This is a genomic window from Sphingomonas sp. QA11 (assembly GCF_028473665.1).
In the GTDB taxonomy this organism is placed as follows: Bacteria; Pseudomonadota; Alphaproteobacteria; order Sphingomonadales; family Sphingomonadaceae; genus Sphingomonas; species Sphingomonas phytovorans.
Genome location: NZ_CP098774.1, coordinates 4,087,501 through 4,141,911 on the forward strand (window position 1 = coordinate 4,087,501; position 54,411 = coordinate 4,141,911).

Annotated in this window: 62 protein-coding genes (2 of these 62 cut by a window edge); 24 read left to right on the top strand and 38 right to left on the bottom strand. The window is 66.5% G+C overall.

The window, feature by feature from the left end; all coding sequences use genetic code 11:
* Window positions 1-1,427, top strand: partial view of a lipopolysaccharide biosynthesis protein gene (locus tag NDN01_RS18760; protein ID WP_272623245.1) — the 3' portion only. 52 nt of this gene lie to the left of the window's left edge; 1,427 of the gene's 1,479 nt are visible here — the last part of the coding sequence; its start codon lies beyond the left edge, outside the window; its stop codon occupies window positions 1,425-1,427.
* Window positions 1,428-1,457: 30 nt separating this feature from the next.
* On the opposite strand, the gene NDN01_RS18765 is transcribed toward NDN01_RS18760, so the two are convergent.
* Window positions 1,458-1,886, bottom strand: a complete 429-nt coding sequence (locus NDN01_RS18765; protein ID WP_272623246.1) for a CBS domain-containing protein — start codon at window positions 1,884-1,886, stop codon at window positions 1,458-1,460.
* Window positions 1,887-1,967: 81 nt separating this feature from the next.
* Between NDN01_RS18765 and NDN01_RS18770 the strand changes: the two genes are divergently transcribed.
* Complete coding sequence (locus NDN01_RS18770) at window positions 1,968-2,279, top strand: hypothetical protein (RefSeq protein ID WP_272623247.1); 312 nt, start codon at window positions 1,968-1,970, stop codon at window positions 2,277-2,279.
* Here the strand turns inward: NDN01_RS18770 and NDN01_RS18775 are convergent.
* The 6 genes from NDN01_RS18775 to hisS form a co-directional block, all read right to left on the bottom strand.
* Window positions 2,276-3,931 carry a DUF4139 domain-containing protein gene (locus tag NDN01_RS18775; RefSeq protein ID WP_272623248.1) on the bottom strand — a complete coding sequence of 552 codons (1,656 nt, stop codon included), beginning with the start codon at window positions 3,929-3,931 and terminating at the stop codon, window positions 2,276-2,278. The two genes, NDN01_RS18770 and NDN01_RS18775, sit on opposite strands and share 4 nt — an antisense overlap.
* Entirely contained in the window at window positions 3,865-5,274 is a 1,410-nt protein-coding gene (locus NDN01_RS18780) for a DUF4139 domain-containing protein (protein WP_272623249.1), read from the bottom strand. The genes NDN01_RS18775 and NDN01_RS18780 overlap by 67 nt, the downstream gene beginning before the upstream one ends.
* A gap of 148 nt (window positions 5,275-5,422) precedes the next feature.
* A complete protein-coding gene (locus tag NDN01_RS18785) occupies window positions 5,423-6,400 on the bottom strand; it encodes a DUF4167 domain-containing protein (RefSeq protein ID WP_272623250.1) in 978 nt (325 codons plus the stop codon).
* A gap of 254 nt (window positions 6,401-6,654) precedes the next feature.
* Window positions 6,655-7,422, bottom strand: coding sequence for a N5-glutamine methyltransferase family protein (gene prmC / locus NDN01_RS18790; protein ID WP_443025257.1), 768 nt, complete (start codon window positions 7,420-7,422; stop codon window positions 6,655-6,657).
* Between the two features lie 159 nt (window positions 7,423-7,581).
* Window positions 7,582-8,655, bottom strand: coding sequence for a peptide chain release factor 1 (gene prfA, locus NDN01_RS18795; protein ID WP_272623252.1), 1,074 nt, complete (start codon window positions 8,653-8,655; stop codon window positions 7,582-7,584).
* Window positions 8,655-9,902: a histidine--tRNA ligase gene (gene hisS / locus NDN01_RS18800; RefSeq protein WP_272623253.1), complete on the bottom strand. Its 1,248-nt coding sequence runs from the start codon at window positions 9,900-9,902 to the stop codon at window positions 8,655-8,657. Before hisS ends, prfA begins: the two co-directional genes overlap by 1 nt.
* Window positions 9,903-9,952: 50 nt before the next feature.
* On the opposite strand from hisS, the gene NDN01_RS18805 reads away from it, so the two are divergent.
* Window positions 9,953-10,633, top strand: a complete 681-nt coding sequence (locus NDN01_RS18805; RefSeq protein ID WP_272623254.1) for a DUF1345 domain-containing protein — start codon at window positions 9,953-9,955, stop codon at window positions 10,631-10,633.
* A 13-nt stretch (window positions 10,634-10,646) separates the two neighbouring features.
* Here NDN01_RS18805 and NDN01_RS18810 read toward each other — a convergent pair whose 3' ends face one another.
* Window positions 10,647-11,108, bottom strand: coding sequence for a hypothetical protein (locus NDN01_RS18810; RefSeq protein ID WP_272623255.1), 462 nt, complete (start codon window positions 11,106-11,108; stop codon window positions 10,647-10,649).
* A gap of 101 nt (window positions 11,109-11,209) precedes the next feature.
* On the bottom strand, window positions 11,210-12,106 hold the full coding sequence (locus NDN01_RS18815) for an AraC family transcriptional regulator (RefSeq protein ID WP_272623256.1): 897 nt from the start codon (window positions 12,104-12,106) through the stop codon (window positions 11,210-11,212).
* 163 nt (window positions 12,107-12,269) lie between these two features.
* On the opposite strand from NDN01_RS18815, the gene NDN01_RS18820 reads away from it, so the two are divergent.
* Window positions 12,270-13,232 carry an SDR family NAD(P)-dependent oxidoreductase gene (locus NDN01_RS18820; protein WP_272623257.1) on the top strand — a complete coding sequence of 321 codons (963 nt, stop codon included), beginning with the start codon at window positions 12,270-12,272 and terminating at the stop codon, window positions 13,230-13,232.
* 38 nt (window positions 13,233-13,270) lie between these two features.
* Window positions 13,271-14,314, top strand: coding sequence for an NAD(P)-dependent alcohol dehydrogenase (locus NDN01_RS18825; protein WP_272623258.1), 1,044 nt, complete (start codon window positions 13,271-13,273; stop codon window positions 14,312-14,314).
* 29 nt (window positions 14,315-14,343) lie between these two features.
* On the opposite strand, the gene NDN01_RS18830 is transcribed toward NDN01_RS18825, so the two are convergent.
* The 4 genes from NDN01_RS18830 to NDN01_RS18845 all read right to left on the bottom strand — a co-directional run bounded on the left by NDN01_RS18830 (window position 14,344) and on the right by NDN01_RS18845 (window position 19,888).
* On the bottom strand, window positions 14,344-14,976 hold the full coding sequence (locus tag NDN01_RS18830) for a 2OG-Fe(II) oxygenase (protein WP_272628306.1): 633 nt from the start codon (window positions 14,974-14,976) through the stop codon (window positions 14,344-14,346).
* A 56-nt stretch (window positions 14,977-15,032) separates the two neighbouring features.
* The gene (locus NDN01_RS18835) at window positions 15,033-15,521 is read right to left on the bottom strand and encodes a methylated-DNA--[protein]-cysteine S-methyltransferase (protein ID WP_272623259.1); all 489 of its coding nucleotides are present in this window, start codon (window positions 15,519-15,521) and stop codon (window positions 15,033-15,035) included.
* Between the two features lie 136 nt (window positions 15,522-15,657).
* Complete coding sequence (locus NDN01_RS18840) at window positions 15,658-17,649, bottom strand: serine hydrolase domain-containing protein (RefSeq protein ID WP_272623260.1); 1,992 nt, start codon at window positions 17,647-17,649, stop codon at window positions 15,658-15,660.
* Window positions 17,650-17,668: 19 nt separating this feature from the next.
* Window positions 17,669-19,888 (bottom strand): TonB-dependent receptor, encoded by a 2,220-nt coding sequence (locus tag NDN01_RS18845; protein WP_272623261.1) that lies wholly within the window; start codon window positions 19,886-19,888, stop codon window positions 17,669-17,671.
* A 127-nt stretch (window positions 19,889-20,015) separates the two neighbouring features.
* Here NDN01_RS18845 and NDN01_RS18850 point away from each other — a divergent pair, with 127 nt between their 5' ends.
* Both NDN01_RS18850 and NDN01_RS18855 read left to right on the top strand, forming a co-directional pair.
* Window positions 20,016-20,660: a helix-turn-helix domain-containing protein gene (locus NDN01_RS18850; RefSeq protein WP_272623262.1), complete on the top strand. Its 645-nt coding sequence runs from the start codon at window positions 20,016-20,018 to the stop codon at window positions 20,658-20,660.
* Window positions 20,661-20,730: 70 nt separating this feature from the next.
* Complete coding sequence (locus tag NDN01_RS18855) at window positions 20,731-21,747, top strand: dipeptide epimerase (RefSeq protein ID WP_272623263.1); 1,017 nt, start codon at window positions 20,731-20,733, stop codon at window positions 21,745-21,747.
* A 156-nt stretch (window positions 21,748-21,903) separates the two neighbouring features.
* Here the strand turns inward: NDN01_RS18855 and NDN01_RS18860 are convergent, their stop codons facing one another.
* Entirely contained in the window at window positions 21,904-22,545 is a 642-nt protein-coding gene (locus tag NDN01_RS18860; protein ID WP_272623264.1) for a DUF5681 domain-containing protein, read from the bottom strand.
* 287 nt (window positions 22,546-22,832) lie between these two features.
* On the opposite strand from NDN01_RS18860, the gene NDN01_RS18865 reads away from it, so the two are divergent.
* The 3 genes from NDN01_RS18865 to NDN01_RS18875 all read left to right on the top strand — a co-directional run bounded on the left by NDN01_RS18865 (window position 22,833) and on the right by NDN01_RS18875 (window position 26,118).
* Complete coding sequence (locus tag NDN01_RS18865) at window positions 22,833-24,740, top strand: M61 family metallopeptidase (RefSeq protein WP_272623265.1); 1,908 nt, start codon at window positions 22,833-22,835, stop codon at window positions 24,738-24,740.
* 99 nt (window positions 24,741-24,839) lie between these two features.
* Window positions 24,840-25,388, top strand: a complete 549-nt coding sequence (ppa, locus tag NDN01_RS18870; RefSeq protein ID WP_272623266.1) for an inorganic diphosphatase — start codon at window positions 24,840-24,842, stop codon at window positions 25,386-25,388.
* Window positions 25,389-25,398: 10 nt separating this feature from the next.
* Window positions 25,399-26,118 (top strand): hypothetical protein, encoded by a 720-nt coding sequence (locus NDN01_RS18875; protein WP_272623267.1) that lies wholly within the window; start codon window positions 25,399-25,401, stop codon window positions 26,116-26,118.
* Here NDN01_RS18875 and NDN01_RS18880 read toward each other — a convergent pair.
* From NDN01_RS18880 to NDN01_RS18910, 7 genes are all read right to left on the bottom strand, one after another.
* Entirely contained in the window at window positions 26,021-26,401 is a 381-nt protein-coding gene (locus NDN01_RS18880; RefSeq protein ID WP_272623268.1) for a TfoX/Sxy family protein, read from the bottom strand. The two genes, NDN01_RS18875 and NDN01_RS18880, sit on opposite strands and share 98 nt — an antisense overlap.
* Window positions 26,376-26,891 carry a GNAT family N-acetyltransferase gene (locus NDN01_RS18885; RefSeq protein ID WP_272623269.1) on the bottom strand — a complete coding sequence of 172 codons (516 nt, stop codon included), beginning with the start codon at window positions 26,889-26,891 and terminating at the stop codon, window positions 26,376-26,378. Before NDN01_RS18885 ends, NDN01_RS18880 begins: the two co-directional genes overlap by 26 nt.
* On the bottom strand, window positions 26,888-27,796 hold the full coding sequence (locus tag NDN01_RS18890; RefSeq protein WP_272623270.1) for a DMT family transporter: 909 nt from the start codon (window positions 27,794-27,796) through the stop codon (window positions 26,888-26,890). Before NDN01_RS18890 ends, NDN01_RS18885 begins: the two co-directional genes overlap by 4 nt.
* A 2-nt stretch (window positions 27,797-27,798) precedes the next feature.
* A complete protein-coding gene (locus NDN01_RS18895; RefSeq protein WP_272623271.1) occupies window positions 27,799-28,179 on the bottom strand; it encodes a type II toxin-antitoxin system VapC family toxin in 381 nt (126 codons plus the stop codon).
* Window positions 28,176-28,418, bottom strand: a complete 243-nt coding sequence (locus tag NDN01_RS18900; protein WP_272623272.1) for an AbrB/MazE/SpoVT family DNA-binding domain-containing protein — start codon at window positions 28,416-28,418, stop codon at window positions 28,176-28,178. The genes NDN01_RS18895 and NDN01_RS18900 overlap by 4 nt, the downstream gene beginning before the upstream one ends.
* Window positions 28,419-28,493: 75 nt before the next feature.
* Window positions 28,494-29,612, bottom strand: coding sequence for a flavodoxin-dependent (E)-4-hydroxy-3-methylbut-2-enyl-diphosphate synthase (gene ispG / locus NDN01_RS18905; RefSeq protein ID WP_272623273.1), 1,119 nt, complete (start codon window positions 29,610-29,612; stop codon window positions 28,494-28,496).
* Window positions 29,613-29,672: 60 nt separating this feature from the next.
* The gene (locus NDN01_RS18910; RefSeq protein WP_272623274.1) at window positions 29,673-30,473 is read right to left on the bottom strand and encodes a LytTR family DNA-binding domain-containing protein; all 801 of its coding nucleotides are present in this window, start codon (window positions 30,471-30,473) and stop codon (window positions 29,673-29,675) included.
* 128 nt (window positions 30,474-30,601) lie between these two features.
* On the opposite strand from NDN01_RS18910, the gene NDN01_RS18915 reads away from it, so the two are divergent.
* The 4 genes from NDN01_RS18915 to NDN01_RS18930 all read left to right on the top strand — a co-directional run bounded on the left by NDN01_RS18915 (window position 30,602) and on the right by NDN01_RS18930 (window position 34,872).
* The gene (locus tag NDN01_RS18915; protein WP_272623275.1) at window positions 30,602-31,765 is read left to right on the top strand and encodes an acyltransferase family protein; all 1,164 of its coding nucleotides are present in this window, start codon (window positions 30,602-30,604) and stop codon (window positions 31,763-31,765) included.
* 104 nt (window positions 31,766-31,869) lie between these two features.
* Window positions 31,870-33,045, top strand: coding sequence for an acyltransferase family protein (locus NDN01_RS18920; protein ID WP_272623276.1), 1,176 nt, complete (start codon window positions 31,870-31,872; stop codon window positions 33,043-33,045).
* On the top strand, window positions 33,042-33,968 hold the full coding sequence (locus NDN01_RS18925; protein ID WP_272623277.1) for an isoaspartyl peptidase/L-asparaginase family protein: 927 nt from the start codon (window positions 33,042-33,044) through the stop codon (window positions 33,966-33,968). The genes NDN01_RS18920 and NDN01_RS18925 overlap by 4 nt, the downstream gene beginning before the upstream one ends.
* A gap of 43 nt (window positions 33,969-34,011) precedes the next feature.
* Window positions 34,012-34,872 carry a S1/P1 nuclease gene (locus NDN01_RS18930; protein ID WP_272623278.1) on the top strand — a complete coding sequence of 287 codons (861 nt, stop codon included), beginning with the start codon at window positions 34,012-34,014 and terminating at the stop codon, window positions 34,870-34,872.
* Between the two features lie 57 nt (window positions 34,873-34,929).
* On the opposite strand, the gene NDN01_RS18935 is transcribed toward NDN01_RS18930, so the two are convergent.
* From NDN01_RS18935 to ybgC, 10 genes are all read right to left on the bottom strand, one after another.
* Window positions 34,930-35,319 (bottom strand): hypothetical protein, encoded by a 390-nt coding sequence (locus NDN01_RS18935; RefSeq protein WP_272623279.1) that lies wholly within the window; start codon window positions 35,317-35,319, stop codon window positions 34,930-34,932.
* Window positions 35,303-35,521, bottom strand: a complete 219-nt coding sequence (locus NDN01_RS18940) for a toxin-antitoxin system HicB family antitoxin (RefSeq protein ID WP_272623280.1) — start codon at window positions 35,519-35,521, stop codon at window positions 35,303-35,305. Before NDN01_RS18940 ends, NDN01_RS18935 begins: the two co-directional genes overlap by 17 nt.
* 10 nt (window positions 35,522-35,531) lie before the next feature.
* The gene (locus NDN01_RS18945; RefSeq protein ID WP_272623281.1) at window positions 35,532-36,434 is read right to left on the bottom strand and encodes an SPFH domain-containing protein; all 903 of its coding nucleotides are present in this window, start codon (window positions 36,432-36,434) and stop codon (window positions 35,532-35,534) included.
* A gap of 122 nt (window positions 36,435-36,556) precedes the next feature.
* Complete coding sequence (gene pal, locus NDN01_RS18950) at window positions 36,557-37,060, bottom strand: peptidoglycan-associated lipoprotein Pal (RefSeq protein WP_272623282.1); 504 nt, start codon at window positions 37,058-37,060, stop codon at window positions 36,557-36,559.
* Window positions 37,061-37,173: 113 nt separating this feature from the next.
* The gene (gene tolB / locus NDN01_RS18955; RefSeq protein WP_443025146.1) at window positions 37,174-38,568 is read right to left on the bottom strand and encodes a Tol-Pal system beta propeller repeat protein TolB; all 1,395 of its coding nucleotides are present in this window, start codon (window positions 38,566-38,568) and stop codon (window positions 37,174-37,176) included.
* Between the two features lie 5 nt (window positions 38,569-38,573).
* Window positions 38,574-38,885, bottom strand: a complete 312-nt coding sequence (locus NDN01_RS18960) for a hypothetical protein (RefSeq protein WP_272623283.1) — start codon at window positions 38,883-38,885, stop codon at window positions 38,574-38,576.
* Window positions 38,886-39,022: 137 nt separating this feature from the next.
* Window positions 39,023-39,910: a cell envelope biogenesis protein TolA gene (locus NDN01_RS18965; RefSeq protein ID WP_272623284.1), complete on the bottom strand. Its 888-nt coding sequence runs from the start codon at window positions 39,908-39,910 to the stop codon at window positions 39,023-39,025.
* A 108-nt stretch (window positions 39,911-40,018) separates the two neighbouring features.
* Window positions 40,019-40,456: a protein TolR gene (gene tolR, locus NDN01_RS18970; RefSeq protein WP_272623285.1), complete on the bottom strand. Its 438-nt coding sequence runs from the start codon at window positions 40,454-40,456 to the stop codon at window positions 40,019-40,021.
* Window positions 40,457-41,161 carry a protein TolQ gene (gene tolQ / locus NDN01_RS18975; protein WP_272623286.1) on the bottom strand — a complete coding sequence of 235 codons (705 nt, stop codon included), beginning with the start codon at window positions 41,159-41,161 and terminating at the stop codon, window positions 40,457-40,459.
* Complete coding sequence (ybgC, locus tag NDN01_RS18980; protein WP_272623288.1) at window positions 41,158-41,625, bottom strand: tol-pal system-associated acyl-CoA thioesterase; 468 nt, start codon at window positions 41,623-41,625, stop codon at window positions 41,158-41,160. Before ybgC ends, tolQ begins: the two co-directional genes overlap by 4 nt.
* Window positions 41,626-41,756: 131 nt before the next feature.
* Between ybgC and NDN01_RS18985 the strand changes: the two genes are divergently transcribed.
* From NDN01_RS18985 to NDN01_RS19005, 5 genes are read left to right on the top strand one after another with little or no spacing between them, the layout of a single operon-like run.
* Window positions 41,757-42,194 (top strand): hypothetical protein, encoded by a 438-nt coding sequence (locus NDN01_RS18985; RefSeq protein ID WP_272623290.1) that lies wholly within the window; start codon window positions 41,757-41,759, stop codon window positions 42,192-42,194.
* Entirely contained in the window at window positions 42,187-42,399 is a 213-nt protein-coding gene (locus NDN01_RS18990; RefSeq protein WP_272623292.1) for a helix-turn-helix transcriptional regulator, read from the top strand. Before NDN01_RS18985 ends, NDN01_RS18990 begins: the two co-directional genes overlap by 8 nt.
* Before the next feature lie 47 nt (window positions 42,400-42,446).
* Window positions 42,447-43,181, top strand: a complete 735-nt coding sequence (locus NDN01_RS18995) for an ABC transporter ATP-binding protein (RefSeq protein ID WP_272623293.1) — start codon at window positions 42,447-42,449, stop codon at window positions 43,179-43,181.
* On the top strand, window positions 43,178-44,614 hold the full coding sequence (locus tag NDN01_RS19000; RefSeq protein WP_272623294.1) for a hypothetical protein: 1,437 nt from the start codon (window positions 43,178-43,180) through the stop codon (window positions 44,612-44,614). The genes NDN01_RS18995 and NDN01_RS19000 overlap by 4 nt, the downstream gene beginning before the upstream one ends.
* A 60-nt stretch (window positions 44,615-44,674) precedes the next feature.
* Complete coding sequence (locus tag NDN01_RS19005; RefSeq protein WP_272623295.1) at window positions 44,675-45,079, top strand: VOC family protein; 405 nt, start codon at window positions 44,675-44,677, stop codon at window positions 45,077-45,079.
* 12 nt (window positions 45,080-45,091) lie between these two features.
* Here NDN01_RS19005 and NDN01_RS19010 read toward each other — a convergent pair whose 3' ends face one another.
* From NDN01_RS19010 to NDN01_RS19020, 3 genes are all read right to left on the bottom strand, one after another.
* Window positions 45,092-45,670: a YdeI/OmpD-associated family protein gene (locus NDN01_RS19010; RefSeq protein WP_272623296.1), complete on the bottom strand. Its 579-nt coding sequence runs from the start codon at window positions 45,668-45,670 to the stop codon at window positions 45,092-45,094.
* Between the two features lies 1 nt (window position 45,671).
* Window positions 45,672-46,658: an NAD(P)H-dependent flavin oxidoreductase gene (locus tag NDN01_RS19015; protein WP_272628311.1), complete on the bottom strand. Its 987-nt coding sequence runs from the start codon at window positions 46,656-46,658 to the stop codon at window positions 45,672-45,674.
* A 214-nt stretch (window positions 46,659-46,872) separates the two neighbouring features.
* The gene (locus NDN01_RS19020) at window positions 46,873-48,132 is read right to left on the bottom strand and encodes an aspartate kinase (protein WP_272623297.1); all 1,260 of its coding nucleotides are present in this window, start codon (window positions 48,130-48,132) and stop codon (window positions 46,873-46,875) included.
* Window positions 48,133-48,189: 57 nt separating this feature from the next.
* Here NDN01_RS19020 and ubiG point away from each other — a divergent pair, with 57 nt between their 5' ends.
* Window positions 48,190-48,921: a bifunctional 2-polyprenyl-6-hydroxyphenol methylase/3-demethylubiquinol 3-O-methyltransferase UbiG gene (ubiG, locus tag NDN01_RS19025; protein WP_272628312.1), complete on the top strand. Its 732-nt coding sequence runs from the start codon at window positions 48,190-48,192 to the stop codon at window positions 48,919-48,921.
* Window positions 48,922-49,024: 103 nt separating this feature from the next.
* Here ubiG and NDN01_RS19030 read toward each other — a convergent pair whose 3' ends face one another.
* Both NDN01_RS19030 and NDN01_RS19035 read right to left on the bottom strand, forming a co-directional pair.
* Window positions 49,025-50,557 carry an ABC transporter permease/substrate-binding protein gene (locus NDN01_RS19030; protein ID WP_272623299.1) on the bottom strand — a complete coding sequence of 511 codons (1,533 nt, stop codon included), beginning with the start codon at window positions 50,555-50,557 and terminating at the stop codon, window positions 49,025-49,027.
* On the bottom strand, window positions 50,554-51,333 hold the full coding sequence (locus tag NDN01_RS19035; RefSeq protein WP_272623301.1) for an ATP-binding cassette domain-containing protein: 780 nt from the start codon (window positions 51,331-51,333) through the stop codon (window positions 50,554-50,556). The genes NDN01_RS19030 and NDN01_RS19035 overlap by 4 nt, the downstream gene beginning before the upstream one ends.
* 69 nt (window positions 51,334-51,402) lie before the next feature.
* Between NDN01_RS19035 and NDN01_RS19040 the strand changes: the two genes are divergently transcribed.
* A complete protein-coding gene (locus NDN01_RS19040; protein WP_272623303.1) occupies window positions 51,403-52,206 on the top strand; it encodes an SDR family oxidoreductase in 804 nt (267 codons plus the stop codon).
* Between the two features lie 34 nt (window positions 52,207-52,240).
* On the opposite strand, the gene NDN01_RS19045 is transcribed toward NDN01_RS19040, so the two are convergent.
* A complete protein-coding gene (locus NDN01_RS19045) occupies window positions 52,241-52,534 on the bottom strand; it encodes a 4a-hydroxytetrahydrobiopterin dehydratase (RefSeq protein WP_272623304.1) in 294 nt (97 codons plus the stop codon).
* A 48-nt stretch (window positions 52,535-52,582) separates the two neighbouring features.
* Here NDN01_RS19045 and NDN01_RS19050 point away from each other — a divergent pair, with 48 nt between their 5' ends.
* From NDN01_RS19050 to NDN01_RS19060, 3 genes are read left to right on the top strand one after another with little or no spacing between them, the layout of a single operon-like run.
* Window positions 52,583-52,996 carry a metallopeptidase family protein gene (locus NDN01_RS19050; RefSeq protein WP_272623306.1) on the top strand — a complete coding sequence of 138 codons (414 nt, stop codon included), beginning with the start codon at window positions 52,583-52,585 and terminating at the stop codon, window positions 52,994-52,996.
* Window positions 52,993-53,583: a heme ABC exporter ATP-binding protein CcmA gene (ccmA, locus tag NDN01_RS19055; RefSeq protein ID WP_272623308.1), complete on the top strand. Its 591-nt coding sequence runs from the start codon at window positions 52,993-52,995 to the stop codon at window positions 53,581-53,583. The genes NDN01_RS19050 and ccmA overlap by 4 nt, the downstream gene beginning before the upstream one ends.
* Complete coding sequence (locus NDN01_RS19060) at window positions 53,580-54,224, top strand: heme exporter protein CcmB (protein ID WP_272623310.1); 645 nt, start codon at window positions 53,580-53,582, stop codon at window positions 54,222-54,224. Before ccmA ends, NDN01_RS19060 begins: the two co-directional genes overlap by 4 nt.
* A gap of 37 nt (window positions 54,225-54,261) precedes the next feature.
* Here the strand turns inward: NDN01_RS19060 and NDN01_RS19065 are convergent, their stop codons facing one another.
* On the bottom strand, window positions 54,262-54,411 hold the 3' portion of the coding sequence (locus NDN01_RS19065) for a class I SAM-dependent methyltransferase (protein ID WP_272623312.1). It continues 720 nt past the right edge of the window; 150 of the gene's 870 nt are visible here — the last part of the coding sequence; its start codon lies beyond the right edge, outside the window; the stop codon is at window positions 54,262-54,264.

Consider the following 54,411-nt stretch of genomic DNA (forward strand, 5'->3'; position numbering starts at 1 on the left):
AGGTTCGGAGTGCCGTTATCTGGCGGTCGGGCAGCCAGATTCTCGCGCAACTGGTGCAATGGGCGGCGACTTTCCTCGTGATTCGGATTCTCGATCCGCACGATTACGGCCTGTTCGCGATGACTCAGGTGATTCTCGTCCTGCTCAACATGCTCAACGGCTACGGCCTGGCGAGCGGCCTCATCCAGAAGGCCGAGATCGGCAAGCGGGAGATTCGCCAGCTGTTCGGCATGCTGGTGCTGCTGAACTTCGGCCTCGGCGCCACGCAGTTCCTGCTCGCCCCGCTCGCCGCCGCCTATTACCGGCAGGATATCGTGATGCACCTGCTCCGGGTGCAGGCGCTGCTCTACCTCACCACCCCCTTCATCGCGCTTCCTTATGCGCTGCTGTCGCGCACGATGGATTTCCGCCTGCAGGCCCGCGTCAACATCCTCGCCTCGATCGCGAGCGCCAGCGCGGCACTGGGCGGCGCGCTGGCCGGGATCGGCGTATGGACGTTGGTGCTCGCCCCGATCGTCCTGTTCAGCGTGCGGGCGATCGGCATGACGATCGCGGCGAAATCGCTGGTGTGGCCGAGCTTCGACTTCCGCGGCGCAGGCAGCCTGGCCAAATATGGTGGCATGATGGCCGCGGGCCAGCTCTTCTGGTTCTTCCAGAGCCAGGCCGATGTGTTCATCGCCGGCCGGCATTTCAGCCCGCACATGCTCGGCATCTATACGACCAGCCTGTTCCTCACCCAGATCTTCGTGTCGAAGTTCGTGCCGCCGCTGAACGAGGTGGCCTTTTCCGCCTATGCGCGAATCCAGCACGACACCGAAGCAGTGGCGACGGCATTCACGCGCAGCGTGCGGATCATCATGATCGCAGCGCTGCCCTTTTATTTCGGCCTGGCTGCCACGGCCGAGCCGCTGGTGCTGACCGTGCTCGGCGACAAATGGGCCGAGACGATCCCCGTCGTCCACCTGCTTGCGCTGGCCATGCCGTTCATGACGCTCCAGGTGCTGCTACAACCCGCCTGCGATGCGCGGGGCCGCCCCGGCATCGGCGTCCGCAACGGCGCGATCGGCGCGGTGATCCTCTCGGTCGGTTTCCTGGTCGGGGTGCGCTGGGGTCCCGACGGGCTCGCCATGGCATGGATCGTCGCCTACCCGATCTATCTCGGCGTCAGCCTGTGGCGGTCGCTACCGGTGATCGGCACCAATATCCGCGCGATCGCCGATGCGATCGCGCCCGCCCTGCTTGCCGCGCTCGCCATGGCGCTGGCGGTGGTGCTGGTCGACAGCATCCTGCCGCCGCTCCACCCGCTGCCGCGTCTGGCGATTCTCGTCGCGACGGGCGCGGTGGTCTATGCGGCGTGGCTGCTGCTGTTCGCGCGCGGCGTGGTGCGCGAACTCATCGCGATCGTGCGGAAGCAGCCACTCGCCTGATCCCGGCGCGGCACCGGCGCCGCAACAGCGTCACGCCGACTGGATATAAGTCCGCATCGCCTCGGCATCGGCCTCGATCCGGTCGATGCGATATTTGACCAGGTCGCCGATCGAGACGACCCCGATCACCCGGCCACCCTCGACCACCGGCAGGTGCCGTATCCGCCGCCGGGTCATCAGCGAAAGCGCGCCGATCACCGCTTCGGCCGGTCCGACGCTGATCGCGGGCGAGGTCATCACCTCTCCCACCTTGCGGTCGAGCGCGCCCGCACCGTGGCTGCTGAGCGCATGGATCACGTCGCGTTCCGAAAAGATCCCGACCACCTGGGCCCCGTCCATTACCGGTACCGCGCCGATCCGCCGGTCGGCGAGCAGCGCCACCGCCTCTGCCAGACTCTGATGCGCAGTGATCGAGATCACGTCGCGTCCCTTGCCGGCCAGGATCGCTGCTATCGTCATCGTCAGTCTCCTCGTCCGCGACCCGTCGACCCGAGTCCCTGAGGCGCTTGAGGATTCCACGTTTGCGGCCCAATGGGAAGCATGAGCGAGCATCCGTCAGGACTGGATAACCCCGAACAGGCGGCATTCGCCTGGCGCCGCTATCGCCGGTTGCTGGGGTGGATGACCCTGTTCTCGCTGTTTTGCGGACTCGCCGCGGTGTTCGGGCTGCAGCATTTCTACGGGCCGCTGTCCTGGATCGCGATCCTCGCCGCGATCGGCGGTATCGGCGGATCGGTACTGATGGCCTCCGCCCTGATGGGCCTGGTGTTCCTCAGTTCGGGCACCGGCCATGACGAGGCGGTCGACGCGCGCGACCCCGAAAAACCCGGGCCGCGACACGACCGGCCCTAACGCGCCGCCTCCAGGTTCAACGCGAAGTCCAGTTTCGCCTCACCATTGCCCGGGACGGTCACGCGCCAGGTCTTCACTCCTTTGCGCTCGACCAGCGGCATGCTCGCCGACTTGACCTTGAAGGACAGGGGAAGCTCGAACGTCTCGGGCGTCGCCCGCGCATTGGTGACGCGCACCGTGAAGGCAGCGCGCCGCTTGCCGCGCGGCAGGGCGGTCGTCACATAGCGCAGGTCGGGGCTGGTGCCGGCGCCCAGTTCGACCTCCTCGCCGATCGCCCGATCCTTCAGGCCGCTCTCCCCCACCAGCATCGGCGTCCCGCCGGCGGCTTCGAACACCGCGACGCCACCCGCCGGAAGGGGCACGCCAAGGCCTTTCGCGTCACTATTCTCGGTACGCAGGACCAGCGCGGCGGGCGCGCTCGGCATCGCCACTGGCTGCCCATCGAGCGCGCCGTTGAAGACGCCGGTATAGATGCGCTCGAAACGAACGCCCTTCCGGTCGATCATCGCCACCTGCTTGCGGCTCAGTGCAGCGACGGTGACAGGTTCCGGAATGCGATAGAGCTTCAGGTCGCCCAGATCCTCCTGCTGCGCGACCATGACCGGCACGGGTGCCGGCGGCGGCGGGGGTGGCGGCGGCGCCATCATCATTCTGTCGCGGCGCGATGCGGTGACGACGATATCGGAATAGCCCCGCAACATCTCCATCTGTGGCGGAGCGCGGTCGATGCTCCATTTGGGATGAGTGCTGGTGATGTCCATCGGCCAGCATTGCAGGCGGAGCTCAGGCGGCGGGCCTTTTGGCAAGGGCCGCACCTGCTCGCGGTGAAGACCCCCCGCCACGGCCTGGGTGCTTGCCCCGGCAAAGCCCTGGCTGCCGCCGTTCGCCACCGTCAGCCAGGCGAACAGGTCCAGTGTCTTCCCGTCATCGGCGACGCGCGCGACATAATTGGCCGACCAGTCGAACCCCTGCGCCAGATAGGAAAGCTGCACCGTCGCGGTCGCCGCCACGGGGCTGTCCGTCACCACCGACAGTGTCGGCTTGGCGGAAAGACCCTCGGGTACGCCGGGATAGGACAGCGATTCGGGCAGGCCAGAACAGGACAGCGCCTCGACCCCATCCGCCGTGGTCAGCAGCACCCCGCCGCGGGGCCCCGACTGGATGACCGCATCCCCCGTCGTCACCTTGCCGGTCGCGCGATTGGTGCGGCGAATGGTGACGCTTCGTTTCAGATAGGCGTCGACCAGGGACGCCGGCGACAGCAACCGCGCGTCGCGATTCTTCTCGTTGACTCGCCGGGGCAGCCCGCTGACGATCGCGCTTTCAGGCAGCATGCCTTCGGACACACCCTCGAAGCGGATCACCGACCGGCCGGCGGGGACCGCGATCGTCCGCGTCTCGGTGATCAGCGCATAGCCGCCGGGCCAGCCCGGACGGATCGCCCCCTCACCCCGGCCCGGCTCGCGATAGAGCGTCACCGACACCGAATCGATCCGGTCGGACTGAACGATCGCCTGCCCCGCCGCTGGCCCCGCGACGGGCAATCCGGCCATCAGCGCGATCTGGAGAGCGAGACGCCGCACCGTCAGTACCGTGTGTCGAACACCACGCTCAACGACGCCTTGCCATTGGGCGGCACCGGTACTTTCCACTCCATCCGGTCAGCCGAAATGCGCTCCCCGTTGATGCTCTGGTCGGTCACGCGGACATCGCCCCACAGCCCGTCCTGCGCCAGATCGATCGTCACCGGCTCGGGCCGGGCATTGGTGAAATCATAGCGCATCGTCGTGCGCCAGCGGCTCGACGACTGGCGCTTGCGCTCCACCACGACAGCCATGCCCTTGACGTCGAACGCCTCGCCGGTGCGGATCGACATCTGCGATCCCATCGGCGTGGCCGGAATTCGGTTCTCGCCGATGAACTGCGGATCACCCCGCGCATCGCGCATATAGACGCGGATCGTACCGGCCGGGAGCTGGTCGCCCAGCCCGCCGCTCTTCGAGGTCGAGAATTTCAGCACGGTCGCGGCACTGCGCGGATCGGATGTCGTGCCGAGCCAGCCATTGATCCATTCATAGGCCTTGCGCGCCGGCGCGCCCTTCACGTCGAGGAAGCTGACCTGCTTCTGCTGCGCATTGGCGATCGTGGTGCGCTCCCCCAGCGGGTAGAGATAATAGTCGCCGAGCCGTTCCCGCGTGCCCGTTTCGGTCCCAGCCTGCTCGATCGCCTCATTACCGGGCCGGTCGAAGCCGCCGAGCCGTTCGAAGCCGCCGGGGGTGCGGTTGGGATTGCCCGCGACGAGCAAGACATCGGCATTGCTGTAGGTCGTGCCCGTGCTGTTGGTCAGCGTGACCCAGCCCTGCACGTCGATCGTCGCCTTCGCCTCGTCGAACAGCATGACATAGTCGCTGGTCCAGCCAAGGCCCGGCGTCAGATAGGAAAGCGTCGCGGGCACACGCCCGGCGCGCGCGACCTGCAGGGTGACCGACAGGGTCGGCCGCGCGCGCAGATTTTCCGGCACCTTGTCGAACACCACGCGCACCGGCAGCCCGTCGTCGCGCAGCACTTCGATCCGGTTGCCGATCTGCAGCACGATGCCACCGTTCGCGGCGAGCACCTTTGCCTGCTCCCGAGTCTCGACGCCGGTCGCCGGATTGGTGCGGACGATGGTGACGACCGAACCGACCGCTTTTTCCATCAGCTTGTCGGGAGAAAGCAGGTCGAAATCGAAATTCTGCTCGACGATGCCGATGCCGGGTCCGCCCAGCGTCACGGTCTCCGACCTGATCTGTGCCGAGACGTCGGGGAATTCCTGCCGCGTGCGGCCCGCGGGCAGATCGAGCTGGCGAACATCCTGCACCAGCGACTGGCCATTCTGATAGATGGTCACCGAAACATCGCCCTGCGTGCTCGGTCCGGTCGGCAGCGTCGGTGTCGTTTGCGCCGCAACCGCGGTCGGCAACGCCGTCAGCGCCAGCATGGTCAAGAACCGCATCACCGTCCTCCCGGTTAGGTTATGAACCATCGTGCTAGAGCAGCGGCGGCGGAGGTCAATCCTTCAGATTCCTCCCAGGCACGGGGACGAATGAAAAAGGCCGGCCCCACTTTCGCGGGACCGGCCTGTTCTCTTCGTTCCGGACGGATCAGCCGACCGTCGTCGTCTCGCTCGCGGGCGGACGACCGCGGCGACGCTTGGGCTTTTCTTCCGGCTCTTCGGCCGAAACAGCTGAAATGTTCAGCGACGGCGGCAGGAGACCAGCCTCGAACATGGCGGGCGCCTCGTCCTCTACCGGGCGACGCGGCGGACGACCACGGCGGGGGCGTGCGACGACCTCGGCCTCGGCCACGGGTGCAACCTCCTCGCGCGGCGCTTCTTGACGGACCGGTACACGGTCCTCGTCGACCTGGACGGGAGCAGCGCGGTTGCCGCGATCCTCGCCACGGTTCGCGGTGCGATCGCCCCGGTCATTGCCGTTGCGGTCATTCGCGTTGCGCTCGCTCCGATCCTCACGGGCGTTACCGTTGCGGTCGCCACGGTCCTCGCGGGCATTGCCGTTGCGGTCGTTGCGCTCGGCGCGATCCTCACGGGCGTAGCGGCCATTGCCGGCATCGCCATAGCCATTGCCGTTCCGGTCGCCATTACCGTTGCGCGAACGGGGACGCTCGTCGTCATACTGGCTGGCCTGCTGGTTGCCGCTCTGGCCTTCGTTGCCCCGATCCTGGCCCCTGTCCTGGCCACGATCCTGACCATTGCCCTGGCGGGAGTCGCGCGCATTCTGCTCACGGACGATCGGCTCGCCATCCTCGTCATATTCCTGCTCGTCCTCCTCGAAGGCCGCGCCGCCATTCTGGCGCCGGTTCTCCTCGAAGCGCGACCGCGTCTCGGCGAGTACGCGGAAATAATGGTCCGCGAACTGCAGGTAATATTCGGTGTTGACCCGGTCACCCTGCATCTGCGCGTCCCGCGCGAGAGTCTTGTACTTCTCGAGCAGTTGCGCGGCATTGCCACGCGCACGGTTGTCGATGCGGTTGCCGTTATCCTGACGGCCCGAATTACCCTGCGGGCGCTGCTGCTGCCCGCCACGGCCGCGACGGCGGCCGGCCTGACGATTATTGATCAAGTGTTGTTGTCCTGTCGTTCGTAACCAACCCGGTCGTGCTCCAGAAATGTGGATGCAAGCCCCTTGGCCCGTGCGCACCGACCATCGGCGAAACGAGCCTGCCACGGTCGCCGGACGGCAGCGACTTCATGACGAAGGAGGCGGGCAACAGCCCGTTTTCAACCGGTTATGATGAAAACGCGTGCCCCTGCTCCGCTCAATAGCGGCTGGCGGCACAATCTCCAAGAAGAATATTGTGACGTTTTTATGCTGATTCAAGTCGCGATCAACACGCGGGGGTTATTCCCCAGGTCCCGGCGCAGCGTGACCGACAGCCCCTGCCCGTCGAGAAGCGCGGCGACGCTATCCGCCTGGGTCGACCCGATCTCAAGGATCGCTGCCCCGCCGGGCGCGATCAATCGCGGGAGCTGGGGCACGATGATACGATAATCGTCCAGACCATCAGGACCGGCGAACAACGCGGACGCCGGTTCATGATCGCGTACCTCGGCCGGCAACGCCTCACCCGTGGCGATATAGGGCGGATTGGCCAGGATCAGGTCGAACTGTCCAGCGACCCCTGCGGCCCAGTTGCCGGACTCGAAACGGGCCCGGTCGGCCATGCCAAGCCGCACGGCATTGGCCCGCGCCATGTCGAGGGCGATATCCGATGCGTCCACGCCGAGACCGGTCGCGCCTCGCCATTGGTCGAGCGCGGCGAGCAGCAGGGTGCCGGGACCGGTACCCAGATCGAGGATCGTCGCGGGCGCGCGACCAGTGAAATGGTCGACCGCCGCCTCGATCAGCGTCTCGCTGTCGGCACGGGGAACAAGGGTCCCGGGTCCGACCTGCAGCTCGATCGTCCAGAAGGCGCGGATGCCGGTGAGATAGGCGATCGGCTCATGGCTCCGACGGCGGGCGACGAGCGGCGCGAAGGTTGCCGGGACCGGATCGTCGAGATGGCGAAGGAGCAGGGATTCGCGGGTCGTGCCGAGGGCATGAGCCATGAGGAGTTCGGCATCGAGGCGCGGCGTTTCGGAGATACCGGCAAATGAGGCAGCGGCACCGGCAAGCGCCCGTCTTACCTCCCCTCCCGCTTGCGGGAGGGGATTGAGGGGTGGGCTCGCGCTCACCGCAAATGTTCCGCTTGAGGTCGGCCGGGCGCCCACTCCCAGCCCCTCCCGCAAGCGGGAGGGGAGAGACTAACCATCGAGGCTCGCAAGCCTTTCGGCCTCGTCCTCGGCGATCAGCGCGCCGATCAGCTCATCCAGTTCGCCCTGCAGGATTTCCGGCAGCCGGTGAAGCGTCAGGTTGATCCGGTGGTCGGTCACCCGGCCCTGCGGGAAATTATAGGTCCTGATCCGCTCCGAACGATCGCCCGACCCCACCATCGACTTGCGCGCGCCGGCGCGCTCGGTGTGGAGCCGGTCGCGCTCAAGCTCATACAGGCGGGTGCGCAGCACCTTCATCGCCTTGGCCTTGTTCTTGTGCTGGGATTTCTCGTCCTGCTGGATCACCACTAGGCCCGTGGGGATGTGGACGATGCGCACCGCTGAATCAGTCGTGTTGACCGATTGCCCGCCCGGCCCGGACGACCGATAGATATCGATGCGCAGGTCCTTGTCGTCGATCTTGACGTCGACCTCCTCCGCCTCCGGCAGCACCGCGACGGTGGCGGCGGAGGTGTGGATTCGCCCGCCCGCCTCGGTGACGGGCACGCGCTGCACGCGGTGGACGCCGCTTTCGAACTTCAGCTTGGCGAACACGCCCTTGCCCTCGACCGAAGCGATCGCTTCCTTGAAACCACCCGATTCGGACGAGGAAGCCGAGATCAGGTCGACCCGCCAGCCCTGCGATTCGGCATAGCGCTGGTACATGCGGAACAGGTCGCCGGCGAACAGCGCCGCCTCGTCGCCGCCGGTCCCCGCGCGGATCTCGAGCATCGCGGCGCGCTCGTCCGCGGCGTCGCGCGGCAGCAGCGACAGCGCCAGTGAGCGTTCCGCCTCCGGCAGGGTCCCGCGGATCGCCTCGATCTCCTCGCGCGCCATGGCGCGGATCTCGGGATCGGCCTCATTCTCCATGCCCGCCAGCACATGCAGCTCGGCGCGCAGCCGCCGCACCTCGCCCGCAGCCCGCGCGACCGGCTCAAGCTCGGCATATTCCTTGGAAACGGCGACGAAACGGTCGGACGGCAGGTCGCCGGTCGCCATCAGCGCCTGCAACTCGTCACGCCGCGCCTCGATCTGCGCGATCCGTTCCCCCGAGATCGTCGACATCAGGCGCTCAACACCCGCGCGAGATCCCCGAACGGCACCTCGTCCTGCGTGCCGGCGCCAAGCGCTTTCACCGCGGCGACACCTTTGGCGAGTTCGTCGTCGCCGAGGATGATCGCGAAGCGCGCGCCCTGCGCATCGGCCTTCGCCAACCGCCGCTTCATATTGCCCTTGAACGCCATGTCGGCCGCGATTCCGGCGCGGCGCAAATCAGCGAGGATACCCGTCGCGCGAAGCTCGGCCGCCTCGCCCATCGGCACGATCACCGCATCGATTCGCTCCGCCGCCGGCTCGTCGATCAGCATTGCCAGCCGCTCGACGCCGGCCGCCCAGCCGACACCCGGCGTCTCGTTGCCGCCCAGCGCACCGATGAGCCCGTCATAGCGGCCCCCGGCCAGCACCGTGCCCTGCGCGCCGAGTCGGTCGGTGACGAACTCGAACGCCGTGTGCCGATAATAATCGAGACCGCGCACCAGCCGCGCGTTGCGCGTCCACGCGACTCCGGCGGCATCCAGCCCCCTGGTCACGCTTTCGAAGAAAGCACCGGCCTCGCTCGTGAGGTAGGCGTCGATATCGGGCGCAGCGTCGGCGATCGGTCGGTCCCCGGGATCCTTGGTATCGAGGATACGTAGGGGATTCCGTTCGAGACGATCCTGACTTTCCGCAGACAGGTCGCCCTTGTGCTGCCCGAAATGGGTAATCAGCGCGGCGCGCCACGCATCGCGCGTCTCCGCATCGCCCAGCGTGTTGAGCTGCAAGGTCACGCCGTCCGAGATACCGAGTTCGCGCAGGAGCTGATCGGCGAACACCAGAAGCTCGACATCCGCCGCCGGTTCGGCCGCGCCGATCACCTCTGCGTCGATCTGGTGAAACTGGCGGAACCGCCCCTTTTGCGGTCGCTCGTAACGGAACACGGGGCCCGCAGTCGCCAGCTTCAGCGGCGCATATTGCTGCCAGCCTTCGGTCAGATAGGCGCGCGCGATCCCCGCGGTGAATTCGGGACGCAGCGTCAGGGAGTCCCCGCCGCGATCCTCGAAGGTGTACATTTCCTTGGAGACGACATCGGTCGTCTCGCCGAGCGAGCGCGCGAACACGGCGGTCGATTCGAACACCGGCACGTCGACGCGCTGAAACCCGTAGAGCCGCCGTACATGGTCGAATGCCGCCAGCACGCGCGCGAAGCGCCGTTGCTCGTCGCCGAAGATATCCTGCGTGCCGCGGATGCGCTTTGGGGTTTCAATACGGGCCATAAAGGCGCGCTATCTATGCGAGGGCGGCGTCAAGCGCTAGCCTCTGGATAATGGGCGCCCAACCATGGCGCGCCGCTGTCTTCGGGGACGATGTCATGCAACTCGGCAGGAAGATCGCCCCGGCGCGATTCGTCACCTTCATCTTGGTGTTCGCGGCCGGGCTCGCGATCCTGGTCCCGCTGCTCGGCAAAGGGCGCGGCACGATGGCCGCATTCGACATTGCCAGCGCCCTGTTCCTGCTGCTGGTCGCCCCCCTGCTCCGCGACACGACCGACGACATGCGGCAGCACGCCAAGGATAATGACGCCAACCGCGCCTTGCTGCTGGCGCTCACCGCGCTGGTCTCGCTGGTGGTGCTGGTGTCGGTCGCGAGCGAGCTGCTGAGCGGCAAGGGAAACCCGGTCTCCACCGCCTTGCTGATCGTGACGCTCGCCCTGGCCTGGCTGTTCTCGAACACCGTCTATGCCCTGCACTATGCCCATATGTTCTATTCGCGCGCCGGCGGGGGTGGTGACACCGGCGGCATCGACATCTCGAAATGTCCGGAGCCGGATTATTGGGACTTCGTCTATTTCAGCTTCACGCTGGGAATGACCTTCCAGACATCCGACACCGCCATCAGTTCCGCCCGAATCCGGCGCGTCGCGATCGGCCATTGCCTTGCTGCCTTCGTATTCAACATCGGCGTGCTGGCCTTTTCGATCAACGTGCTCGGCGGCGGCGCCGGCTGATCGCGAAGCAACCTCAGCGCTCGCGCCGCACCGTCACCGAGCGCCGGCCCTTGATGTCGAAGAAATGCGCGCCGAGCATGCTGCGACGATAGGTGACCGCATCGCCGACGGCGGGCCGCTCGCCGCCACTGGTGGTGGTGCTCCACACGCTGCCATCGGCGAGCCGGAGCTCGTACAGGCCAAAGCTCTTTGGGGAAATGCCGGCGATGGTACTGCGGAATCCCGATTTGAGTGCCGCCGGCTCGGGCGCCTTCGCCTCGCGCAAGGCGGCATGATCGGGCTCCGGCCGGGCCGGTCCGGCCGCCGGGGCAGGCGTTGCAGCCGGAGCTCCCTGCTGCTGGTCGTAGCAGGCGAGCCGTCGGGCAGGATCAGCGATCGAACGGCAATCCTGCGCCTGTCCCGGCACTGCCGAAGCCCCGATGCCGAGAACCAGGGCGGTCGAAAGCGCCGCCGCCCGATATACGCTGATCATCACCCGGACCGCTCCTATAGGATATATAATCCTGAAACCCTAGCGCGGCGACGGGCGGGACGCCATAGCCGCGTTGGGTTTGCGACCCCGGTCTGCCGTCCAATTCAGGCAGCGTCGGCAATTTCCAGCGCGCCCTGGCCACGCAATCGCTCCGCATCGCGCGCCGGCGGGCAGCCGAACATCCGCGCATATTCCCGGCTGAACTGCGATGCACTTTCATAGCCGACCGAATAGGCCGCGCGCGAGGCATCGGCGCTGGCGATCAGCAGCCGGCGCGCCTGCTGGAGGCGCAGCGATTTCTGATATTGCAACGGGCTCATCGCCGTTGCCTGCTTGAAGTGCCGGTGAAAGGAAGCGGGGCTCATCCCGGCGATCTCCGCCAGCGTCTCGACCCGGAGCGGCTTGTCGAAATGGGTCCGGATCCAGCTGATCGCGGCGCGCACCTGCGACAAGCGACTGTCGGCCATCGCCGCCTGGCGCAGCAGGCCGCCCTGCGGCCCCTGCAGGATACGATAGAGGATCTCCCGCTCGAGCATCGGCGCCAGCACCGGGACATCGCCGGGAGACTCGAACAGGGCAAGCAGCCTCGCCCAGGAATCGAGCAGCTGCGACGTCACCGAACCGACCGCGAAGCCGGCGGTCGGCTCCTCCGCCCGGAGTGGCAGGTCCGACAGCAGGGACGTCACCGCGTCCTGGTTCAACGCCATGCTGACCACGATGTAAGGCTTGTCCGCGCTTGCCTCGACGATGCAGCCAGACACCGGCAGGTCGATCGAGGCGATCAGCTGGTCAGCCGCGCCATAGTGCAACAGGCGGTCGCCGATCATCACCTGCTTCGCCCCCTGCAGGACGATGCAGATCATCGGCTCGTACATGCCGGGCAGGGCCCCGGTCGGCGCCCCGCTGACGTGCACCGCCAGACGCGGGATCACACCGCCACGCCGGCCATCGTCGTGATGCCGCAAGGCAAGGGCGCACAATCGATCGAGCTGGTCCTGCATGGCTGCAACATGGCGCGCAGGACGACCGAAACAAGCGCAAACGGGACGCGTGCCGTTCGACTGATAGGATCAGGCAAGAACTCGACACGATCAGGCGCGCGGATCGGGGGAGCGCCGACCAGATAGGCGCCGCAACCTGCCCACCCTTTGCGAGGAAATCCCCATGAGCGGCACTTTCGGCGACACCACGACCACCGACGAAATACTCGACGGCGTATCCCTGCGCGGCAAGCGCATCCTGGTGACCGGCGCCTCGGCCGGCCTCGGCGTCGAGACCGCACGCGCGCTTGCTGCTCACGGGGCGCATGTGGTCGGCGCCGCGCGCGACCTCGACAAGGCCGAACGTGCGACCCGGGTCGTGCGCGAACAGGCGGCCAATGGCGGCAGCCTCGATCTGGTCCAGCTCGACCTCGCCGATCTCGCCAGCGTGCGCGCCTGCGCCGATGCGCTGGTTGCCGATGGCCGCCGCTTCGACGTGGTGATCGCCAATGCCGGTGTCATGGCGACCCCGAAAGGTACCACCGCCGACGGGTTCGAGACCCAGTTCGGCACCAACCATCTCGGCCATTTCGTGCTGGTCAACCGGATCGCCTCGCTGATCAATGCGGGCGGGCGGCTGGTGAACCTGTCCTCGGCGGGCCATCGCTTCGCCGATGTCGATCTCGACGACCCCAATTTCGAGCACACGCCCTATGCCGAATTCGTCGCCTATGGCCGTTCCAAGACCGCCAATATCCTGTTCGCGGTCGAGTTCGACCGGCGCCACAAGGAACGGGGTATCCGCGCCACCGCGGTCCATCCCGGCGGCATCCACACCGAACTCGCCCGCCATATGACTCAGGAGGCGATGGACGCGCTGATCACATCGATCAACGAAACCCAAGCCGCGGCGGGGGGCGTCCCTTTCCGCTTCAAGACCATCCCGCAAGGCGCCGCGACCTCGGTCTGGGCCGCGATCGTCGCCGCGCCGGAAGAGGTCGGCGGCCGATATTGCGAGGATTGTCATGTCGCCGAACTGGTCGAAGGCGAGGGCCTTCGCGGCGGCGTGCGCCCCTATGCGCTGGACCCGGACCACGCCCGGGCACTCTGGGCGAAGAGCGAGGAGATGGTGGGCGAACGTTTCTGACCGCCGCCCGCCACCAACACCGGCAACGGGAGTATCACATGAAGACCATCGGCTATGCGGCGCAGGACGCCGAATCCCCCCTCGCGCCGTTCGCCTTCGAACGACGCGCGCTGCGCGACAACGACGTGGCGATCGACATCCTCTATTGCGGCGTCTGCCATTCCGACCTGCACATGACCCGCAACGACTGGGGCGGGGCGATCTATCCCTCGATCCCGGGCCATGAGATCATCGGGCGCGTCTCGGCCGTCGGTGGCGACGTCACGCATCACAAGATCGGCGACCAGGTCGCTGTCGGCACGATCGTCGACAGCTGCCAGCACTGCGACCAGTGCCTGAAGCACGAGGAGCAGATGTGCCGCGAGGGCGTGACGCTCACTTATAACGGGCGGGACCGGATCACCGGCGACCTTACTTATGGCGGCTATTCGAAGCAGATCGTCGTGCGCGAGGAGTTCGTTCTGGCGCTGCCCAAAGGACTCGATCCGGCCCGTGCGGCGCCCCTGCTCTGCGCCGGCATCACCACCTGGTCGCCCCTGCGCACCTGGAATGTCGTGCCCGGCAGCCGGGTCGGCGTCATCGGGCTTGGCGGGCTCGGCCATATGGCGGTGAAGCTTGCGGTCGGGCTTGGCGCGGAGGTGACGGTCATCACCCGGTCGGATGCCAAGGCGGCCGATGCGCTCGCGCTCGGTGCGGGGCGCGTGCTGGTTTCAGGCGACGACGCCGCGATGCAGGCGGCGGCCTCGTCCTTCGACCTGATCATCGACACGATTCCGGTGGGCCACGACCTGTCGCCCTATCTCGGGCTGCTCGACGTGGATTCGACATTGGTGATCGTCGGCGCGCTGGCGATGATGGACAGCTATTCGAGCCTGCCGCTGATCATGGGCCGCCGGCGCATCTCGGGGTCGCCGGTCGGCGGCACGGTCGAGACCCAGGAGATGCTCGCTTTCTGCGCGGAAAAGGACATCCTGCCCGATTGCGAGATCATCCCGATCCAGCAGATCAACCATGCGTTCGAGCGGATGGAACGGAGCGACGTGCGCTACCGGTTCGTGATCGACATGGCCTCGCTTGCATGACGGCCCCGCGCTGAGCGCCTGACCGGCGCTCAGCGCGCGTCGTGGAAGATGATGCCAAGCGTGTGGCGATGGCCCGTGCGGACCTTGCTGACCCCATGCCGCAACGCCACCCGGTAATCGCCGCGCGTGCCGCGGTGTGGCCGCTGGTTGACCGCGAACACCACGGCATCACCCCTCGCGAGCGGCACCACCTCGGCGCGCGACTGCATGCGCGGGCGTTGCTCGGTCAGCACGAACTCGCCGCCGGTGAAGTCCTCGCCGGGCGCCGACAGCAGGATGGCGACCTGTAGCGGAAAGACATGCTCGCCATACAGATCCTGGTGGAGGCAATTATAGTCGCCCGCGCCGTAGCGGAGCAGCAGCGGCGTCGGCCGCGACTGCCCCGCCTCATGGCACCGGTCGAGAAACGCCGCGTGATCGCCGGGGAAACGCACATCGATCCCCATGCGTTCGTTCCAGCGATTGGCGATCGGGGCAAGGCGCGGATAGAGCGCGCCCCGCAGCCCCGCGACCAGCGGCGGCAGGGGATAGGCGAAATAGCGATATTCGCCTTGCCCGAAGCCGTGCCGCGCCATCACCACATGGCTGCGGAAGGCCGGCCCCGGCCCATAGAGCGCGGCGGTGGCATCGCACTCGGCGGCGGAGAGCAGGCCGGGCAGCATCGCCCAGCCCTGCCCATCCAGTTCAGCCTGCACGACGCTCCAGTCGATCGCCTCGATCACGCCGCCTGCCCGCTTTCGAGGCCGAGCAGCCGCTCCTTCGCTGCCAGTCCGCCGGCAAAGCCGGTCAGCGCGCCGTTCGATCCGATCACCCGGTGGCATGGCGCGATGATCGAGATCGGGTTCTTCCCGTTCGCCGCGCCAACCGCCCGCACCGCGCTCGGCCTGCCGACCTGCCGGGCGATCTCAGCATAGCTGCGCGTCTCGCCGAACGGGATGGTCAGCAGCGCCTGCCACACGCTCTTCTGGAAATCGGTGCCCGCGAAATCGAGCGGAACGGTGAACGCGGTCAGCGCGCCGGCGAAATACGCGTCGAGCTGTCGCCCGGTCTCGACCAGCACGGGATGGTCCGCATCCTCGACCATCGCGCCCAGCCGGACTCTGCCCGGACGATCATTCTCCCACAGGATCGCGGCCAGCCCCTTGTCGCTCGCGACCAGCTTCAGGTCGCCGACCGGCGACGGGATCGTCTTGTAAGAATAGGTCATGTCGTTGCTCCGTTCTTGCGGATCATGACATGGGCCCGGGCGCCGATCGACGCACCCCGGAGATTGCCTTCAAAATTTATGCGGCCCGGCGGGGAGCGAACGATATCCTCCCCGCCGGTACCGGTTGCGCCCCGCCCTAGAAGTTCAGGCCGGGCGTCATCGTCCGCAGGCTGAACGCCAGCCAGACCAGATAGACGGCTGAGATCGCGACCAGCACGGTCCATCCCGTCGCCAGTCGCTTGCGGTCCGGGCTGCGTGCCATCGTCCAGGTGTTCCAGAGGGTCAACGCGGTGCCCGCGACGGCGACCAGCGTCAGCAGCTGCAGCAGCCGCATCCAGATATCGAGCCGCCCGTCGAGCGCCGCGAGGTTGCTGCCCAGCACCGCCAGCATCGTCATCCAGCCACCCGCGACGATCACCGCGATCCACGCGGTGAGTCGTGTCGCGCGGTGCAGCATCAGCGGCCGCCCCGCGATCGACGGCCGATAGCCGTACCGGCGCCGCACCAGCGCAACGATCGGCCAGGACAGGGCGGTCAACAGCATCACCGCCAGCGCCGCGAGCAGCGTCGGCACGATCCACCCGGCGTTCAACGATGCGGCAGCCGGGAGGAACAGGATGATCGCGGCGATTCCCTTGGGCGCCAGCGCGACGACCTTGCCGTCCTTCACCAGCGCGCCGAGCCGATCGTCGCCGCCGACCTCCTGCCACTGCCATGGCGCCACCTCGCGCCAGCGCTTCGGCGCGCCGGCGGCATCGGTCAGGGCTGACACCGTGATCGTGTTGTCGTCGTTGAGCACGACCGTCGCCTCGCCAAGCAAGGTGGCGATACGGAGCCAGTTGGTCAGCGAGCCGCGGCTGCTGACATAATGGCCGACCAGCAGGCGCCCATGCTCCGCTGCCGTGGCCAGCGTCGGCAGTTCAGGCGCGGGCTGCGGGAAATAGCGGTCGGTGAAGCTCTCGAACAGCTTGCCGCGCAGGGTGTGTGCGGCCCCGGCCTTGCCCGAGCTGTTGAACGACACGAACAGCCCGACATTCTTGTCGAGATACAGATGCAGGTCGGAATGGAACCAGTTGGTGTCGCCGCCATGCCCGACGATGTTCAGCCCGTTGCGATCCTCATGATAGAAGCCGAGCGCCATGCCCGGCAGCCCGGGGATCGGCGTGTTCGCGGTCGCATGCATCAGCGCGGCGGTCTGCGGGCTGAGCAGGGGCCCGCCCTGGGCGAGGTGCGCGATCATGAACTGGGCCATGTCGGCACCGGTCGAGGACAGCGCCCCGGCCGGGGACATCGGGATGATCTCGAATTTCTGCGGTTCGCCCGACGCGACGTCATAGCCCCGCGCCAAGCCCGCGGCGAGCGCCGGCGGCAGCGGCTGGGCGAAGCTCGAATGACGCATGCCGAGCGGCGCCAGGATATGGCGCTGGACATAGTCGTCGAACTTCTCGCCCGAGACCCGCTCGACCAGATAGCCGGCGAGCGAGGCGCCATAGTTGGAATAGGAAGCCGTGCTGCCCGGCGCATAGATCCGGTGCGGCACCCAGCGCTTGAGCACCGCGTCCAGCGGCCGGTTGTCCTCTGGCTTGGTCGTGATGAGGTACTTCGCCGTCTCCTCGAAGCCCGAGGTGTGAGTCATCAGGTTCCGCAGCGTGATCGGCTTGCCGTAGGCAGGCGGAATGGTGAAATCGAGATAGGCGTTCACATCCTTGTCGAGATCGAGCTTGCCCGCCTGGACCTGCTGCATCACGGCCGTCCAGGTGAACAGCTTCGAGACCGAGCCGGGCCGGAACAATGTCGCCGCCGGATCGACCCGCTTGCCGGTCTTCACATCGGCCTTGCCGAAGCCCCGCTGGGTCAGGACCTTGCCGTCCTTGACCACGACGACCACCGCCCCCGCGATTCCGCCCGATTCGATGCCATAGGGCATCAGCCCGTCGAGCCAGCTGTCGACGTCAGTCGCGGTCAGTTGCGCGCCGCCCGTCGACCGGGCCGGCGTATCGGCAGGCGTCGTCGCCCCGGCCGGGGCGATCGGCGCCGCCGGGACGGACGCGCGCGGCGACTGTCCCGACGCCGGCAGCGCCAGTGCCGCAAGGCACAAGGCGATGGTCTTCACGATTCGCATGCTCATGCTTCCTCCCCTTTTTTGATTAGTATCGAACGCCCAGCGTCGCGCCGAACGATCGCGGGCGCGAGACCGCGACCGCGATCGCCCCGTTCCGCGCCGATCCCGCCGCACCGACATCCTGGATGCCGCGGCTATCGGTCAGGTTCCGCACGAACGCGTCGAGGCGGAACCGGTCGAAGCTCACCCCGACATGCGCATCGACCTGCCCATAGGCATCGAGCCTGTGCTGCGCCGCCCCTGCGGTGAAGGCCGAGCGCCTGTCCCCGGTATAGCGCCAGCTCGCGCCGATGGTGCCGGTCACCCGGTCGCCCAGCGCGCGTTCGTAGTCGGCGCTGAGCGTCGAGGCGAAGCGCGGCGCATAGGGCAGCCGGTCGCCGTCATGGCCACCCACCACGGCGGGCGCATCGTCGTTCAGCACCGCGTCGAAATAGGCGCCGCTCGCCGCCAGAGTCAGGCCGGGCACCGGCTTCGCGGTCGCGGACAGTTCGACGCCCTTGCTGCTTGCCTTGCCGCCATTGGTGTTGACGCCGAACCCGCCGATGCTCGCGATGAGTTGGATGTTGTTCCAGTCGGTATAGAATCCGGTCAGTTCGAACGACAGCCGGCGGTCGAGCAGTTCGGTCTTGATGCCGATTTCATAGTCGGTCGTCGTGTCGGGCGCGAATTCGCGCGGCACCTCGCTAGGCGCGGCCGGCGGCAGCACGTTCGGGCCACCCGGGCGATAGCCGCGCGCGACGCGTGCATAGAGAGTGAGATGGTCGTTCGGCTTGAAGGCCGGCGCGACCGAATAGGTGAAGACATTATCGGACGAACTGCCGCCGAACGAAAAATCCCCACCCGCCAGCGGCCCCGAACTGGTCTGGGTCGCCCGCTGCGTGTTGTGGCTGTACCGCCCGCCGACGCTCAGATCGAATTTGGGCGAGAAATGATAAGTCCCGCTCGCGAACCCCGCGATCTCGCGATAGGCCGATGTCACCGTTGCAAAGGCCAGCCCATCCAGGCCCGGCACATGGGCGCCCGTCGGATCGGCGATCGCGTCGATCGACTGGTCGATCATATTGCGTTCCCGCGTGTAGAAGCCGCCCAGGGTCCAGTCGAAGGCGCTCGCACCCGACGATGCCAGCCGCACTTCCTGGGTGAAGCGGCGCTGGGTCACATTCTGGTTGATGATCGCGCCCAATGATATGCCGAACACGCTCGGGTCGGAGAGCAGCGGTCCGTATAGCCCGCTGATATCCTGGATCTGCCTTTGGTCGAGCGCCCCCCAGCTGGTCGAGGACAGCAGGCTCACCGGGCCGAAATCATAGTCGGCGGTGACATTGTAGATGCGGTATTTCACATGGTTCGGCTCGGCGACCAGCCGGCTCTGCTTCAGGTCGCCAAGCGTCGGGCGCAGCGTCACCGGATCGGCATCGATCGTGTTCGATCCGTTGCTCTCCAGATTCTGGACGAACGCCGTGCCGCGCAGGGATAAGCTGTCGAACGGCCGGACAAGGACCGATCCGCGTCCGCCATAGGTCCTGCCGCCGTTCACGTCCGGCCCACGCACCGGATCGTCGATATAGCCGGGATCGGTGCGGTAGAAGCCGCTGCCCCGCACCGCGACCCTGTCGCCGAGCGGCACGTTGACCGCCGCGCGGCCGGACCATCCGGTCTCGCCCTTCCCGACGCTTTCGAAGCCGCCCTGCGCCGCGGCGTGGACGGCATCGGTCTGCGGCGCGACCGTCACATATTTGACGAGGCCGCCCAGCGAGTTGGCGCCGTACAGCGTGCCCTGTGGCCCGCGCAGTATCTCCACCCTTTCAAGGTCGAACGGGTCGATATCGGGGGTCAGGATCGCTCCGTTGGCAAGTGAGGTCGCCGAGCCGTAAGGCGTTTCGTCGACATAGGTCGCGACCGTCGCGCCCACCCCGTTGGTGCTGATCCCGCGCAGCACCAGCCGGGTCTGGCCGGCCTGGCTTTCGACGATGCTCGCGCTCGGCACCCGGGTGAAATAATCGGCGAAACGTTCGGCATGGACCCGGGCCAGTGCATCGGCAGAGATGACCGACACCGATTGCGGGATATCGATCAGCCGTTCCTCGCGCTTTCGTGCCGTCACGACAATGTCTTCGCCGCCCGCGCGCTGGTCGTCGCTCGCCGCAGCCGGAGCCCCCCGCGCTGGCTCCTCGGCCTGCGCGACGGGCGCCAATGTCGCCATCACGGTGGCTGCCAGCCACAACGCCCTCGATCGAAACGCCATCGCCCTTTTCCCTCCGAAAACGCAATGGCATCATGACGCATGTTTCACTTATGGCAACCATTTTCTCATCAGGCGAACACCATTCCCTGCCTGTCCGCTTTGCGCTAGCAATGTCGGGAGAGGGAATATGGCCAAGGCAAGTACCAAGAGTCAGCATCCGGGCCTCGCATTGCGGGCCGCGCGCATCGAACAGGGGCTGACGCTCAGGGCATTGTCCGCCCGGATCGACATGCCCTTCTCCACGCTGTCGAAGCTGGAGAACGGCAAGATGGCGATGACCTATGACAAGCTCGTGCGGCTGGCGCAGGGCCTGGGCGTCGACATCGGCAGCCTCGTCGCGGCCGCCGCGCCGGCCGCGCAACCACCCGCGGCGGTAGGCCGGCGCAGCGTGCAGCGCGCCGGGAGATGGCCCGGCGCCAGCTCGGAACGCCACACCCATCATTATCCGGCCGCCGACCTGCTTGGGAAGATGATGGTACCGATCATCATCGAGGTGAAAGCGCGCAGCGTCGACGAGCTGGGCGGGCTGGTCCGCCATTCCGGTGAGGAATATCTCTACATTCTGTCGGGCGGGATGGAGCTTCACTCCGATCTCTACGCGCCCCTGCCGCTTGCCCGGGGCGATTCGGTCTATTTCGACAGCGGCATGGCGCACGCCTATGTGTGGGTCGGCGAGGAACCGTGCCGGGTACTCTCGATCTGCGCTGGCCCGGGCATGCAACGCATGGCACAATCAGCCGGAAAAAGCTGGGATCTGGTCTCTTCCGACTAAGCAGGTTCGCCGCTCGGGAATCATGTTTCCAATATTGAAACATAAGCGCATCCATGTGATGGAGCGCGGCATGAAAGCCCCGATCACGCCCGCCCGCCCGCTCTCGCTCACCCATCGCCGCGATGCGATGCTGATGCGGGAGCCATTCCGCATCTCCGGCTATCTGTTCGAAGCGATGCCCGCGGTGACCGCGACTCTCTCGGATGGCGAGCATTCAGGCCGAGGCGAGGCGGCCGGCGTTTATTATCTGGACGACGATCCAGCCCATATGGAAAGCGAGATCGAGCGGTGCCGCGAGGCGATCGAGGCGGGGATCGACCGGCAGCGCCTCCGCGACCTGCTTCCCGCCGGCGGCGCCCGCAACGCGCTCGACTGCGCGTTGTGGGAACTTGAATCGCTGAGCAGCGGCGAGCCGGTGTGGAGACTCGCCGGGGTCGGCCCGCCCCGGCCGCGCCTCACCACTTTCACCCTGCCCGCCGACGACCCCGCCGTGGTCCAGCAGCGGCTGGCGAGCCTGCCGACCGCGCTGGCGATCAAGCTCAAGCTGGCGGGCGATCTCGCCGCCGATACCGAGCGGGTTCGCCTGGTGCGCGCCGCGCGGCCTCACGTCTGGATGGGGGTGGACGCAAACCAGGGCTATGGCGGCGATGATCTCGACGGGCTCGTCGCAATGCTGGTCGACCAGAATGTAGCGCTGCTCGAACAGCCGGTCAGGCGCGGCGCCGAGGCACTGCTCGACGGCTGGCGCTCGCCGATCCCGCTCGCCGCCGACGAAAGCGTCCAGGATCTCGCAGAGATCGACGCCCAGCGCGCCCGCTTCCAGGTGATCAACATCAAGCTCGACAAATGCGGCGGCCTGACCGAGGCGCTGCTGATGGCCGATCATGCCCGCCGTCTCGGCCTGAAGGTGATGGTCGGCAACATGGCCGGCACGACGCTCGCGGCCGCGCCCGCCTTCGTCCTCGCCCAGCTTTGCGACGTGGTCGATCTCGACGGCCCCTGGTTCCTCGCCGACGATCCGCTCGCCGCGAGCCTCTACAAGGACGGCGAGGTCATGGTTCCCGCCCGCCTTTGGGGCGCCGGCTGAGGCGGAAAGCGCGCCGCCGCCTGATGAATCCGCTGGCGCTGTCTTGCCTTGATCTCGCGCACCAGCCGGGCGAGGTGGCCGATCACCTCGGGATCGGGTTCAGGCTCTGGGCTTCGCACACAGGAAGCGCGCGACGCATTGGGGATTGCGGCTCCCTCACGACGTGTCCTCGTTCGGCGTCTCGTCGAGCGTGTGGCGCACGACCACCCGCCCGGATTTCGGATCGATGAAGATCTCGTCCGACCAGCGCGTGTCGAGCACTGGCCCCCAGCCGGGCCGTTCCTTGACCTTGCGCAGGTCGCGTTCCATCACATTGTACAGCGCGATCTGGTCACGCTTCTGCTCCGCCTTGGCTTCCTGCACCATCTCGATCCAGCGGCGCAGCGCGACGCGATTGCCCTTCAGCGCCCGTTGCATCAGCGCCCGGAACACAGCGCGATGCGCCGAAAGCTCGATTTCCGCCTCCCCGTCTTTCACAATGATCGCGCGGTACGCCTCTTCCAGGATCATCGTGCGGGTCGGCTGGTCCGATCCCAGCAGGCGATCGCCCTGCGCACCCGTCCCACCGCGCCAAGCCGGCCGTCCCTTGGGGTTGCCGGAAACGCCCTTGGCGAAGCGGCCACTCGCGGCACGGGCGGGCACCTGCACCACCGCATCCTCCGATTCTATCCTTCGTTCGGTCATGTCATCGTCCCTGCATGGCTGGTCCTTCCCCACAAAAAGCAGCTTCAGCCGGAAGGTTGAATCGACCGGCGCCTGTTCAGCCTGTTCGGGTGGATTCACTGCCTGCTCTTGCACCTGTTCCCACCTGTAGCCGGACAACAGGCACCCAGGGCCCATACCGTTGATCCAGCGCAATGAATCCGTCGGTACGATCCAACATAACAGGTGCGAAAAAACGAATGCGCCGGATCAGGCGGGAACAGGCGGACCACCGCCGGGGATGGTGCGGATCGCGGTAGGTCCGGTCAATGCCGCGAGTGCCACGCACTTCTCCTCCGGGTGCGGTTTCCCGACGCTGGACTCGGCGCGCCTTACCCCATTAAGCCACCCCATCTTCTCTTTTTGCCGAAAGGCCCTCCTTGATGATCCGTCGCGTCCTTTTCGTTTCACTGCTCGCCTCCGTCGCAATGCCTGCCCTTGCGGAGAATTCGAAGCCGCAGCCTGTGCCTTTCGTAAATACCATCCCCGAGGCGCGCGACATTCCCTATCCGGGCACGATCACGCTCGAGATCGAAGCGACCGATACAAGGCGCGGCATTTTCACGACGAAGGAGACCATTCCGGTCGCCAAAACCGGGCCGATGGTGCTGCTCTTCCCGAAATGGCTGCCCGGCGCGCACTCGCCGCGCGGCGAACTGGACAAGGTCGTCGGCCTGCATATCCATGCGAACGGCAAGGAGCTTCACTGGACGCGCGATCCGGTCGACGTCTTCGCCTATCATATCGACGTGCCGTCGGGCGCGAAGACGCTCACCGTCGACCTGCAATTCGCCTCCGCCACCGCGAGCGACCAGGGCTCGATCGTCGTCTCGCCCGAGATGCTGCGCCTGCAGTTCAACTCGATGAGCCTCTACCCGGCAGGCTATTTCACCCGCCAGATCCCCGTAAAGGCCACCGTGAAATATCCCGATGGCTGGCACGCCTCGTCGGGCCTGCCATCAAAGGCGGTCGGATCGACCTACAGCTATGAACCGACCAATTACGAGGTGCTGGTCGATTCGCCGGTGCTTGCCGGCCGTTTTTACAAAGGCTGGGCGCTCAGCCCGCGCGTGAACCTCAACGTCTATGCCGACAACGCGGCGGAGCTCGCCGCGACGCCGGAGCAGATCGATGCGCACAAGCGCCTGGTCGAGCAGGCGGTGAAGCTGTTCGGCACCCAGCATTACGACAAGTACGAGTTCCTGCTGTCGCTGTCGGACCAGATGGGCGGCATCGGGCTCGAGCATCACCGCAGCTCCGAGGACGGGGTAAAGCTCGGCTATTTCCTGAAATGGAAGGAGGGCCCCGGCTCGCGCAACCTGCTGCCGCACGAATATACTCATAGCTGGGACGGCAAGTACCGTCGCGGCGCCGACCTGTGGACGCCCGACTACCGCACGCCGATGCGCGGCTCGCTGCTGTGGGTCTATGAAGGCCAGACTCAATTCTGGGGCTATGTGCTTCAGGCGCGGTCGGGGCTGGTGTCGAAGCAGGATACGCTCGATCAATATGCCTCGATCATGGCGAGCCTCGACAACCGTCCGGCGCGCGAATGGCGCAACCTGGTCGACACCACCAACGATCCGGTCATGTCGCAGCGCCGGCCCAAGGGCTGGCTGAGCAACCAGCGTTCCGAGGATTATTACAACGAGGGCCTGCTCGTCTGGATGGAGGTCGATTCGATCCTGCGCAAGCTGTCCGGCGGGACGAAGTCGATCGACGATTTCGCCGGCACCTTCTTCCGCGGCAAGGACGGCGACTATGGCCAGGTCACCTACACGTTCGACGATGTCGCGGCGACGCTGAACGGCATCCAGCCCTATGACTGGGTCGGCTTCCTCAAGCGGCGTACGACCGAGACGGGCGAGCCCGCCCCGCTCCAGGGTTTCGTCAACAATGGCTACAAGCTGATCTACACCGACGAGCCGACGCCGTCGTTCAAGCATGCGGAGATGACCGCCAAGCGAGTCGATCTCAGCTATTCGCTCGGCCTCGCGCTCAACAACGAAGGCGCGATCACCGCCGTGATCTGGGACAGCCCCGCGTTCAAGGCGGGGCTGACGGTCGGCGACACGGTCGTCGCGATCAACGGCGCCACCTGGTCGGCCCAGGCGATCAAGGACTCGGTAACGGCGGCGAAGGCGGCCAAGGAGCCGATCGTGCTGCTGGTGAAGTCAAGCGACCGCATCACGTCGGCGAGCATCGACTATCATGGCGGCCTGCGCTATCCGCGCCTCGAAAAGATCGGCAACGGCGAGGGTGGCCTCGATAAGCTGCTGACGGCCAGATAAAGGAGAGGGGCACCCCCCCACACCGCTCGATCCGGGCTTGCCGGGGCTTTCGCGCCTCCGGCCGGTCCGGATGAACGACCATGAGAGCCCAGGACAGACATGAACATCGATTTGATCTCGATCGGCGACGATCCCCCCAACAGCCTCAACGTCATCATCGAAGTGCCGGTCGGCGGCGAGCCGGTGAAATATGAATTCGACAAGAAATCCGGCGCGCTGTTCGTGGATCGAATCCTCCACACGCCGATGCGCTATCCGGCCAATTACGGCTTCATTCCGCACACCCTGTCGCCCGACGGCGATCCGCTCGACGCGCTCGTCATCGCGCGCTCGCCCTTCGTGCCGGGCTGCGTCGTGCGTGCGCGCCCGATCGCGGTGCTGAAGCTCGAGGACGAGGCCGGCGGCGACGAGAAACTGGTCTGCGTGCCGGTCGACACCACCTTCCCTTATTATTCGGACGTGGGCGAGCGTGGCGACCTGCCCTCGATCGTGCTTGCGCAGATCGAGCATTTCTTCAAGCATTACAAGGATCTGGAGTCCGAGAAGTGGGTGCGTATCGGCCAATGGGGCGATGCCGAGGAAGCCAAGCGGATCGTGATCGAGGCGATCGCCACAGCCAAGGCCGCGAAGCAGGCGGCCACAGCGTAATGATCCGCGGATGACGCCCCGGACGGCCTGGAGAGGATGCGCGGCGGCGGGAATCGTCGCCTTCATCTGCTCCGCGTCGTTCGGGCTCATCCCGGGCATGGTCGCGTGCGGGCCGACAGGCGGCCTCGACCCGATCGTCGCCTTCGAATTCACCCGCACCCCGGCCGCGGTGGCGGCCCTGTTCGGGAGCGAGCCCTGCACCGCGACCCTGGTCGCCGCGCAGAAGACCGGCCTGCTGCTCGACACGCTCGGCTTCATCCCGAGCTATACCGCGTTCCTCATTCTCGCCGCGATCGCCACGGGCACGCGCACCCCGCGGGTCAGGATGGCGGTGATAGCGACCTTCATCATCGCCGCCGTGAGCGACCAGATCGAGAACGGGCTGCTCTACGCGATCCTGCGTGACCTGCCGGGCACATCCGCGCTGCTTGGTCCCCTGTGGTGGGCGGTCCATGTGAAGTTCACGCTGCTCGCGCTTGGCATGATTACCATAGGCGCCTTGCTGTTCGGGACGGGACGCAAGCTTGCTCGCGTGTTTGGTACTATCGTCGCCATCGCCGGATGTGTTTCTTGCTATGGCGTCTCACCGGCTTCCGGCGGAGCCATGGTGATCGGCTTTCTTTACGGCTGGACTACTCTTCTGGTTGGCGCACTCCTCGCTTGCCTGTCGACTTCCCCTTTCGCGGCGCGCGCTGCCCCGCCGCCAGACCAAGCGACGCCCAGCGCCTGAGCTCATCGGCGTCGTCATAGACTTCGTCGGGCGCGCGGCGATAGTTCATCGATTCAACCCGGCCCTCGCTCATCTCATAAGAGAAGCGCGAACAGCCAGCGGCATCCCATTCAGCATCGCTGACCGAATCGGATTTGAACCATGCCCCCTCATCGGACACGATCGCGAAGATGGTACCGTCGCAATATAAAGTCGCGCCGCCCATCATCTTGCGCATGGTGACGGTGCCGACCGGCTCCATCGCCTCGGCGATCCAGTCAACCAGCCCCTGGTCGAACGCCATCGGTCCCTCCTCGGCCGCGCCCCGCAAGGTTGGTCAGCGCCGGGCCGGACACGCGATTGACGGTCCAGTCGTCCATCGGCACCGCGCCCATCGCCTTGTAGAACTCGATCGCCTTCTCGTTCCAGTCGAGCACCGCCCATTCGAAACGGGTGCAGCCCCGGTCGACCGCGATCCCCGCGAGATGCCGCAGCAAGGCCGCGCCGACTCCCTGTCCACGCGCCTCCGGCGTCACGTACAGATCCTCCAGATACAGGCCGCGCCAGCCGGTCCAGGTCGAGAAATTGTGGAAGAACAGCGCCATGCCAAGCGGCGTCCCGTCCTGCTCGGCGATCACCGCCTCGACGGCCGGGTGGTCGCCAAACATCGCCTCGTACAGCAACGCCTCGGTCGCCACGACCTTGTCGGCCTCGCGCTCGAACTCGGCAAGCTCGCGCACGAAGCGCATGATGGTGGCGACGTCGTCGGGAGTGGCGAAACGGAGTTGGGTCATGCTGCGGCCTCTGTCTGCGGGGCGGGCGCGGCGGTGCCGCGAATGGCGGCGAGGCAACCGGCGATGATCAGGCCGGCTCCCGCCACGGTGTAGAGCGAGACATGCTCGCCAAAGACGATCCAGCCAAGCATCGCCGCCCAGATAAAGGCGGTGTATTCGACCGGCGCAAGGATCTGCGCCTCGGCCCGGCCATAAGCCCAGGCGAGCGCCGCCGCCGAGAAGGTGCCGAGCAATGTCGCCAGGCCGATCGCGGGCAACTGCCCCACGGAGGGCATCACCGCGAACCAGGGCGCGCCGATCAGGAGCAGCACGCCGATCACCCCGCCGGTGAACAGCGTCACCTCGATCGGATCGGCAAGCTGCGCCTGCTTGCGCAGCAGGACCAGGCTGAAACCATACAGGAAGGACGCCAGGATGATCGCGCCCGACCCGAGCAGAGTCTCGCTCGACGCGCCAGTCTTCGCCTGCCCCCAGGCGATCACCACCACGCCAACGCTCGCAATCACCGATCCAAGGATCGCCGCGCGCCGGATCTGCTCGCCGAGCATCGCCGCCGCCAGGTACAGCGCGACCAGCGGCGCGAGGAAGGTCAGCGCCACGCCCTGCGCCATCGGCACGCGGACCAGACCCCAGAAGAACAGCAGCACCGACATCCCGGCGGCAAAGCCGCGCCCGATATGCAGGTTGAGCGCCAGGCGCGCCGGCCATTTATTACCACGAATAATGAAGATCGTGCCGGTCAGCACGGCACCGGCGACCGACCGCCACAGCACGGCGCTATAAGCGCCGCTGGCGATGCTCAGCCCCTTCATCACCGCATCCATCGCCGAATAGGTCGCGATGCCGGCCGCAGCGACGGAAAAAGCCAGCGCCGGGCCGACGCTGCGAGGGGTAGGCATGGTCATGGTCAGCGGATCAAGCGGATATCGACGCCCAGGTCCAGTTCGGCCCATGCACGATCTGCTGTCAGCACCGGGCAGTCGAGATCGAGCGCCAGCGCGAGGCAGGCGCGATCGCCCAGCGACAGGCCCCTTGGTCGTGTCGCGAGCCGCAATCCTGCCGCCAATTCGGCCTGTCGCCGGTCAAATGCCGACACCGTCAATCTGAACCTGTCGACCAGCGCGAGCGCGTCGAGAGCAGCAAAGCCACGGTCGATCGCGCGGGAAACCGATTCCGACAGATTGACGGCGGACATCACTGCCTCCTGCAGAGCCGGAAGGACCCGATCACCGCCGGGTTCGTCGAGCAGCACGGCAAGCAGCGCTGAAGCGTCGAGGACCTGCCTCACTCCTCACCCCAGTCAGCCCTGCGCTCGGCAAGGAACTGATCGACGCTGTATCCTTCGCCGACCATGGTCCGGAACTCTTTCTGCACCTCGCGCACGACCTGGGCGTAGGTCTTGATGACGATCGAATCGCCTTCCCGCTCCAGCACGAGCGAGTCGCCGGTCTGAAAGCCCAACGCCTTACGCAGTTCAGCGGGGATGACGATCTTGCCGCCGGCAATCAGCTTGGCTTGATAGGTCATGATGCGCGCTCCAGGCCCTACCTGAGGATATCAGACCCATCATGCGACTACCACCCTTCCCGGTGCACCTCTCCGTCAGGCGGCGGCGCGTGCCTCGTCCGCCGCCTCAATCTCGGCTGCCTTCGCCTCGACCAGCTTGACGATATGCTCGATCATGTCCTCGCTCTGGACGGTGTGATCGGTGACGCCCGACAGATAGACCATGTGCTTGCCGTTGCCGCCGCCGGTCAGCCCGATATCGGTCTCGCGCGCCTCGCCGGGACCGTTGACGACGCAGCCGAGCACCGACAGCGACATCGGCGTGCGGATATGCTGGAGCCGTTCCTCGAGCGCCTGCACAGTGCGGATCACGTCGAAGCCCTGGCGCGCGCAGCTCGGGCAGGAAACCACCCGGACGCCGCGGTTGCGGATGCCGAGCGCCTTGAGGATCTCGAAGCCGACGCGGACCTCCTCCTCGGGCTCGGCGGAGAGCGAGACGCGGATCGTGTCGCCGATACCGTACCAGAGCAGCGAGCCGATCCCGATCGCCGACTTGACCGTCCCGCCGACGAAGCCGCCCGCCTCCGTAATGCCGAGATGGAGCGGGCAATCGACGACCTCGGCCAGTTGCTGATAGGCGGCGACCGCAAGAAACAGGTCCGACGCCTTCACCGCGACCTTATATTCGTGGAAGTCGTGATCCTGCAGGATCTTGATGTGATCCAGCGCGCTCTCGACGAGCGCTTCGGGGCACGGCTCGCCATATTTTTCGAGCAGGTCCTTCTCCAGGCTGCCTGCATTCACCCCGATACGGATCGCGCAGCCATTGGCCTTGGCCGCGTTGACGACCTCCCGCACACGATCCGACGAGCCGATATTGCCCGGGTTGATTCGCAGACAGGCAGCACCGGCATCGGCCGCTTCGAGCGCGCGCTTGTAATGGAAATGGATGTCGGCGACGATCGGCACGCGACTGGCGCGGACGATCTGCTTCAGCGCCGCCGTGCTCTCAACATCGGGGCAGGAGACGCGGATGATGTCGACCCCGGCGTCCTCGCAGCGGCGGATCTGGTCGATCGTCGCCTTCGCATCGGAGGTCGGCGTGTTGGTCATGGTCTGGACGGTGACGGGCGCGTCGCCGCCGACAGGAACGTTGCCGACCATGATCTGGCGGCTCTGACGGCGCGTGATGTCGCGCCAGGGACGAATGGACATGGAATTTCCTCGCTTCGCGGCCCCTATAGCGCCGGACAAGCGCGCAAGAAAGCACGAGCCTCAGCCCTGCATCGAATCCCGATAGCGACGGCTGCCGCGCAGGCTCGTCCCGTCAGCGAGGGTGACGGTGAAATCGCCGCTCCGATCGGTCTCGACCCGTCTCACCGCGGCCCGGCGGACCAGGCGACTGCGATGGATCTGGACGAAGCCGGATCCAAGCTCCGCCGCGACCGCGACCAGGGTTGCGCGGTGGAGCAGGGTCCGCCCATGCCAGGCCAGTTCGACATAGTTGCCGGCGGCATTGACGTGATCGATCTCCTCGACCGGAATCTGATGCGACACCGCCCCGTCCACTATCTTCAGGATGCGCGGCGACGCCGGGATATGCCTCGTCTCCCCGACGCGCGCGAACAGCCACTGGGCGATCGCGATAAGGCCGGCAAACTGGAGATAGGAGGCGAAGTCCTTGCGAAATTCGTAGAGGATCGGGTTGGAGAGCCGGTTCAAGAACAGATACTGCCCGCCCTCCGCTGCGTAGTAGAGCTTTCGCAGGACCGTCATCAGCGCCATGTGGGCCAGCGACAACGGCACGCTGGCGAGTACGATCAGCAACAGCACGACGGCCCAGGAAAAGCGCGGCGGCCGCAAATGCCCGATCAGCCACCAGATCGCGGGCGCCACCGTCAGCCACGCGACGATGCTGGTGACTTCCCAGACCCAGACATGCGCCTTGGTCTCGTGCGTGCCCGCAAGGGCAAGATCACTCATCGTCGATTCGGCGTTGGCGATCATCACGGCGACGAGGATCACGAGGAAGCCGCCGCCGAGAATGAGGGCGAGCCGGCGCTGCGCACCGTTCATCCCGCCTCCGCCGCCATTCGTCCCCATCGTTCTGGCCATCGTCCCTGTGATGCCGCGTTCCGCCCCTCCCCGATACCGGGCCAGGCGGGCCCTCGCTAGCCGTTGCCGATCGATCATGGAGAGGCGCGATGGAACGACATTACGGAATGGACTGGCTGAGGATCGGGGCGTTCGGCCTGCTGATCTTCTATCATGTCGGCATGGTCTTCGTGACCTGGGGCTTTCATGTGAAGACCGCTGACCCGGCCGAGTGGGTGGCGGTGCCGATGCTGCTGACCAATGCCTGGCGGCTGACCCTGCTCTTCGTCGTCTCGGGCTTCGCCAGTCGCGCGCTGTTCGCCAAATCGACCGGCATTCGCGGCTTCCTCGGCAACCGCAATGCGCGCCTGCTCCTGCCCCTCGCCTTCGGCGTCGTCGCGATCGTGCCGCCGCAAAGCTGGGTCGAGCTTGTAACCCAACATGGCTATGCGCACAGTTTCCCCTGGTTTCTCGCGCATGACTATTTCCGTTTCGGCACGCTGGACGGGGTCATCCTGCCAACCTGGAACCATCTGTGGTTCGTCGCCTATCTCTGGGTCTACACCCTCGCCCTTGCGCCGTTGCTGGCACCGCGCCTGCCCGGCGTGCAGGCAATGTTCGACCGGCTGTTCGGCGGACCTGGCGTGCTCTGGATCCCGCTCGCCTGGCTGCTCCTGATCCGGATGGCCCTGTTCCCCAATGTGGATGAAACACACGACCTAGTCACCGACGGGGTCGCGCATCTGCAATATTTCCTCGCCCTCCTGTTCGGCTTCGGCCTGGCCGGTTCACGGCCGGCGCGGGCGGCGCTCGCGCGATTCTGGGTGCCTGCGGCAGTGCTTGCGGTGGCGAGCTATGCGATCGTCGCCTCGGTCGCGATCGCCTATCCCGGCTTCGCGATCCCTACCCGGGCGATCGCGCGAACCTTCCATGTCGCCCGCGAGGTGCAATGCTGGGCGAGCATCGCCGCGCTGATCGGCATTGCCGAGCGCTTCTGGAACCGGGACCATGCGTGGCGGCCGATGCTGACCGAAGCTGTCTTCCCCTTCTACATCATCCACCAGACGGTGATCGTGGTGGTGGAATATTGGCTGAAGCCACTCGACATCGGCCCGGTCGCCGAGTTCGCGATCCTCGTCCCGGCGACGGTGGCAGGATGCTGGGCCTTCTACCTGATCGGCCGCAGGATCGGCTGGCTTCGGCCGCTGATCGGCCTGCGGCGGAAGGCCGCCGCGAAACGGGAGGCGGTCGCCGCGGCCCCCCAGGCAGCCTGACCTGCCCGGCCAGGACGAGGCGACCGCCTCGTCTTGGCCACCGCCCGCCGTGCGGCGTAACCCCTTGACTAGCCATGGCGTCAGGAAACGCTAAAGGCGCGCTCATGGAACGGCACTACGGCCTGGACTGGCTCCGCATCGGCGCCTTCGGCCTACTCATCTTCTACCATGTCGGCATGGTCTTCGTGCCGTGGGACTTCCATGTGAAGACGGCCCACCCGATCGACTGGGTAGCGATCCCGATGCACACGACCAACAGCTGGCGGCTGATGCTGCTGTTCGTCGTATCGGGCTATGCCAGCCGGGCCCTGCTCGCCAAGAGCGCGGGGCCCGGCTCCTTTGTCGGATCGCGCAACAAAAGGCTGCTGATCCCACTGTTGTTCGGCATGGCGATCATCGTCCCGATCCAGCCCTGGGTCGAGCTGACCACCAAGCACGGCTATGACGGCGGCTTCGGCTGGTTCTGGCTGCACGACTATTTCCGTTTCGGTACCTTCCACACCCTCCTCCTGCCAACCTGGCAGCATCTGTGGTTCGTGCTGTATCTCTGGGTCTATACGGTGGCGCTGGCCGGCGGCGTGTGGCTGATGCGCGGGCGCAGCCTGCAGGGGATCTTCGACCGGATTTTCGGCACCGTCGCGATCCTGCTGTTGCCCGTCGCCTGGCTGCTGGGCGTCGACCTGTATCTTCTGCCCGGCGCGCGCGAGACTCACGACCTGTTCAGCGATTCGATCGCGCATGCCCATTACCTGCCCGGCTTCCTGTTCGGCTTCGCGCTGGCACGGTCGGAACCGGCGATGGCAGCGATAGGACGCTGGTGGAAAACAGCGGGGATCGTCGCGGTGCTGAGCTACGCAGCGGTCGCGGCGATCGAGCTGCGCTGGCCGGGCAGCGCCATGCCTTATCCATATGGCTATCTCTTCGCCTCGGCGCGGGCGATCCAGGGCTGGTGCGCGATCATCGCGCTCATCGGAATCGCCGAACGCTACTGGAACCACGACCATGCCTGGCGCCGGATGCTCACCGAAGCGGTGTTTCCCTTCTACATCATCCACCAGACGGTGATCGTCGCGGTCGAATGGGTGCTGCTGCCCTATGGCCTGCCCCCGCTGGCCGAGTTCGCGATCCTGGTCTTGGCGACGATCGCCGGATGCTGGGCCTTCTATCTTGTCGGGCGCGAGATCGGGTGGTTGCGGCCGCTGATCGGGCTGCGCGGCTTCATCGCGCCACGGCATGCGCGCCCTTCCCCCAAACTGGCAACCGCGGAGACCCTGTCATGACCCAATCCGGCTGGACGCTCGTCATCCATGGCGGCGCAGGCATGATGACCCGCGATCGCATCACCCCCGAACAGGATGCGGGCGCGCGATCCGCGCTGGGGCTGGCGCTCGACGCAGGATCGGCCGTGCTGGCGGCCGGCGGCAGCGCGCTCGATGCCGTCGAGGCGGCGGTGCGCGTGCTTGAGGACGATCCGCATTTCAATGCCGGGCGCGGCGCCGCCTTGACTCATGAGGGAGTCGCCGAGCTCGACGCGGCGATCATGGAAGGAACCGGCCGGGATGCCGGCGCGGTCGCCGGGGTGACCGGCACCCGCCATCCGGTGAGTCTGGCCCGCGCGGTGATGGAGCAGAGCCGGCACGTGCTCCTCGGCGGCGAAGGCGCCGACCTGTTCTCGCGCGAGCATGGACTCGAACAGGCCGGCCAGGACTGGCTCGTCCTTCCCGAGCGCCGCCGGCAACTGGAGGAGTTGCAAGCGCGCGGCGCCGGTGCGTTCGACGTCGACATGAAATACGGCACGGTCGGCGCGGTGGCCCGCGATAGCGCCGGCCATGTCGCCGCGGCCACCTCCACCGGCGGCGTTACCGGCAAGCGCTGGGGCCGGATCGGCGATTCGCCGCTGATCGGCGCCGGCACCTATGCCGACGACCGGGCCGGTGCCGTCTCGGCCACCGGCTCAGGCGAATATTTCATCCGTGCCGGCGTCGCGCACGAAATCTGCGCCCGGGTGCGTCTGGCTGGCGTGCCGCTCCGGGTCGCGGCCGATGCGGTGATGGCCGACGTGCTGGCGCTGGGCGGCAAGGGCGGCGTGATCGTGACCGGGCCGGAAGGCGAGCCGGTCTGGAGCTTCACCACCGCCGGCATGTACCGGGGCCGTGCTGGATCGGACGGCGAGCGGACGATCGCGATCTACGGCGACGAATAGCCCGTGCTTTCACGGTCAGGCCCGAACGGGTAGAGCGACAGCCATGAGTCGCCTCCTCCCCGCTCTCGCCGCCGTCGCCCTCGCCGCGACTGCTTCCCCCGCCGCCGCCTATTGGGAATATGGCCACCAGACCATCGCCCGGATCGCGCAGGCGAACGTGAAGCCGAAGACGCGAGTCGCGATCGACCGGCTGCTGCGCCGGTCGGCGCTGCTCGGCACGCCGACCTGTCCGGCGCGGTCGATCGAAGATGCCAGCGTCTGGGCCGACTGCGTCAAGACGATCAAGAGCCCGGACGGCAAGCGCCCGTTCGATTTCGCCTATAGCTGGCACTATCAGAACGTGAACATCTGCAAGCCGTTCGATCTCGTCGTGCCGTGCAAGGACGGCAATTGCGTATCGGCGCAGATCGAGCGCGATGTGAAGCTGCTGCGCGACAAGACGACCCCCGTGAAGGATCGCGTCCAGGCGCTCGCCTTCCTGATTCATTTCGTCGGGGATCTGCACCAGCCGCTGCATGCCGGCGACAAGGCGGACAAAGGCGGCAACGATGCCAAGACAAGTTATGGCCTGTTGGCGACGCCGCGGCTCAACCTGCATACCGTGTGGGACGGCTATCTCGCCGAGCGCGCGATCTCGACCCCGCCATCCGTAGTGCGGCACTATTCCGCGACCGAGCGGGCGACGATGGCAGCGGGCGACGTGACCGACTGGAGTCGCGAGAGCTGGCAGATCGCGCGCGATTCAGCTTATGCCAGCGCAATGAAGGGCGATCCCTGCGCGCCGACGCCGGAGCACATGACGCTGGACGATGCGACGATCGCGTCGCTCGTTCCCGTCGAGCGGCTTGAGGTACAACGTGGCGGGCTTCGGCTGGCGAAGCTGCTCGACAAGGCGTTTTCCTGATCCGGGGCATGCGGCCCTACATCAAGCTCGCTGCTGCCGGATAAAATGCATTCTATCTTAACCGCGCGATCCCCAGCGCCAGCGCCAGCCGCCATCGGTCTTGCGCCAGCTGATCGTCACGAAAACCGCCATCAGCGTCACGCCGACGATGACCTTGAACAGGTCACCGGGCAGGAAACGGATGTCAAGCAGCAGCGCCGCGCAGAACCCCAGCGTCAGGGCCCATCCCTGCCATGTCACCGGTGTAGCGCCGAAACCGAACAGCTTGGGCGCGAACCAATAGCCTTCGCGCACATGGTACCAGCGCCTGATATGGTCCAATGCCATCATCACCTCCATCAGCCGAACCGAACCGGCAGCCCGCAACCAGGCAGGGCGAACGAAATCGCGGCCAGCCAGGGAAACCGAGAGCGCGTCGTAAAGATACCGATCATTCAATGCCTCCATCGTCCGTGGTCTTCGCCGGCCGCCCGCGCTTCGCGCGGACCGGCGCTTCGAGCTTCACGCCGCGCTTCGACAGCGCCTCGCGAACTAGGCATTCGAGCTGGGCGTTGACGCTCCGGAGGTCGGCCGCCGCCGCGCGCTCGACCGCCGCGTAGAGCGCTGGGTCGAGGCGCAGCGGAAACGCCTTTTTGGGGGGAGCGCTCAACGAAACCGGCTTATTGGTAGAGCGTGCCGGTGTTGACGACCGGCTGGGTATCGCGTTCGCCGCACAGCACGACCATCAGGTTCGACACCATCGCCGCGCGACGCTCGTCGTCCAGTTCGACGACATTCTTTTCCGACAGCATCTCAAGCGCCATCTCGACCATGCCCACCGCGCCCTCGACCAGCGTCTTGCGCGCGGCGACCACTGCCTGCGCCTGTTGTCGCCGCAGCATCGCCCCAGCAATCTCCTGCGCATAGGCGAGATGAGTGAAGCCGCATTCGTCGACGGTGATGCCCGCCACCGCGAGCCGGGCGATCAATTCCTCGCGCAACTCAGCGCTCACCTGATCGTGATTGCCGCGCAACGTAACTTCCTGATGTTCGAAATCGTCATAGGGATAGCGTGCGCCGATGGTACGCACGGCGGCCTCGATCTGGACGATCACGAAAGCCTTGTAGTCGTCGATGTCGAACAGCGCCTGGGCGGTGTCGGTCACGCGCCACACTACCTGCGCCGCGATCTCGATCGGGTTGCCGCGCAGGTCGTTCACCTTCAGCCGTTCCGAGATCATGTTGTTCGCGCGGAGCGACACTTTCTTGCGGACCAGCCAGGGCAGCACCCAGCGCAGGCCGGTGGTGCGATCAGTGCCCATGTAGGATCCGAACAGGGTAATGGCCGCCGCCTGGTTGGGCTGGAGCATGTAGAACCCCGCCAGCAGGAACACGGAAACGACGATGCCGCCGGTTATCAGAACGCCGGGAAGCCCCGGCACGTCCCTGACGAGCGTCGTCCCGAAACCCGCCGCGGCGTTGGCGATCAGGATGACGAGCAACATGACATAGCCGCTGGACGTGGACGCCGTCCGCTCTTTCGACAGTGTGAGCGCGGTATTTCTGACGACCGAATCCGACATGGGAGCCTCCCGTTAATATGATATCATATTTACATCGAGATTTAGCCCTCGGCAAGCGCAAACGAAAAACGCCGCCGGATCGGGCGATCCGGCGGCGCTGTCGATACGCGAGGTGAGAGAGATCAGTTCAGGACGATCGTCACCGCGCGGCGGTTCTGAGCCCAGCTCGCCTCGTCCGAGCCGAGCGCGATCGGGCGTTCCTTGCCGTAGCTGATCGTCGAGATGCGCGCCGGGTTGATGCCGCGCGCCGCAAGATAATTCTTCGCGGCGTTGGCGCGGCGATCGCCGAGTGCGAGGTTGTATTCGCGGGTGCCGCGCTCGTCGCAATGGCCTTCGAGGCTGACGGGCACGTTGGGCCATTTGGCGAGCCACGCAGCCTGGCTGTCCAGGATTTCACGGGCATGCGCGTCGATATCGTAACGGTCGAGCGCGAAGTTGACCGTGTTGCTCGTCACCGAGCGCTCGAAGTCGGCGCGCGAGCCGGGAACGACATCGTCGCGGGTCACCGGGCCGCTGGGGCTCGTGTCCGGACCGGGTGCGGGCGGAATCTGCTTCGGTTTCGGGCTGCATGCGGCAGTCGCGACGAGCGCGGCGGCAACGATGAGCGTGGTCGTCAGTCTGGCCATCAGGCTTCTCCTTCGATCAAGAGTCGTTTCGATTGCGTCTCGCCCCACCGGCATCGCTTTAAGGTTAACCGGAGTCAACGTCAGGCTGAACGGTGATATGGGCGCGAATTGCTTCAGGGGCGTAACGGTCCCCAGGCCGGATCCGATCCGTCGAGCGGCGTCGGAATCTTCCGTTCGTTAACCCCGGTCAGGTCGACCGACCAAAGATCGGCATTGCCGGCGCCACCCCGATGCGAGCGGAAGAAGGTGAGCACACGGCCATTGGGCGACCAGCTGGGCCCCTCGTCCTGCCAGCTGTTGGTCAGCAGCCGTTCGCCGCCGCCGCTCGGGCTCATCACGCCGATCCGGAAATCGCCCGAGATCCTGGTGAAGGCGATCAGGTCGCCGCGCGGGCTCCAGACCGGGGTTGCGTAGCGCCCGCCGCCAAAACTGATGCGCTGCTGGTTCGATCCGTCAGCGTTCATCACATAGATTTGCTGGCTGCCCGATCGATCGCTCTCGAAGGCGATACGGGTGCCGTCGGGCGAATAACTGCCGCCGGTGTCGATCCCCGGCGCATTGGTCAGCCGCTGCGGCGAGCCGCCGGAGGTCTGTACCCGATAGACATCGGTATTCCCCGCCACCGCCATCGAGAAGACGATCCACCGCCCGTCGGGCGAGAAGCGCGGGGCGAAGGTGAGGTTGGGATTGTTGACCAGCAGCCGCTGCTGCGCCGTCGCGACATCGTACACATAGATGGCCGGACGATCGTTCAGATAGCTCATATAGACGATCGATTTCTGGTCCGGCGAAAAGCGCGGGGTCAGCACGGTCGACTGGCCGTTGGTCAGGAAACGATGATTCGCGCCGTCCTGGTCCATGATCGCCAGCCGCTTGAACCGCTTCGCCTTTGGCCCGGTTTCGGAAACATAGATGATGCGGCTGTCGAAATACGGACCTTCACCGGTCAGCCTCGTGTAGACCATGTCGGCGCATTTATGCCCGGCGCGGCGCCAGTCCCCCGGCGAAACGACGAAACCCTGCCGGGTAAGCTCGCTGCGCGCGAACACATCGTAGAGATAGCAGCCGACCGTCAGCGTGCCGTCGTCATTGGCGCGGACGAAGCCCTGGACCAGCGTCTGCGCGCCGGCACCGCCCCAATATTCGAAGGACGGCGCGGTGACTTCGGGAAAGGCGACACCCTTGAGCGCGTTCGACGCGATCGGTTTGAACAGGCCGCTGTTCTTCAGGTCGTTGGTCACGATCTGCGCGAGATCGCGGCCGAGCTTGTCGGTCGGGCCGGCGGGCGTGTTGACCACAGCCGAGGTCGGCATCACGGGAACAGCGATCCCCAGCGGTGCCGAGGTGCCGCCTACGACATCGACCACCAGGCCGCCGTCCTGCGCAGGAGGCGTCTGGGTTGCCGCCACCGGCGGCGGGACGATGGGAGCATTCTGCGCCTGGGCCGACAGCGGCAACAGGGCGGCGAGCGCGGCGGCCAGTAACGCGATAGGGGAAGATGTCATCATGGTCCTCATCCCGGAAGTTTGTAGCGCAAGCTGAAATGGTTCCACCCGTTTTGGCCGTCGTAGAGTTCTGGCGGCATGCCCCGGAGCGGCGAACAGTCCCGAAACGCCGTATTGGCGCCATCGACCACGGCACCGACATATCGACGGTTGGAGTCGTCCACGCCCGCTGGCCCACCTACCATCTCCGGCGCCGCGGCAAGGGACCCATCACGATTATAGCGGAGTCTCACCGTCAAGACGATCCGCTCCGCCCCCGGCCCCGGCTTAGCGATGCGGTCGAAGCAGGGCGAGAACTGGCGCCTGATCGACGCCGCCATGTCAGCTGCCGCCTGCCCGCTGAGGGGATCCGGCGACGCGATATGTGGCTTCTGCGCATCGACATGTCCAAGGGACACAATCAGTGCGCACAGTCCGACGAATGCGAGGGCGTAGCGGGATGGGGACATCGCATTCCTCATCCCGGAAGTTTGTAGCGCAGGCTGAAATTGCTCCAGCCATTGGGGACGTCATAAAGTTCGGCGGGCAGCCCGCGGAGCGGCGCGCAGCCCTTGAAGGTGGCGATCGCGTTATCGTCCACCCGGTCTTGGTAACGGCCATTCTCGGCGTCGACGCCGCTATGGCCGACCACCTGCGGATTGCCGGCGAGCGACCCGTCGCGGTTGAGGCGAAGCCTGATCGTCACGATAATCCGCTCGGCGCCGGGCCCGGGCTGAACCTGACGATCGGCGCATGGCTGCACCTGACGGCGGATCGCCGAACCGATATCGGCCGCTGCCTGCTGGCTCATCACCGCCGCCTGCGGCACTACCGACTTCGTCGTTGACGGCTTGTCCGACAGGCCCTTGAGGAAATCGTCGCCGAGGCGCGATCCGCGCGGCCGCGGCCTGGTCGACGCCGTATCGGTGCCGGTGGCGCGGTTATGAGAAGCGGTCGCGTGGCTGGCCGGTGCTGCCTCGCGGGTCGGCGGCTTCTTCGACTTGTCTGGCGTCGGGGCGACCGGCTTCTTCGGCTCAGGCACCGCATTGGGCGCGGGCTTGGGCGGCGGCGCTGCCTTGGGCTGGGGCTTGGGCGGCACCGGATCCGGCTGCGGCTCCTCCTTCGGCGCGGCAGGCGCGGCATCTTCGGGCGGGCCCTGCTCGGGCGCCTGCGATTCGGCCGGCGGCATCACCGCCTGCGGCGCCTTGGCGACGAGATCGACCTTGTCGACCAGCGACACCTCGATCGGCGCCTGCTTCGGCATCTCCGGATCCCGCGCGGCGAGGAAGCCCATCGAGAGCAGGCCGAACAGGACGACATGCCCAACCAGCGCGACACCCAGGGCGATCGCTTCGGACCGCTGCATCGTGCGAGACCTATGAACCGTTCGTTTCAAGCGCAGTGGGGAAACGAGCCGCGGGCGCGACGCATGGTTTCTCTACTGCGCTCGAAACGAACGGAAAGGGAGCGCGTGTCATTTGCCGTCGTCGCCGACCGTCACCAGCGCGACCCGGTTGAGGCCAGCATGGTTGAGTTCCCCCATCACCCGCATGACGCGGCCATAGTCGAGACTCTTGTCGGCGCGCAGGAAGATCTGGGGCGGCTTGCCGCCTTCAGTTTTCGCGGCGAGCTGCCGCAGCACGTCAGGCAGGATATCCTGGCTGACCTCGTCCTGGTCGACATGGATCTTGCCGCCAGCCTCCATCGAGATCTGCACCGGCTTCTGGTCCTGGTCGAGCGGCTTGGCGCGGCTGTCCGGCAGGTTCACCGGCACGCCGGCGGTCAGCAGCGGGGCAGTGACCATGAAGATGATCAGCAGCACCAGCATCACGTCAACCAGCGGCGTGACGTTGATCTCCGCCATCGGTGCGCGCCGGCCGCGGCTGCGCTGCGAGGGAAGCTGCATCGCCATCTAGAGCTTCCGCCCGTCAGTCTCAAGCTGGCGGCTCAGCGTCGCGTGGAAACCATCGGCGAAGCGGTTCAGCCGCGCCTCGACCCGGTTGATGCCATGGCTGAAGCGGTTGTAGGCGATCACCGCCGGGATGGCGGCGAACAGGCCGATCGCGGTGGCGAACAGCGCCTCGGCAATGCCCGGCGCGACCACGGCAAGCGAGGTGTTCTGCGCCGAGGCGATGCCGGTGAAGCTGCGCATGATGCCCCAGACAGTGCCGAACAGCCCGACGAACGGTGCAACCGACCCGACGGTGGCGAGGATGTTGAGCCGGTCCGACAGCTTGTCGATCTCGCTCGCCACCATCGATCCCATTGCGGTCGCCAGTCGTTCGCGCGTGCCCTCGCGATCGATCGCACCGCTTGCGGTCGAGCGGCGCCATTCCTTGACGCCAGCCGAGAAGACCCGCGCGATCGGCAGGTCGCTATCGCCCTGGATGCGGTGGAAGGCGTCGATATCCTCCGCTTTCCAGAAATCGCGCTCGAATTTCTCGATCTTGCGGCGCGTGCCGCCGATTCGGCGCCAGAAAGTGAGGATGATCGCCCAGGTCCAGATGCTGGCCCCCAGCAAACCAAGCATGACGATCTTCACGACCAGGTCCGCCTGGAGGAAAAGCGCGACCGGCGACATCGTCGCGGCATCGGTATTAAAGAACACTTCGTTCACGCTTCCTGATCCCTCTGGCCAACGAGGCGCTGGAATGCCTCGATCCATTCTCTTGGCTGCCGCTTCGGCTTGCCAGATACACCGACCAGCGCCGCAGTCACTTCCGCCTCGCTCAGTATCTGGGCACCGCGCATGACTCTCTGATGAATATCGACAGACGCGGCGCGCACCTGCATCAATCCTGTCACCACGACCAGCGCATCGTCGAGCTTCGCCGGCGCGCGATAACGAATGGCGAGCGCGCTGACGGCATAGGTACCCTCGCCCGCTTCCTGCGCCGCGCGCTGGTCGATCCCGGCGAGGCGGAGCATATCCGACCGGGCACGTTCCATGTAGCGCAGATAATTGGCGTGATAGACGACACCCGACAGATCGGTGTCCTCGAAATAGACGCGGACCGGGAATCGATGCTCGATCCCGTCGAAGCGGCCTTCGACCGGTTGATCCTGTTGCTGCGCCACCATGTCCTGTCGTCCTAACGGACCGGTTCATCGGAAGGAACCCCGTTCACCGCGCCGAAGGTTCATCTCGTCCCCTGCTTGACAATAAAGTAACCCATAGGTTACATGTAACCTCGGAGTTACAAGGACGCGACATGACCAATCAGACCGATCTAGCCGATCGCATCGCCTGGGGCCGCGCCCGCGCCGCCACCGCGATGGCGCTCGTGTTCGTCACGGCGCAGGCGGGCAGCTTTCCCGACGCGCCGGTCAATCGCCCGCAAAGCCTTCACCTCGCTGCCTGGATCGTGTGGGCGGCGGCGCTGCTGCTGTTCCTTGCCTGGGGCGGCGGATTGCTGCGCGGCGCACGGATACGCGCCCTGCTCAACGACGAGACGACGCTAGATCATCGCAAGCGGGCGATGGCGCTTGGATTCTGGGGCGCGATCGGCACGGCCACCCTGGTCTATGCCATCAGCTTCTACGAGCCGATCTCGGCACGCGAGGGTGCCCGGCTCGTCATCACCTTCACGATCGCAATCGCCCTGCTCCGCTTCGGCACGCTCGAGCGGCGGGCACTCAAGCATGGCTGACCGGCTGCTCAACAGCCTTAAGGACGAACGCGCCCGGCTCGGCCTGACCCAGGCCGATCTGGCCGACCGGGTCGGCGTCAGCCGCAAGACGATCAACACCGTCGAGAACGGCGTGTTCATCCCCTCCACCACCCTCGCATTGAAGCTCGCCCAGGCGCTGGAGAGACGTGTCGAGGACATCTTTCAACTCGCCCCGGAGAATTGACAGCGACCCATCTGGACGGCCCCGCACATTGTTCTAGGCTGTAGCGCATGACCGAACCCGCCCTCAGGATCCGCGGCCTGTCCAAGAGTTTCGACAAGCCGGTCATCACCGGCCTCGACCTGGAGATCGGTGCCGGCCAACTCTACGCCCTGCTCGGCCCGAACGGCGCGGGCAAGACCACCACCCTGCGCATGGTAACCGGCCTGACCCGGCCGGATTCGGGCACAATCCATATCTACGGCATCAGCGCCCGGCAGCATCCCAACGAAGCCAAGGCGATCACCGCCTGGCTGCCGGACGAGCCAATGCTCTACGACAAGTTGACGCCCAGCGAATATCTCGCCTTCGTCGCCGGGCTGTGGCGGATGGAGCCGCAGGCCGCGGCTGACGAGGCCGAGCGACTGCTCCACTGGCTCGATCTGTGGGACGAGCGGGATACGCGGTGCGAGGGCTTTTCGCGCGGCATGAAGCAGAAGGTCGCGCTGGCCGGCGCGCTGATCCACGACCCGAAGTTGCTGATCCTCGACGAGCCGCTGACCGGGCTCGACGCCGCCATGGCCCGCGCGGTGAAGGATGCGTTGCGGGCGCAGGTCGATGCGGGAAAGACGGTGATCGTCACCACCCATATCCTCGAAGTGGCCGAGCGCATGGCCGACCGGATCGGCATCATCGCCGGCGGCAGGCTGCTCGCCGAGGGCACGCTCGAGGAACTGCGGAGCAGCGCCGGTACCGAGGGCCAGACGCTGGAAGATACCTTCATTCGTCTGACGAGCGGCGCATGATCGCTGGCCTGAGGCCGGTGCCGGGCAGCTTCACCTGGCTGGCCCTGCACGAGATCCGGCTCGCCTGGCGAACCCGGCCGCGCGAGGGCGCGACACGCTGGATCGGCTACATGATGCTGCTGGCATGGCTTGCCTTTGGCTGCTTCCTCGCCTGGGTCCTGCGCGACGAGCCGATCCTGCCGCTGCCCGGGATCATGACCGGCATCCTGGCCGGCAGCATCGTCGGCTTCAGCTTCATGACGACCCAGGCGATCATCGGCAGCCAGCGCACCCTGTACGAGAATGGCGATCTCGACCTGCTCTTTTCCGCACCGATCGAGGGGCGGACGGTGCTGCTCGCGAAGCTGTCCGGCATCGCCGGCACGATCGTGCTGACCTATGCAGTGCTGCTGCTGACCCTGGTCGTGCCGATCGCCTTATTGGGCCATCCGCAATTGTTCGGGCTGGTGGCGCTGCTTGCCGCGCTCGCGCTGGCCGCCGCGGCGATCGGGCTGGGGATCACGCTCGGCCTGGCGAAGCTGGCGGGGCCCCGCGCCGCGCGGACGGTTGGCCAGATCTCGGCCGCGTTGCTGGGCGGCGCCATCTTCCTTATCTCCCAACTGGCGGGCCATGGCGACCGGCGCGAATCGAGCGCGTCGGTGCTGTTCGAACGCTTCAGCGACGAGGGTGTCGGGAGCACCGGCCTGTCAGGCCTGCCCGGCCATGCCGCCTTTGGCGATCCTGTCGCGGTCATCGTCCTGCTCGGCATCGGCGTGCTGCTGTTCGTGCTGGCCGGCATCATGCTGCAACGCCTGTTCCTGTCCGGCTATCAGGACGGCGGCGCCCGCCTGTCCCGCGCCCGGCCGACCGGGCGGGCCACCGACCGGTTGTTCCACGCCAGCCTGTTCCGGTCGGTCTTCGCCAAGGAATGGCGGCTGCTCGCACGCGACCCGGCGCTCGTCTTCCAGATCCTGCTGCGGCTGATCTATCTCGCGCCGATCGTCTTCGTCGCCTTCGGCCGGGGTAGCCACGCGCCGATGACGCCCGGCCTCGCCTTCGCCAGCGTGCTGCTAGCCGGCCAGATGGTCGGCAGCTTCGCCTGGCTGACCGTCTCGGCGGAGGACGCGCCCGACCTGATCACTGTCTCCCCGGTCAGCAAGGCGGCGATCGACCGGGTAAAGCTGATGGCTGCGTTCGCGATGGCCGCGCCGATCGGGGTGATCCTGCCGATCGTGATCGCGTTCCAGACGCCACTGGGGGCACTGGTGACGCTGGCGTGCACGGCGGTCGGCGGCAGCGCCGCCGGCTATATCGAGCTCAAGCTCGGCAAGCCGGCACAACGCAGCAGTTTCGCGCGACGGCGCTCCGGATCGGTGGTCGGGAACATATTGTCGATCCTGGTCGCCATCATCTTCGGTGGAATCGCGGGAGCCGGCGTCTATTTTATCCGCTGACGTAGGCAGGCGCCTCGAGGTAAGCTGCGGTACCGAATCATTCCCTTCAGGAGAGCATCGATGGTCGAGCGGCCCACCAACGGCATCACCGCGTTCCTCACGATCCGCGGCAAGCGCGGACAGGAGGCGCTCGCTTTCTACACCCGCGCGTTCGGCGCCGAGGTGACCGAGAAGAATCTCGCCGAGGACGGCCAGCGGCTGATGCAGGCAGGCCTGAAAATCAACGGCGGCTGGCTGATGCTGTCCGACGAATTCCCCGAATGGCGCGGCTATGACGAGCCCGAGCCCAAGGGCGTCGGGCTTCATTTACAGGTCGACGATGCCGATGCCTGGGCCGAACGCGCGGTCGCGGCGGGCGCCACGATCACCATGCCGGTCGACAACCAGTTCTGGGGCGACCGTTACGGCCAGCTCACCGATCCGTTCGGGCATCTCTGGTCGATCGGATCGCCGATCAAGGAATAGCACGCGCCGGTTTTAGTGCACCGTCTCGCCGCGGGCGCACATGCCGACGAACTTCATGATCCGCGCGGCGCGGGTTTCCGGCTTCTTCGCGTCATGGATGCGGTAGAGGATCGCGTAGCGGTTCGCGCCGGTAAGGCCGTCGAAAAAGGCCCGCGCGCCGGGCTCCGCATCGAGCGCCGCGACGAGATCGTCGGGCATGGCGATGCTGCTTTGCGGCGCATAGGCGGCATCCCAGCGGCCATCGGCCATGGCCGCGTCGATCTCCCGCTGGCCCGCCGGCGCGATCCGCCCGGCCTTGCCAAGCTCGACGGCGCGATCGCGATTCCTCTCCGACCAATTGCCCCGGGGCTTGCGCGGCGTGAAGCGGATCAGCCACCAATGCTCGTCATAGGGATCCGACTGGCCATCGATCCACCCATGGCACAGCGCGCCATCGATCGCCCCGGCCTTCGATACCGACGGGACACCGGCATGTGCCTTGGCAAGCTTAAGCCACACGCCCTTGCTGTCGCGCGGCTGCGCGGCGAGCCACCCCTCCCATGCCTCGCCATCCGCAAAGGAAAGGATCGGCAGGCCGGCGCGCTCCTCCACGTCAGGCCGCCCTTTTTTCCAGCGCGTGCGCTGCCTCGGCCATCAGCGACTCGATGATCTCCGCGACCGGCTCTTCCTTCGTCACCATGCCGACCGACTGGCCGGCCATCAGGCTGCCATGCTCGACATCGCCGTCGATGACCGCACGGCGCAGCGCGCCGGCCCAGTAATGCTCGATCTGGAGCTGCGCCTCGCCCATCTCGACCTTGCCCTCATCGAGAAGCTGCGCGACCTCGCGCTGCTTCGCCGTGAACAATTCGCCGCCGGCATTCTTCAACGCGCGCACCGGGATGACCGGCAGGCGCGGATCGATCTGGACGCTGGCGATCGCATCGCGAGCGGAGGCGCGCAGGAACGCCTTCTTGAAATTGGCATGCGCAATCGATTCGCTCGCGCAGACGAAGCGCGTGCCGAGCTGGACGCCCGCCGCGCCCATATCGAGATAGCCTGCGATCGCCTCTCCCCGCCCGATGCCGCCGGCGACGAACACCGGCACTGCATCGGCGACCTCGGGCAGTATCTCCTGGGCCAGCACGCTGGTCGAGACCGGGCCGATATGGCCGCCGGCCTCCATGCCCTCGACAACGAGCGCGTCGACGCCGGAACGGATCAGCTTCTTGGCGAGCGACAAGGCGGGGGCGAAGCAGATCAGCTTCGCGCCGTTGGCCTTGATCGCGTCGATCGACCCCGTTGGCGGCAGGCCGCCCGCGAGCACGACGTGGCCGACACCGTGTTTGTTGCAGACCTCGATCAGGTCGAACAGCATCGGGTGCATGGTGATGAGGTTCACGCCGAACGGCTTGTCGGTCAGCGCCTTGGTGCCGGTGATCTCAGCGTCGAGCAGTTCGGGTGTCATCGCCCCGCAGGCGATCAGGCCGAAGCCGCCCGCATTGGAGATGGCGGAAACGAGATTGCGCTCCGACACCCAGGACATGGCGCCGCACAGGATGGCTGTTTCCGAGCCGAGGAATGCGGCCCCCCGCGCCATGCGGCGGCGAAGCCTCTCGCCTCCCACTGAGTGAGAGGGGCTGGGGGCGGAGGTGTCGGCATGTGCCAGGGTATCGGTCATGTCGCGCACATGCCCTCCCGGCGGCAAATGCGCAATCAGGTCGGAATGGTCACTGCGTATTTCCCGGCCATGTCGGAGATTGGCACCTTAACAGACCCTTCCCCAACCCCTCCCGCAAGCGGGAGGGGAATAATCAGGCCGCGTCTTCGGCGTCCAGACCATAAGCGGTATGCAGCACGCGTACCGCGAGTTCGGTATAGTCTTCCTCGATCAGCACCGAGACCTTGATCTCCGAGGTGGTGATAACCTGGATGTTGATGCCGCGCTCGCCCAAAGTCTTGAACATCGTCGCCGCGACGCCGGCATGGCTGCGCATGCCCACACCGACCACCGAGATCTTGGCGACCCGGGTATCGTGGAGGAGGCCGGTATGGCCGATATCGCCCTGCGCGTTGCCAAGCACCTCGAGCGACCGGGCCAGATCGGCGCCCGGCACGGTAAAGGTTACGTCGGTCGAGCCGGTCGCATGGGCGACGTTCTGCACGATCATGTCGACATTGATATTGGCATCGGCCAGCGGGGTGAAGATCGAGGCGACCGCGCCGGGACGGTCGGGCACCGCCGTCAGCGTGATCTTCGCCTCGTTCTTGTCATGGGCGATGCCCGTGATGAGCTGGCGTTCCATATCGTCAATCTCCTCTTCGCCCACGATCATCGTACCGGGCAATGTGTCCGCCATCGGCGCGTCCTCGCCCGTGAAGGACGAGAGCACCTGAACGCGGACCTGTTCCTTCATCGCGAGCCCCACCGAACGGGTCTGGAGCACCTTGGCCCCGACGCTGGCGAGTTCGAGCATTTCTTCATACGTCACGCGCTTCAGCTTGCGCGCGCGCGGCACGATGCGCGGGTCGGTCGTATAGACGCCGTCGACATCAGTGTAGATGTCGCAGCGATCGGCCTTCATCGCCGCCGCCATCGCCACCGCAGAGGTATCCGAGCCGCCGCGTCCGAGCGTCGTCACGCGCTCGCCGGTCGCGACGCCCTGGAAGCCGGGGATCACCGCGACCTCACCCTTGTCGAGCGACAGATTGAGCGTGGCTGTGTCGATCTCGGCGATGCGCGCCGAGCCATGGCCGTCCGAGGTGCGGATTGGCAGCTGCCAGCCGAGCCAGCTCCGCGCCGGCACGCCGATCGCCTGGAGCGCGATCGCCAGCAGGCCGCTGGTGATCTGCTCGCCGGCGGAAACCACCACGTCATATTCGTGCGGATCGTAAAGCGATGAAGCTTCGCGGCAGAAATTGACCAGCCGGTCGGTCTCGCCCGCCATCGCCGACACGACGACCGCGACCTGGTTGCCGGCCTCCACCTCGCGTTTGACGCGCGCGGCAACGCTCCGGATCCGCTCGATCCCCGCCATGGAGGTGCCGCCGAACTTCATCACGATACGAGCCATGGAGATGCAGAAATCCTTGGGGTGAGCGGGGCGCCCTGATAGGAAGCAGATATGGTGATGGCAAGCGACCCCGTAACGACGATCGATCCTGAAGAGGCAGCGCATTTCGGCGCGATGGCCGCCGAGTGGTGGGACCCGAAGGGATCGTCGGCGATGCTCCACCGGCTGAACCCCGTGCGACTCGGCTATCTGCGCGAACGGATCGACGCGCATTGGGGACTGGATGGAGCCAGCTTCACGCCGCTTGCGGGGAAGACGGCGCTCGATGTCGGCTGCGGCGCGGGGCTGTTGTGCGAGCCGCTCGCGCGGCTGGGCGCGACGGTGACCGGAATCGACGCGGCGGCGGAGAATATCGCGGCGGCCCATGCCCATGCCCGGCAATCCGGGCTGACGATCGACTATCGCACCGGCGGGATCGAGGGACTGGGCGCGGCACGCTTCGACCTGGTGACCAGCCTGGAGGTGATCGAGCATGTCACCGATCCGGCGGCGTTCGTCGCCGGGCTGGCCGGCGCGCTGACGGCGGGCGGGCTGATGGTCCTGTCCACCCCGAACCGCACCGCGCTGTCACGGCTTGCCATGATTACCATCGGCGAGGGTACCGGACAGATTCCCAGGGGTACACATGACTGGGACAAGTTCCTGACGCCCGAGGAACTAATCACGCTGATCGAAGCGGCCGGGCTGACGGTGGTCGATACACGCGGGCTCAGCTTTTCAGTGGCGAAGGGTTTCGTGATTTCCGACGATATGACGCTGGATTATTTCGTGACGGCTACCCACGGATAACGTCACCCCTGACTTGTTCCGGGATCCACCCCGCCGCGAACCAAAACGCCGGGGCTTTCGCGGCACGGTGGATGCCGGAACAGGTCCGGCATGACGGGTGGCACTACAGGCCGACCTTCTTCTCCAGCCAGCGCGCCGCAGCATCGGGCGATGCCTTGTCGCGATCCCGGTCGACCATATAATTTGCCTCGCGCATCGCCTCGACGGAGATATGACCGATCAACGGCGTCACCACATCGACAAAGGCGTGGTCCCGCGCGCGTTTCGGCGAGACAAGCAGGATCGCGTCATAGCCCGGGATCGCTCCTTTGGGATCGGTCAGCACGGTAAGCCTGTCAGCCGCGATCCGGCCGTCAGAGGAGAAGGCGGGGATGACGTCCGCCGTGCCGTCGGTGAGCGCGCGGAACATGAAGGTCGGCTGATAGGGATGCGCCTCCCTGAAGCGCAGGCCGTAAGCACGCTTCACCGCCGCCCATTCGGGACGTTCGAGGAACTCGATATCCGTGGCGAGGCGAAGCTGCGGCGCGATGGGCGCGAGATCGGTGATACTGCGGATTCCCCGCCGGGCGGCATCGTCGCCGCGCATCGCGAAGGCATAGCTGTTCTCGAAACCCAGGGTGCCAAGCAGCCGGACGCCATGGTGGCGCTCCGCCCAGTCGGCCACCCCCTTCACGATCGCGGCGCGCGGCGGCACGTCCGTGCGCTTCATGCCGTTGGTCCAGATCGTGCCTGAATAATCGACATAGATATCGATATCTCCGCCCGCGAGGGCCGAGAAGGCCACGACCGAACCAAGCCCCTCGCGATACTCGACGCGGTAACCCGCCTTTTCCAGCCGGTGGCCGATCACCCGGGCCAGGATGTATTGTTCCGAGAAGCCCTTGGCGCCGACCACGACCGTCTGCCCGCTGCGCGGCCATAGGGGGGTGAGCGCGGCCAGGACGCCCACCGCCAGCACGGCGGCGGCGATCCACACCCGCAACGGCCGCCGCGCGGCGATGCCATGCTCGATCGCCCCGAGCAGCGCATCGACCGCCAGCGCAAGTGCCGCCGCCGTCAGGCAGCCCGCCAGGACCAGCGCCCAGTTCTGGGTCTGCAGCCCGGCAAAGATCATGTCGCCAAGGCTCGGCTGGCCGACGGTGGTGGAAAGCGTCGCCGCGCCGATCGTCCAGACCGCCGCGGTACGGATGCCCGCCATCAGCACCGGCGCGACGAGCGGCGCCTCGACCAGGCGGAGCTTCTGCCACGCCGTCATGCCGACGCCGTCAGCCGCCTCGATCACCGCCGGATCAATGCCGGCAAGACCGGTGACACCGTTCCTGAGGATCGGCAGTAGCGCATACAGCGTCAGCGCGAGCAGCGAGGGCAGGAAACCGAGCGCCGGGATGCCGCCACCGACAAGGGTCGAGAGCGACAGCAGCAGCGGATAGAAGAGCGCCAGCAACGCAAGCGACGGGATGGTCTGGACCAGGCTGGCGAACCCGAGCGCGATCTTCGCCACGGTGGGCCGCCGCGCCGACCAGATCGCCAGTGGCAGGCTGATAACGAGCCCCAGCGCCAGCGCCGAGGCGGCGAGCAGCAGATGGGCGGCCAGAAGATCCGGCACGCGGGTGAGCGCTTCGAGGAACGGGCTCATGCCCCCTGCTCCAGCGCGTGCAGCCGCCGGGCCTGCTCGCGCGGCACGGCGACGAGCGCGTCGGCCTCCGTCCCGCCCTCGCCCGCCAGCAATGCCCTTGGCGTCGCATCGGCAACGATCCGCCCCGCCGCCATCACCAGCACCCGGTCGGCGAGCAGCAGCGCCTCCGCCATGTCGTGAGTCACCATGATCGTGGTGAGGCCGAGCCGGTCGTGCAGCGCGCGGATCGCGACGCCGAGTTGGTCCCGCGTCACCGGATCGAGCGCGCCGAAAGGCTCGTCCATCAGCATCAGCCCCGGCGCGGTGGCAAGCGCGCGGGCGACGCCGACACGCTGACGCTGGCCACCCGACAGTGCGTCGGGCATGCGGTTTCCGAAATCGCGCGGCAGATCGACCAGGTCGAGCAGGTCAGCGATTCGCCCGGCCCGGTCGCGCTCCCCGGCGAGACGCAGGCCAATGCCGATATTCTCCGCAACGCTCATATGCGGAAACAGGCCGATATTCTGGAAGACATAGCCGATCCGCCGGCGCAGCGCGTGCGGCCCCGCGTTCGCCACTTCCTCCCCGCCGATCGCGATTCGCCCGGCGGTCGGTTCGATCAGCCGGTTGACCATCTTGAGCAGGGTCGATTTGCCCGACCCGGATGCCCCGACCAGCGCGACGAAGCTGCTCCCCGCAATCTCGAGCGACACGCCGTCGACCGCGACCGCGCCGCCCGGATAACGCTTGGCGACGCCATCAAAGGCGATCGAGGGGCCGGGCGATTGTGCTGGCATCGGCGCAGTTTGTGCGGGAGGATGACGCGAACGTCAAACAGCGACAAATGATGGCGAAGTGGAGGCAGCATGGCAGAGGCGGCAGGGAAATCGATCTTCATCACCGGCGGCGGATCGGGCATCGGCCAGGCGACGGCGAAGCTGTTCGCAAGCCGGGGCTGGCGCATCGGGCTGGCTGACGTCAATGCAAAAGGACTTTCCGAGACCGCCGCGATGCTCCCGGCCGGCATGGTCGAAACCTATCTGATGGACGTGCGCGACCGCGAGGCCTGGACGGCGAGCCTCGACGCCTTCACCGCGCCCGCCGGCGGAGCGCTCGACGTGCTGTTCAACAATGCCGGGATCGGCACCGGCGGGCCCCTCGCCGAGATGAGCTTCGAGGATATCGACCGGACGGTGTCGATCAACCTGATGGGCGTGCTGAACGGTGCGCGGATCGGCTATACCTATCTCGCGCGGGCGCCGGGTTCGTGCCTGCTCAACACCGCTTCGGCATCGGCGATCTACGGGGCGGCGGGGCTGGTACCCTATTCGATGAGCAAGTTCGGCGTTCGGGCGATGACCGAAGGGCTCGACGGGGAATGGCATGGTGCCGGGATCAAGGTGCGCGACATCGTGCCGAGCTTCATCGAGACGCCCCTGCTGAACAGCCCGAGAGGCGGATCGAACCAGTCGATTCGCGAAACGGTAACAGCCGCTGGCCTTGAGCTGACCCCGGTGGAGGCGGTCGCCCGGGCCGCCTGGGACGCGGTGCATGGCGACAGGGTGCACAGCTATGTCGGCAAGACCGCGCACCGCATGGCCTTCGCCGCCCGGTGGATGCCGGGCCAGCTTCGCAAGATGATGCGGCGCGGGGTTACGGCGGCGAAGTAAGCCGCCTTCCCTTGAAAGGGGGATGCCTGAAAGATCAGTCCAATAGGAGGTCGATCGCCTCGGCCATGTCGACATCGCGTTGCGAAAGACCACCCGCGTCATGGGTGGTCAGCAATATCTCCACCCGGTTCCACACGTTCGACCATTCGGGATGATGATCGGCTTTCTCCGCGAGCAACGCGACGCGGGTCATGAAGGCGAAGGCCTCGCTGAAATCGGCGAAGGTGAAGGTTCGCGTGATCGCGTCGCGCGCCTCGTCGAAATCCCATTCATCAAGCGCGTCCAGCGCCTCGGTCCGTTCTTCCTCGGTCAACTGTTCGATCGCCATCAGTGCCTCCTGTAGCGCTCGATGCGCCTTCGCCCTATGGCATAGCCGATGGCGATCCCCGTTCAACCGCGCACCGCGCCCGATGCCGATGCGATCCGCGCGATCGCGCTGAAGACACTCAACGCGCTGCCGGCCGAGTTCCGCGCGCATCTCGGCGATGTCGTGCTGATCGTGGAGGAGTTCGCCGACGACGAGACGCTCGCGACCCTCGGCATCGAGCATCCGCTCGACCTGAGCGGGCTCTATCACGGGCGGCCGGTCGGCGATAAATCCTCGATGGAATCGGGCGCCCTGCCCGACCGGATCCATCTGTATCGCCGCGCGATCCTGGAGGAATGGATCGAGACCGGGATCGGGCTGGACGAGCTGGTCGCGCATGTGATGATCCATGAAGTCGGCCATCATTTCGGCCTGTCGGACGCCGATATGCACGCGCTGGAGGATATGGTGGGAGACGCGTGACGGACGCGCTGGCGTTCCGCGACGTGACCTGCGCACGGGGCGGGCGGGTATTGTTCGAAGGATTGTCCTTCACCGTCCCGGCTGGCGGCGCTGTGCTGGTCACTGGGCCGAACGGGGTCGGCAAATCGAGCCTGATACGATTGGCGGCCGGGCTGCTCCGGCCGGCGAAGGGCGCGGTCGAGGGACCGGCGGCGCGGGCGCTGATGGCCGAGGCCGCCGCGTTCGATGCTGAGCGGCGGCTTGGCAGCGCATTGCGGTTCTGGGCCGCGCTCGATGACGACGACACCGATCCCGACTCTCGCGTCGCCGCCGCGCTCGAAGCGACGAATCTTGCGGTGCTGACCGAGGTGCCGGTGCGACTTCTCTCGACGGGCCAGCGTCGCCGCGCGGCGCTGGCGCGAGTGTTGGCGAGCCGGGCGCCGTTATGGCTGCTCGACGAACCCGCCAACGGGCTTGACGATGCCAGCGTGACCATTCTGGAGTCCCTTATCGCCGCGCACCGCGCTGGCGGCGGGATCGCGCTGATCGCGACTCATCTGCCGATCGAGGTGCCGGGCGCACAGCCGATCGAGCTCGGGGCCGCATGAGGCCATTCCTCACCCTCGTCGCGCGCGATATCGGGCGCGCCTGGGCTGGCGGGAGCGTGACCTATACGCTCGCCTTTTTCCTGCTCGTCGCGATCCTATTCCCCTTCGCGATCGGCCCTGATGCCGCCCTGCTGGCGCGGGTCGGCGGCGGGGTGATCTGGGCGGCGGCGCTCCTCGCGGCATTGATGCCGGTCGAGCGGCTGATCGGGCCCGATGCTGAGAGCGGCGTGCTCGACCAGTTCGCCGCGCGCGGACTGAGCATGGCGAGCGTCGCGGCCGCGAAGATCGCCGCGCACTGGCTCGCCTTCGGGCCGCCGCTGATGCTGGCCGCGGTGATCGCGGCGGGGCTGCTGGATTTGTCAGGCGAGACGGTGCTTCGGGTTGAATTGGGGTTGCTGATCGGGACGCCCGGGCTGGCGGCTTTGGCGGTCGCGACGTCAGCCCTGGTGTCGGGGCTGCGGGGTGCGGGAGCCGTCGCGGGCCTTGTGATGCTGCCGCTCGCGGTGCCGCTGCTGATCTTCGGCGCTGGCTCGATCGACGGCGGGATGGGGGCGGTCAAGCTGCTGGCGGCGGTTAGCCTGATGCTGGTGGCCGGAGCGCCCTTCATCGCGGGCGCCGCGATGCGCGCGGGAATGGAATGAGCTTTCTACTCCCCTCCCGCGAGCGGGAGGGGAGAGATTAACGCGACCACCGCGCCCAGATCGCGGTCGGCAGGAGCAGCCCGCGCGTTTCCTCGCGGACCGCCAGCTCTCCAGCTTCGACCTTGCCGCCGAGATCGCCCAGAGCCTGGTTGAGCAGTTCGCCGATCGCCAGCGCCGACATGCGCAC

Coding starts and splice junctions, on each gene's coding strand:
- NDN01_RS18765 (WP_272623246.1), bottom strand. CDS start 1,886: ATGACGATAGCAGCGATCCTGGCCGGCAAGGGACGCGACGTGATCTCG.
- NDN01_RS18770 (WP_272623247.1), top strand. CDS start 1,968: ATGAGCGAGCATCCGTCAGGACTGGATAACCCCGAACAGGCGGCATTC.
- NDN01_RS18780 (WP_272623249.1), bottom strand. CDS start 5,274: ATGCGGTTCTTGACCATGCTGGCGCTGACGGCGTTGCCGACCGCGGTT.
- prfA (WP_272623252.1), bottom strand. CDS start 8,655: ATGTCGACGATCTCGGGGGAACGGATCGCGCAGATCGAGGCGCGGCGT.
- hisS (WP_272623253.1), bottom strand. CDS start 9,902: ATGGCCCGTATTGAAACCCCAAAGCGCATCCGCGGCACGCAGGATATC.
- NDN01_RS18805 (WP_272623254.1), top strand. CDS start 9,953: ATGGGCGCCCAACCATGGCGCGCCGCTGTCTTCGGGGACGATGTCATG.
- NDN01_RS18815 (WP_272623256.1), bottom strand. CDS start 12,106: ATGCAGGACCAGCTCGATCGATTGTGCGCCCTTGCCTTGCGGCATCAC.
- NDN01_RS18820 (WP_272623257.1), top strand. CDS start 12,270: ATGAGCGGCACTTTCGGCGACACCACGACCACCGACGAAATACTCGAC.
- NDN01_RS18825 (WP_272623258.1), top strand. CDS start 13,271: ATGAAGACCATCGGCTATGCGGCGCAGGACGCCGAATCCCCCCTCGCG.
- NDN01_RS18830 (WP_272628306.1), bottom strand. CDS start 14,976: ATGCTGCCCGGCCTGCTCTCCGCCGCCGAGTGCGATGCCACCGCCGCG.
- NDN01_RS18835 (WP_272623259.1), bottom strand. CDS start 15,521: ATGACCTATTCTTACAAGACGATCCCGTCGCCGGTCGGCGACCTGAAG.
- NDN01_RS18840 (WP_272623260.1), bottom strand. CDS start 17,649: ATGAGCATGCGAATCGTGAAGACCATCGCCTTGTGCCTTGCGGCACTG.
- NDN01_RS18845 (WP_272623261.1), bottom strand. CDS start 19,888: ATGGCGTTTCGATCGAGGGCGTTGTGGCTGGCAGCCACCGTGATGGCG.
- NDN01_RS18850 (WP_272623262.1), top strand. CDS start 20,016: ATGGCCAAGGCAAGTACCAAGAGTCAGCATCCGGGCCTCGCATTGCGG.
- NDN01_RS18855 (WP_272623263.1), top strand. CDS start 20,731: ATGAAAGCCCCGATCACGCCCGCCCGCCCGCTCTCGCTCACCCATCGC.
- NDN01_RS18865 (WP_272623265.1), top strand. CDS start 22,833: ATGATCCGTCGCGTCCTTTTCGTTTCACTGCTCGCCTCCGTCGCAATG.
- ppa (WP_272623266.1), top strand. CDS start 24,840: ATGAACATCGATTTGATCTCGATCGGCGACGATCCCCCCAACAGCCTC.
- NDN01_RS18875 (WP_272623267.1), top strand. CDS start 25,399: ATGACGCCCCGGACGGCCTGGAGAGGATGCGCGGCGGCGGGAATCGTC.
- NDN01_RS18880 (WP_272623268.1), bottom strand. CDS start 26,401: ATGGCGTTCGACCAGGGGCTGGTTGACTGGATCGCCGAGGCGATGGAG.
- NDN01_RS18885 (WP_272623269.1), bottom strand. CDS start 26,891: ATGACCCAACTCCGTTTCGCCACTCCCGACGACGTCGCCACCATCATG.
- NDN01_RS18890 (WP_272623270.1), bottom strand. CDS start 27,796: ATGACCATGCCTACCCCTCGCAGCGTCGGCCCGGCGCTGGCTTTTTCC.
- NDN01_RS18900 (WP_272623272.1), bottom strand. CDS start 28,418: ATGACCTATCAAGCCAAGCTGATTGCCGGCGGCAAGATCGTCATCCCC.
- ispG (WP_272623273.1), bottom strand. CDS start 29,612: ATGTCCATTCGTCCCTGGCGCGACATCACGCGCCGTCAGAGCCGCCAG.
- NDN01_RS18910 (WP_272623274.1), bottom strand. CDS start 30,473: ATGAACGGTGCGCAGCGCCGGCTCGCCCTCATTCTCGGCGGCGGCTTC.
- NDN01_RS18915 (WP_272623275.1), top strand. CDS start 30,602: ATGGAACGACATTACGGAATGGACTGGCTGAGGATCGGGGCGTTCGGC.
- NDN01_RS18920 (WP_272623276.1), top strand. CDS start 31,870: ATGGAACGGCACTACGGCCTGGACTGGCTCCGCATCGGCGCCTTCGGC.
- NDN01_RS18925 (WP_272623277.1), top strand. CDS start 33,042: ATGACCCAATCCGGCTGGACGCTCGTCATCCATGGCGGCGCAGGCATG.
- NDN01_RS18930 (WP_272623278.1), top strand. CDS start 34,012: ATGAGTCGCCTCCTCCCCGCTCTCGCCGCCGTCGCCCTCGCCGCGACT.
- NDN01_RS18935 (WP_272623279.1), bottom strand. CDS start 35,319: ATGGAGGCATTGAATGATCGGTATCTTTACGACGCGCTCTCGGTTTCC.
- NDN01_RS18945 (WP_272623281.1), bottom strand. CDS start 36,434: ATGTCGGATTCGGTCGTCAGAAATACCGCGCTCACACTGTCGAAAGAG.
- pal (WP_272623282.1), bottom strand. CDS start 37,060: ATGGCCAGACTGACGACCACGCTCATCGTTGCCGCCGCGCTCGTCGCG.
- tolB (WP_443025146.1), bottom strand. CDS start 38,568: ATGATGACATCTTCCCCTATCGCGTTACTGGCCGCCGCGCTCGCCGCC.
- NDN01_RS18960 (WP_272623283.1), bottom strand. CDS start 38,885: ATGGCGGCGTCGATCAGGCGCCAGTTCTCGCCCTGCTTCGACCGCATC.
- NDN01_RS18965 (WP_272623284.1), bottom strand. CDS start 39,910: ATGCAGCGGTCCGAAGCGATCGCCCTGGGTGTCGCGCTGGTTGGGCAT.
- tolR (WP_272623285.1), bottom strand. CDS start 40,456: ATGGCGATGCAGCTTCCCTCGCAGCGCAGCCGCGGCCGGCGCGCACCG.
- ybgC (WP_272623288.1), bottom strand. CDS start 41,625: ATGGTGGCGCAGCAACAGGATCAACCGGTCGAAGGCCGCTTCGACGGG.
- NDN01_RS18985 (WP_272623290.1), top strand. CDS start 41,757: ATGACCAATCAGACCGATCTAGCCGATCGCATCGCCTGGGGCCGCGCC.
- NDN01_RS18990 (WP_272623292.1), top strand. CDS start 42,187: ATGGCTGACCGGCTGCTCAACAGCCTTAAGGACGAACGCGCCCGGCTC.
- NDN01_RS18995 (WP_272623293.1), top strand. CDS start 42,447: ATGACCGAACCCGCCCTCAGGATCCGCGGCCTGTCCAAGAGTTTCGAC.
- NDN01_RS19000 (WP_272623294.1), top strand. CDS start 43,178: ATGATCGCTGGCCTGAGGCCGGTGCCGGGCAGCTTCACCTGGCTGGCC.
- NDN01_RS19005 (WP_272623295.1), top strand. CDS start 44,675: ATGGTCGAGCGGCCCACCAACGGCATCACCGCGTTCCTCACGATCCGC.
- NDN01_RS19015 (WP_272628311.1), bottom strand. CDS start 46,658: ATGGCGCGGGGGGCCGCATTCCTCGGCTCGGAAACAGCCATCCTGTGC.
- NDN01_RS19020 (WP_272623297.1), bottom strand. CDS start 48,132: ATGGCTCGTATCGTGATGAAGTTCGGCGGCACCTCCATGGCGGGGATC.
- ubiG (WP_272628312.1), top strand. CDS start 48,190: ATGGCAAGCGACCCCGTAACGACGATCGATCCTGAAGAGGCAGCGCAT.
- NDN01_RS19030 (WP_272623299.1), bottom strand. CDS start 50,557: ATGAGCCCGTTCCTCGAAGCGCTCACCCGCGTGCCGGATCTTCTGGCC.
- NDN01_RS19035 (WP_272623301.1), bottom strand. CDS start 51,333: ATGCCAGCACAATCGCCCGGCCCCTCGATCGCCTTTGATGGCGTCGCC.
- NDN01_RS19040 (WP_272623303.1), top strand. CDS start 51,403: ATGGCAGAGGCGGCAGGGAAATCGATCTTCATCACCGGCGGCGGATCG.
- NDN01_RS19045 (WP_272623304.1), bottom strand. CDS start 52,534: ATGGCGATCGAACAGTTGACCGAGGAAGAACGGACCGAGGCGCTGGAC.
- NDN01_RS19050 (WP_272623306.1), top strand. CDS start 52,583: ATGGCGATCCCCGTTCAACCGCGCACCGCGCCCGATGCCGATGCGATC.
- NDN01_RS19060 (WP_272623310.1), top strand. CDS start 53,580: ATGAGGCCATTCCTCACCCTCGTCGCGCGCGATATCGGGCGCGCCTGG.